Genomic DNA, 56,841 nt, shown 5'->3' with positions numbered 1-56,841 from the left:
AGGTTGATCCGCAGGGCACGCAGGATCTGCGGTTCGTCGTCCACGACCAGGATGCGCGTCATTCCTGCGGCCCCTCCGAGCTGGCGGGCGCGGCGGGCAGCCGCAGCACCATGGTGAGCCCACCGCCCGGGGTGGTCTCCGGGGTGATGCTGCCACCCATCGCCTCGGCCAGGCCCCGGGACAGGGCGAGACCGAGACCGACGCCGGTCTGGTTGTCCCGGTCGCCGAGGCGTTGGAACGGCAGGAAGACGTGCTCCCACTGGTCCTCCGGGATACCCGGACCGCGGTCGATCACCCGCAGCTCCACCTGACCGGCGTGCGCGCTGGCGGTGATCGTCGGCGGCTGGTCCGGCGGGCTGTAGCGCAACGCGTTGGCGACGATGTTGACCAGCACCCGTTCCAGCAGGCCCGGGTCGGCGGTGGCGGCCGGCAGGTCGGCCGGGATGTCGGTGCCGACAGTCGCGGCCGCCGGGCCAAGTTCGTCGAGCGCCAGGGGTACGGCGTCCTCCAGGCCGATCGCTGTCGCCGAGATGCCGAGGACGCCCGCCTGGAGTCGGCTCATGTCGAGCAGGTTGCCGACCAGCCGGGCGAGCCGGTCCAGTGACTCCTCGGCGGTCTCCAGCAGCTCCTCTCGGTCGGACTCGTCGAACTCGATGTCGTGGCTGCGCAGGCTGGTCACCGCCGCCTTCGCCGACGCCAGGGGCGTACGCAGGTCGTGGCTGACCGCCGCGAGCAGCGCGGTGCGCATCCGGTCCGCGGCGGCGAGGGGTCGGGCGGTGGCGGCCTCCTCGGCGAGCCGTTCCTGGCGTAGCGCGACGGCGGCCTGGGCGGCGAACGCCTCGACGATGCGCCGGTCGGCGGCCTCCAACCGCCGACCGCAGAGCACGACGGTGATCTGGTCATCGACCGGGACGGACGTCTCACCGCTCTCCGGGGTGCAGGGCGCGTTCTCGCCGACGCTGGCCGCCACGTTCCAGGCGTGCTCCTCGCGGGCCCGCTCCGGTCGGCCACCGGCCTCCTCGGCCAACTCCAGCACGCTCACGGCGCGCAATCCGAAGGTTTCCCGGAGCTGTTCGAGCAGTGCGGGCAGCGGCCGCTCGCCGCGCAGCACGCCGCCGGCGATGGCGGCGAGGGTCTGCGCGTCGGCGGCGGCCCGCGCGGCTTCCCGGGTACGCCGGGCGGCCACGTCGACGACCCAGCTGACCGCCAACGCCACACCCACGAAGACGGCCAGGGCGAGCAGGTTGTCCGCCTCGGCGATGGTCAACGTGCGGAACGGCGGGGTGAAGAACCAGTTGAGCAGCAGCGAGCCGCCGAGCGCGGCGACCAGGGCCGGCCACACCCCACCGACCAGGGCGACCCCGACGACCCCGGCGAGGAACAGCAGGATGTCGTTGGTCAGGGTCAGGTCGGGCAGTGTCTTCAGCAGCAGTGTGAGCAGCGGCATGCCCAGCACGGCCAGGGCGAAGCCGAGCAGCCGTCGACGTCGGGACAGCGCGGCCGGCACGGCAGCCGCCCGGCGGCCCTTGCCGGCCTGCTTGTGGGTGACCAGGTGCACGTCGATCGACCCGGAGAGCGCTGTGGTGGTCACCCCGACACCCCGGGCGAAGATCTGCGCGAGACGGCCCCGACGGCTGGCGCCGAGCACCAGTTGGGTGGCGTTCACCCCCTGGGCGAAGTCGAGAAGCGCGGCCGGCACGTCGGTGCCGAGCACCTGGTGGTACGTGCCGCCGAGGCTCTCCACCAGCACCCGCTGGCGGGCCAGTTGGGCCGGGTCGGCCCCGGCCAGGCCGTCACTGCGGGCCACGTGCACGGCGAGCAGGTCGGCGCCCTTGCTGCGCGCGGCGACCCGGGCAGCCCGGCGGATCAGCGTCTCGCCCTCCGGGCCGCCGGTCAACGCCACCACCACGCGTTCCCGGGCCTCCCAGGTGGCCGCGATGCCCTGCTGGCTGCGGTAGCGGTCGAGCTGTTCGTCGACCTTGTCGGCCAGCCAGAGCAACGCCAGCTCGCGCAGCGCGGTGAGGTTGCCGACCCGGAAGTAGTTGCCCAGAGCGGCGTCGATCTTGTCGGGGCGGTAGATGTTGCCGTGCGCCATCCGCCGACGCAGCGCCTCGGGGGTCATGTCGACAAGCTCGACCTGCTCGGCCGCGCGGACGATCTCGTCCGGCACGGTCTCCCGCTGGGTGGTGCCGGTGATCTGCGCGACGACGTCGTTGACCGACTCCAGGTGCTGCACGTTGACAGTGGACAGCACGTCGATCCCCGCGTCGAGCAGCTCCTGGACGTCCTGCCAGCGCTTGTCGTGCCGGGAACCGGGCACGTTGGTGTGCGCCAGCTCGTCCACCACAGCGATCTCCGGCCGGCGGGCCAGCACCGCGTCCAGGTCCATCTCGGTGAACTCGACGCCCCGGTACTCCATCGCCCGGCGCGGCACCTGCTCCAGGTCGCCGAGCATCGCGGCGGTGTGCTGGCGGCCGTGGGTCTCCACGAAACCGATCACCACGTCGGTGCCGCGCGCGGCTCGCCGCTGGGCCTCCTCCAACATGGCGTACGTCTTTCCGACGCCCGGGGCGGCTCCGAGGTAGATGCGCAGTTCTCCGCGTGGCACGGGGACCATCCTCCCTGGTCAGAGTGGCGGGCGGGGCGGTGCCGGTCGGCACGGCCCCGCCCGCGGTGTGCTCAGCGCGCGGCGAACTGCTTGTCGAGGGCCAGGTTGAGTTCCAGCACGTTGACGCTGGGCTCACCCATGAATCCGAGGGACCGCCCGTCGGTGTGCTCCCGCACCAGCTTGCGGACCGCCGCCGGGTCCGCGCCGCGCTCCCGCGCGACCCGGTTCACCTGCAACTCGGCGTACGCCGGGCTGATCTGCGGGTCGAGGCCGCTGGCGCTGGCGGTTACCGCGTCGGCGGGCACCGCCGGGTCGGCCGGCGCGTCGCCCCGGATCGGGGTGACCACCCCACCGGCGGCCACGTAGTCCTCGCCGGGCTTCGCCAGCTCCACGGTGACCCCCTGGTAGGAGCTGACGAACGGCGTCGCCGGGGCGGTCTGGTTGACGCTGACCACCCGGGTGACAGTGCCGGTGAGACCGTCGGCGCGGAAGACCGCGAGCACGGCACCCACCCCGTCGTCGGTGCAGAAGGGGCGTCGCCCGTCGACGCCGTTCAGTTCGCCGACGGCCTTGCTGCGCCCGCACACCTGGGTGAGCAGGCTCTCGCTGGACTCCTCCGGGTCGGTGGCGATGGTGTCGACGACGCTCTCCGGGCCCAGGTTGCTGGCCGAGGTGGAGGTCGGGTCGTAGCCGTCGCCGGCGGCGGAGGGGCGGGACTGGAAGTAGCGGGCGACGGGGTTGCCGTCCGCGTCGGTGAAGGACTGGCCGATCAGCGCGCTTCCGACGGTGGTGCCGCCCACGGTGATCAGCGAGCCGTCGGCCTTGTGGTTGAGGCCGGGCAGTTGGCCGAGCGCTACCAGGGCCAGTGGGTAGACCAGGCCGAGCAGCACCGTGAAGACGAGTACGGCGCGCAGAGCGGCGAGGTGTTGGGCGATCCAGGTGGGTAGGCGCATCACGAAATCCCCGGGATGAACTGGATGAGCAGGTCGATGAGCTTGATCCCGATGAACGGCACGATGATGCCGCCCAGGCCGTACACCAGCAGGTTGCGGCTGAGCAGCTTCGACGCGGCGGCCGGCCGGTACCGCACGCCACGCAGGGCGAGCGGGATCAGCGCGATGATCACCAGGGCGTTGAAGATGACGGCGGACAGGATCGCCGACTCCGGGCTGGCGAGGCGCATGATGTTCAGCGCGTCCAGGCTCGGGTAGAGGCCGGCGAACATGGCCGGGATGATCGCGAAGTACTTCGCGATGTCGTTGGAGATGCTGAACGTCGTCAGCGCACCCCTGGTGATCAGCAACTGCTTGCCGATCTCCACGATCTCGATCAGCTTGGTCGGGTCGGAGTCGAGGTCGACCATGTTGCCGGCCTCCTTCGCGGCCGACGTGCCGGTGTTCATGGCCACGCCGACGTCGGCCTGGGCGAGCGCCGGGGCGTCGTTGGTGCCGTCACCGGTCATCGCGACCAGCCGGCCGCCCTCCTGCTCCCGCTTGATCAGCGCGAGCTTGTCCTCCGGCGTCGCCTCGGCCAGGAAGTCGTCCACCCCGGCCTCGTCGGCGATGGCCTTCGCGGTACGCGGGTTGTCGCCGGTGATCATCACGGTGCGGATGCCCATCCGGCGCATCTCGTCGAACCGCTCGCGCATGCCGGACTTGACGACGTCCTTGAGGTGGATGACTCCCAGGGCGCGGGCGGGTTGACCGTCGACGTGCTCGGCGACCACCAGCGGAGTGCCGCCGGTGCCGCTGATCGCGTCCACGATCTCGCCGACCTGCTCGGTCGGGTGACCGCCGTTCTCGCGTACCCACTTCATCACCGCTGCGGCGGCGCCCTTGCGGACCCGGCGGGCCGTGCCCACCGCGCCGCCGTCCACGCTGCTGTCCGGGGTGAGGTCGACGCCGCTCATCCGGGTCTGCGCGGTGAACGGCACGAACGTGGCGTGCGGCATGACGCCCGGCTCACGCTCGCGCAACCCGAACTCGTTCTTCGCCAGGACGACCACCGAGCGTCCCTCCGGGGTCTCGTCGGCCAGGCTGGACAGCTGCGCGGCGTCGGCCACTGTCGCGGCGTCGACCCCCTCGACCGGTACGAACTCGGCGGCCTGCCGGTTGCCCAGGGTGATGGTGCCGGTCTTGTCCAGCAGCAGGGTGTTGACGTCGCCGGCCGCCTCGACGGCCCGGCCGCTCATCGCCAGGACGTTGCGCTGGACCAGGCGGTCCATGCCGGCGATGCCGATGGCCGACAGCAGCGCGCCGATGGTGGTGGGGATCAGGCAGACCAGCAGCGAGACCAGCACGACGCCGGTCACACCGGAACCGGTGATCGCCCCGCTGTCCGGCGCTGCCGCCTGGTACGCCTTGGAGAAGATCGCCAAAGGCTGGAGGGTCACCACGGCCAGCAGGAAGATGACGGTGAGCGCGGCGAGCAGGATGTTCAGCGCGATCTCGTTCGGGGTCTTCTGCCGGTTGGCGCCCTCGACCAGGGCGATCATCCGGTCGATGAAGCTCTCCCCCGGCTTCTGGGTGATCTTCACGATGATCTGGTCGGAGAGCACCTTGGTGCCGCCGGTCACCGCGCTGCGGTCGCCGCCGGACTCGCGGATGACCGGAGCCGACTCACCGGTGATGGCCGACTCGTCGACGCTGGCGATGCCCTCGACGATGTCCCCGTCGCCGGGGATGATGCCGCCCGCCTCGACGAGCACGATGTCGCCCTGCCTGAGTTCGGGCGCGGGCACCGCCTCGTCGCGGTAGGTGTTGGCGCGCGCGCCGGGCTTCCAGTCGATCAGCCGAGTGGCGATGGTGTCCTTCTTCGCCTGCCGCAGGGTCGCGGCCTGGGCCTTGCCCCGGCCCTCGGCGACCGCCTCGGCCACGTTGGCGAAGAGCACCGTCAACCAGAGCCAGATGGTGATCGCCCAGGCGAACACCGACGGGTCGACCACCGCCAGGACGGTGGTGAAGGCCGCGCCGACCTCCACGATCAGCATGACCGGGTTACGCCAGAGCGTGGTCGGGTTGAGCTTGCGTACCGCGTCCGGCAGGGACCGGATGAGCTGCTTCGGGTCGAGCAGGCCCCCGCCGATCCGGTTGCCCTGGGTGGCCGGTGTGCCGGGGAGTTGCTCTGTCGGGGCGGACGTGACGGACATGTCCTCGTTCCTCATGATGGTCAGAGCCCCTCTGCCAGCGGGCCGAGCGCGAGCGCGGGCAGGAAGGTCAGCGCGACGAGGACGACAGTGACGCCGACGACCATCCCGATGAACAGGGGTCGGTGGGTCGGCAGGGTGCCCTCGGACGCGGGGGTGGGTGCCTGGCGGGCCAGCGAGCCGGCCAACGCGAGCACGAAGATGAGCGGCAGGAAACGGCCCAGCAGCATGCACAACCCGAGCGCGGTGTTCCACCACGGCGTGTTGACGGTGATGCCGGCGAAGGCCGAGCCGTTGTTGTTGCTGGCCGAGGTGAACGCGTACAGCACCTCGGAGAGGCCGTGCGGGCCGACGTTGAGCGCTGTGGAGTTGTTGCCGGTGGCGAACGCGGCGGCCGTGCCGACCAGCACCAGGATCGGCGTGATGAGGAAGTACAGCGAGGCGAACTTGATCTCCCGCGAGCCGATCTTCTTGCCCAGGTACTCAGGGGTGCGGCCCACCATCAGGCCGGCCACGAAGACCGTGATCACCGCGAGGATGAGCAGGCCGTACAGACCGGAACCGGTGCCACCCGGCGCGACCTCACCGAGCATCATGTTGACCATCGTCATCATGCCGCCGAGCGAGGTGAACGAGTCGTGGAAGGAGTTCACCGCACCGGTCGAGGTGAGCGTGGTGGCGGCGGCGAAGGTGGCCGAGTTCGACACGTCGAACCGCACCTCCTTGCCCTCCATCGCCGCGCCGACCGCCTGCGGCACAGTGCCGTGACCGGTCAGCTCGAAGATGTTGGTGAGGGCGACGCTGGCGACCGCGAGGATGCCCATCACCGCGGCGATGGCGTACCCCTGGCGGTTCTGCCCGACCATCCGGCCGAACACCCGGGGAAGGCTGAACGGGATCAGCAGGATCAGGAAGATCTCCAGCCAGTTCGTCCAGGTGGTGGGGTTCTCGAACGGATGGGCGCTGTTGACGTTGTAGAAGCCGCCACCGTTGGTGCCCAGCTCCTTGATCACTTCCTGGCTGGCGACCGGACCACCGGTGATGGTCTGCGTGCCGCCGGTCAACGTGGTCACGTCGGTGCCACCGGAGAGGTTCTGCACCGCCCCGCCGATCATCAGCGCGATGGCGCCGAGCACCGCGATCGGCAGCAGGATCCGCAGCACGATCCGGGTCAGGTCGACCCAGAAGTTGCCGAGCTGCCCGGTGCGGCTGCGGGCGAAGCCGCGCACCAGCGCGACAGCCACCGCGATGCCGACCGCCGCCGACACGAAGTTCTGCACGGCCAGACCGGCCATCTGCACCAGGTGGCCCATCGTCGACTCACCCGAGTACCACTGCCAGTTGGTGTTGGTCACGAACGACACGGCCGTGTTCCACGCACCGTGCGGCACCACCGGGTCGAGGCCCAGGGACAGCCACAGGTGGTTCTGCACCCGCTGGAACAGGTACAGGAACAGGATCGAGATCGCTGAGAACGCCAGCACGCTGCGGGCGTACACACCCCAGGTCTGCTCGGCGGCCGGGTTGACCCCGACGAGTCGGTAGATGCCCCGCTCGACCCGCGACTGCTTGGTGCCGGAGACCGCCCGGAACATGTAGTCGCCGAACGGCTTGTAGACGGCGACGAGGGCCGCCACCAGCGCCAGCACGAAGATGACGCCCGCTGTTGTCATGGTCATCAGAAGCGCTCCGGGAACAGCAGGGCGAACACCAGGAACGCGCCCAGGACGATCGCGAGCACCAGACCGACGGCGTTGACCGCGTTCACAGCTTCTCCACCGCCCGGACCACCAGGGCGAGCACTGCGAACAGCGCCACCGTCAGGACCACGAACACCACGTCAGACACGCTGACTCCTCATAGCGGAAAGGTTCGTCGCGACCGCCTTCCGATCGCGCCGGGCAATCAAAGCCCCACCACCCGCCGGACGGCAGGGGTCATAACGCGACCATGACGGCGGCGAACCTTTTCTTGACGTGGTTTTCACATCCGCACCCCGAACAGGTGAAATGGGGCACAGAACCCGCGACGGCCCGCCTGGTCAGGACTGGTCGACCGCCCTTTGCTCTGCACCTGCGGAGGCGACGCTCACGGTCTGTAGCTGGTGCCTCCGCGGGTGCAGAGCAAAGGGCACGCGAGAGGCATGCGCGGCCCGGACGGGGCCGCGCATGGGGTGGCGGGAGCGGAGGTGCGAGGCCGGGTCAGACCGGGCGGCGGGCCACCAGCACGTCTCGCATGATCGACTGGTCCACCCGGTGCCGCAGCGCCCGGTAGGGCTCGTCGTCGACCACTGTCAGGCCCGCGTCGGCCAGCACCGCCGCAGCGTCGTCGCGGCTGGCGACATGGGTGTTCCAGGAGATACCTAGCGCACCGCCGGGGCGCAGCAACCGCGCCCAGACCGGCGCGGCGTCCGCGAGCAGCGCCAGCGGGTCGCGCGACAGACCCTGATCGGCGGTACGACTGCCGTGCTGTACGCCGTACGGCGCGTCGGCCACGACCAGGTCCACCGTCTCCGGGCGGAAGAACTCCGCCGACCGGGCGGTGTCGGCGTTCACCACGTCCAACAACTGCGTCTGGCCGGCCTTGTGCTCCTCGCGGGTCGGCGCCAACTCGATCCGCACCCGTCGGCCGACCACCTTGCGCTCCCGGCGCACCGGCCCCGACTCCAGCACCCGGTGCTTGAGCCGCTTCTGCTTCAGCCAGGTGGTGACGAACGCCCGGTACGCCTCGACGTCCTTCTGGTCGCGCTCGATCCCGGCGGCGTCGAAGCCGTACATCAGCGCCTGGTTGAGCGTGGTGCCCCGGCCGCAGAGCGGGTCGAGCACCCGGAACCGCCGGCTGGTCATCTCGGTGGCCCAGTCCGAGGCGAGCAGTGTGACGTTGAGCAGCAGCTTGGTGAACTGCTCGTTGGTCTTGCCCGGGTACTTCTGGATGGTGAGCAGGTCGTCGTCGTAGCGGTCCAGCCGGCTCCACTCGACCGGACGCAGCAACTCGCCGACGATCTCGAACAGCGCGTACCCGGCGGAGAGATTGCCCAGGACGGCCAGGTCACGCTCGGTCAGCCCGTCGCCGGTGAACGTCACGTAGGACGCCCCACCCACCACCTCGGTGTCCAGGTCGCCGATCCGACCGTCGAGCGCCGAGCCGCCGAAGATCTGCAGCTCGGCTCGGGTGAGGTCGACGGCGGAGCGGGCGTACACCCGGTTGGTGGCGGGCAGGATCAGCAGGCCGTAGCGCGTCATGGTCCGGCGAGTATTCCACAACGGGTGACGGTCGCCGGGAACCGGAGCGGCCGTCGGAGCGACTACCGGTACATGGGGTGTGAGCAGTGGCGGGAGGTCCTGTCCGCGCAGTTGGACGGGGAGGAGACCGCCGCCGAACGGGCGGCGGCGCAGGGGCACCTTGACGGGTGCGCCGATTGCCGGGCCTGGTTCACGGCGGCGGCTGCGGTGACGCGTCGGATTCGTACCCGTTTGGTCACCGACGTACCCGACCGGACCGCGGCGATCCTGGCCGCCACCGCGGCGGCCCCACCGCCCCGGCGGTCGTGGTGGCGGCGCCTGGGTGGGCGTGGCCCCCTGGTCGCCGGGCTACGTGCGGCGCTCGGCCTGCTCGGCGCGGTGCAGTTGGTGCTCGGCCTGGCCCAGGTGGGCCGGGGCGCGACCGCCGACCACCTGCACCCCACCGGCCAACACCTGTGGCACGAGTCGGCCGCCTGGAACGTGGCGGTCGGTGCCGGCTTCCTCTTCGTGGCGGTACGCCGCACCCCGCCGGCCGGGCTCCTGCCGATGCTCAGCGCGTTCGTCGGCACGCTGCTGCTGCTCTCGGTCAACGACCTGGCCACCGGCTCGGTGGGCGGGGAACGACTGGTCAGCCACGGCTTCCTGGTGGTCGGCTACCTGATCACCGTGCTGCTGTCCCGGCCCGGCCTGCGCCCCGGTGGGCCCGCGCCGCAGCGGCAGCCGACGCCGTCACGCTGGCGGTTCGGCACTGACGAGGTGGAGCGTCCGCTGCGGGTGGTCCGCCCCGAGTCGTATCCCGCCCAGGCCGCCGACCGTTTCGCCGCCCCGGCGGCGCGTGCAGGTCAGGCCACGCGTCGGGCCGGCGACCGCCGCGCCGCCTGAGCTTCGACGGTCCCGCCGCAGCCTCCACCCCGAAGACAACGTTCAGCCCGGGGGTGGCTGGGTGTTGGCCTGCCCCGCGTCCCGGACGAACACGTCCAGGCTGTTGTTGGTGTCGTCGAACACCAGGTTGGTGGCGTACGAGGTGAAGGGAACGAACCGGCCGCTGTAGTCGATCGACGGGTCGTTACTCCGGTCGTTGGCCTGCTCACCCGCGGCGGACACGCTCAACCGGGTCGTAGTGCCGGTGGGCCATTCGTGCCGAAAGACTTCCTCGCCAAAGTTGGTGTCCCCGGGCACCAGGTTGGACGAGGTCGAGACGAAGGCGACTCGGAGGCCGTCGCCACTGAGCGCAGGTTGGTTGCTGTGGCCGTCGGCCTGTGCGCCATCGGAGGCGACGCTCACCCGCCGGGTCACTCCGGTGAGCAGGTCCCGGACGAAGACATCCTCGTAGCCGTTGGTGTCGCCCGGCACCAGGTTGGACGACCAGGAACTGAAGGCGGCGAAGCGGCCGTCGGCGCTGATCGCCGGCCCACTGCTGTCGCCGTCGCCCTGGGCAGCGGCGGAGGACACACTGACCCGGATGGTGGTGGCGAGCAGCAGGTCCCGGACGAAGATGTCCGCGACACCGTTGGTGTCGCCCGGCACCAGGTTGGACGCCTCCGAGTAGAAGATCACGTAGCGGCCGGCACCGCTGATCATCGTCGAGGTGAACCCGCTCGGCCCGCTGCCCTGTGCGCCCGAGCTGGAGACGCTGACCCGGGTGGTCGTCCCGAGCAGCCGGTCGCGGACGAAGACATCCGGCACGCCGTTGGTGTCCCCGGGGACGAGATTTGTCGCGTACGAGGTGAAGCTGACGTAGCGCCCGTCGTAGCTGATGCTCGGCACGGTGCTCTCACTGTTTCCCTGCCCACCCGCGGCGGGAAGGCTGACCCGGCTGGTGGTCGACAGGAGGCGGTCCCGAACGAAGATGTCGAGGGCGCCGTTGGTGTCCCCCGGCACCAGGTTGGAGGCGGCGGAGATGAAGGCGACGTAGCGGCCGGTGCCGCTGGTCGCAGAGCCGAAGCTCACGTCATTGCCCTGGGTGCCGGTGTTGGAGAGGCTGACCAGAGCTGTGGTGCCCAGGAGTCGATCCCGGGCAAAGATGTCGAAGGTGCCGTTGGTGTCCCCCGGCACCAGGTTCGTGGAACCCGATTCGAACGAGACGAATCGACCGGTACGCGAGACGCTGCTGGCGGCACTGCGCGCGTTTCCCTGGACCTCGTCGCTGGACACACTGACCCGGGTGGTCGCGTGGTCGGGCTGTGGCATCGGGGCGGCCGATGCCGCCGGGGCCAGCGCTGCCGTCAGGGCCAGGACCGCCGCGACGGTCAACCCGATCGGTAAACTTCTCACTTCTTCACCAATCCCCTCGAACGTAACCAATTCGACATTGAGGATTGGCGATCAGATTGCCAGTTGTCAAAGCCCTGAACTGCGGAAACGCCCGTTTGACCGAATGGCGGCCAACACGAGTGCAGACGCGCGGGCGACCCCGGTCAGGACGGGTCGTCGGCGAGGACCTGCGGGACGACCTGTTCGACGATGGTCAGCAGGGTGGTGGTGAGCAGCAGGTGCACCTGGGCGCGGGTCAGCACGCCACGCTGGAGCCACTCCCGGGCGGTCGACGTGGCCAACCCGCAGTACGCCCTGACCATGCCGCGAAGTTCCTCGTGGTGCGCCGCCTCGCCGGCCAGCCCGACGGCGACGAGCATGCGGTCCGCGGCGACCTCCTCGGCCTCGGCCAGCACCCGCTCCACGTCGGCGTCCCCGCCCATCCCCCGCGCGGTGACCGCCGCCAACCAGGACGTGCTGTGCCGGGACACCACGTCGAGGAACCAGGTGACGCTCGCGTCGACCCGGGTCCGGAGGTCTCCCTTGGGCAGCCGCTCCACTGCCACCTCCGGAATGGTCACCATGAGCCGGACGACCTCCAGGTAGAGATCCTTCTTCGTACCGAAGTAGTGGTTGACCAGGCCCCGGGCGACACCGGCCTCGCGGGCGACGTCGGTGGTCGACACGTCCGCGTACGGCCGCTCGCCGAACAACCGGACCGCACAGGCCAGGATCTGGCCGCGTCGGGCGTCCGGCTCCAATCGGCGGCGACGGGGAGCCGTCTCGACACTCATCTGCCCGACCCTATCGGCAGCTCACCGCATCGCCCTCGGTGTCAGGGGCCACCGCACCTTGATCATGTGATGAGAAAGAGCTGTGGAAGCCGCTCCGGACCTACTTTTCATCACCTGATCACCGCGCGCCTCGGCGACGCCGAACCACGTGCCGTCCCAGGTGACGCAGATTGGACGCCTCCGAGTAGAGCGCCGCGTTGATCGCACCGACGGCGGCCCCGGGCGCCCGCTGCACCCGGTCGACGTCCTGGACCACCCGGCCGATCAACGTCAGCCGACAACGGAGATCGAACAACTCTCTCCGCGCACAGTGCAGCGCTGCCTCCAGACCCCCGACCCGCTCCCGCAACCACGCCAACTCCGTCGCCTGATCCATGAGCACCCCCTCTCCGACCACGCCCACGCTGCCCCCTAAACAGCGCAGCGAAACCCTCTGGCCACATTCAGCTACTTCTCCTTGACTGTCAACCCTTTCGGGGATCCCCAATCGGGGACCCCTGGTTGGGGATGGGCAAACGTGCCTAGGTTCAAGATGTGGCAGACAGCGGGCCGGGTGAGTTGATGGGGCCGTACGAGATCGGCCAGCGACTCAACGTCTCCCGGAGTCGGTTCCAGCAGATCGCCATGCGGCCGAGCTTCCCGAAGCCATACCAGGAACTACGCGGTATGAAGGTGTGGCTGCGCGCCGATGTCGAAGCGTGGATCGCCGAGCACCGCCCGCCGCGCCCGACCGACGGCGACGAGGCCGAGTAGCACCTGTCCGGCGTGATCCACACGAGATCGCCGACCTGGGCGTATCCGATCGCCTCAATACCACCACATCGCCAATCTGGAGTGGATCACGCTCCAGAGACGTCCCGCGAAGTTGCTGACGGAGCGCCGCGTCGCCCCGGTCGGCGACCGCCCCGGAGCGAGGTTGGCGAACAGCGTGACCCGGGCTCCGTCGAGCAGGGCCGGCGGCGTTGCTCTCATGGCACGAAGCTCGCCCGTCACGGCACAGTCGGGGCGACGATCCGCGTCGTGTGCGGGTTGGATCCGGCGGGCTACTTGATCGACTCGATGTCCTGCAAGGCGGGGTGTCCCGCTCGGGTGGACGGCCCGACTTCACGGAACATGAGTCAATCAAGGCGTCGCGGGCTTATTGACACGCCGCCAACAGGGCGCGAGGGTGGTGCTCATGCCGACGCCCCCACTCGACGGTCCACCCTCGCCCTGGCGGCAGCCGGAGCACGACGACCTCGCCGACCTGGCCCGCACCTTCTTCACCAAGGAGGTACTGCCACACGACGAGCGCCTGCAGACGCAGGGCCACCCGGACCGCGAGCACTACCGGCGCGCCGGTGAGCTGGGGTTGCTCGGCCTGTCCGTGCCGGAGGAGTACGGCGGCGGGGGCGGCGGTTTCACCCACGAGGCCGTGCTGCTGCACGAGCAGGCGTATACCGGGGAGAGCAGCCTCGGGCTGGCCGTACACAGTGGGATCGTCACCGGCTACCTGGCGGCGTACGGCAGCGAGGAGCAGAAGCGGCGCTGGCTGCCTGGCCTGTGCAGCGGTGAGTTGGTCGGCGCTATCGCGATGACCGAGCCGGACGGCGGCTCCGATCTTCAGGCGATGCGTACCCGGGCGGTCCGGGACGGTGACGACTACCTGGTCACCGGCGCGAAGACGTTCATCACCAACGGCGGCCTGGCCGATCTGATCATCGTGGCCGTGAAGACCGACCCCGAGCAGCGGGCGGCCGGTGTCTCGCTGCTCGTCTGCGAGGTGAGCGGCGACCCGGAGGGGTTCCGCCGGGGGCGACTGCTGTCCAAGATCGGGCTGCACGCGAACGACACCGCGGAGCTGTTCTTCGACGAGTTCCGGGTGCCGGCGGCCAACCTGCTCGGCAGCGTCGAGGGAATGGGCTTCATCCAGCTCATGCAGCAACTCCCGCAGGAGCGGCTGGTCATCGGTGTCGGCGCGGTCGCGGCGATGGAACGCGCGGTCGCGCTGACCGTCGCGTACGCCAAGGAGCGCACCGCCTTCGGCAAGCCGCTGATGGGCCACCAGAACACCCGGATGGTGCTCGCTGAGTGCGCCACCCGTACCCGGGTCAGCCGGGTCTTCCTGGACGACTGCATCGTCCGGCACAGCCGCGGCGACCTGGACGTGGCTACCGCCGCAATGGCGAAGTCGTGGCTCACCGACGGGCAGTGCGAGGTCATCGACAGGTGCCTGCAGATCTTCGGCGGCTACGGCTACACGACCGAATATCCGATCGCCCGGATGTACGCCGACGCCCGGGTGCAGAAGATCTACGGCGGCACCAACGAGATCATGAAGGAGCTGATCGCCCGTGTCCTCTGAGGCGTACGTCTATGACGCGGTCCGCACCCCGCGCGGACGCGGCCGGGACACCGGCGCGCTGCACGGGGTCAAGCCGATCTCGCTGGTGGTCGGCCTGATCGACGCGTTGCGCGAGCGCAACCCCGGCTTGGACGTGGGCCGGTTGGAGGATCTTCTCCTCGGCATCGTCACCCCGGTCGGCGAGCAGGGCGGCGACCTGGCGCGGGCCGCCGCGCTGCTGGCGGGTCTGCCCGACGAGGTGGGCGGGGTGCAGCTCAACCGGTTCTGCGCGTCCGGGTTGGAGGCGGTCAACTCCGCCGCCGCGCGGATCCGCTCGGGTTGGGAGCACCTGCTGCTGGCCGGCGGTGTGGAGTCGATGTCCCGGGTGCCGATGGGCTCCGACGGCGCGGCCTGGGCGACCGACCCGCAGACCGCGCTGGCCACGTCGTTCGTGCCGCAGGGCGTCAGCGCCGACCTGATCGCGACCCTTGAGGGTTTCACCCGCGACGACGTCGACGGCTATGCGGTGCGGTCGCAGGAACGGGCCGCCAAGGCGTGGGCCGGCGGGCACTTCGCGCGTTCGGTGGTGCCGGTCCGCGACGGCAACGGGTTGGACATCCTCAGCGTCGACGAGCACCCGCGCCCGGAGACGACCCGGGAGGCGCTGGCCCGGCTCACCCCGTCCTTCGCCACGATCGGCGAGGCAGCCGGCTTCGACGCCGTGGCGTTGCAGAAGTTCCACTGGTTGGAGGCGATCGAGCACGTCCACCACGCCGGCAACTCGTCCGGCATCGTGGACGGTGCGGCGCTGGTGCTGATCGGCTCCGAGCAGGTCGGCCGCGACCTCGGCCTCACCCCACGCGCCCGGATCGTCGGCGCGGCGGTCACCGGGGCGGACCCGACGCTGATGTTGACCGGTCCGATCCCGGCCACCCACAAGGCGCTCGCCGTCGCCGGGCTGACAGTCGACGACATCGACCTGTTCGAGATCAACGAGGCGTTCGCCGCGGTGGTGCTGAAGTACGTCCGTGACCTGGGGCTCGACCCGGACCGGGTGAACGTCAACGGCGGCGCGATCGCTCTCGGCCACCCGCTCGGCGCGACCGGAGCCATGCTGCTCGGCACCGCGTTGGACGAGTTGGAGCGTCGCGACCTGCGCCGCGCCGTGGTGACCCTCTGCATCGGCGGCGGCATGGGCGTCGCCACCGTTCTCGAGCGCTGCTGACCCGGAGGACGACAATGACCGACACCATCCGGTACGACCGCGGCGCCGACGGCATCGTCACGCTCACCCTGGACGACCCGACCCAGTCCGCGAACACCATGAACCGGGCGTACGCCGCGTCGATGAGCGCCGCCCTCGACCGGCTGGAGGCCGAGCCCGACCTTGTCGGGGTCATCGTGACCAGCGCGAAGTCGACGTTCTTCGCCGGCGGTGACCTGCCGGAGATGATCAAGGCCACCCGGGCTGACGCGCCAGCGCTGGCCGACCTGCTCGGCACCATCAAACGGGACCTACGCCGGTTGGAGACGCTGGGCCGACCGGTGGTCGCGGCGGTCAACGGCTCCGCGCTCGGTGGCGGTCTGGAGATCACGCTCGCCTGCCACCGCCGGATCGCGCTGGACGTGTCCGACAGTCGGCTCGGGTTGCCCGAGGTGACCCTGGGTCTGCTGCCCGGGGCCGGCGGGGTGACCCGGACGGTACGGATGCTCGGCCTGGCCGGTGCGCTGACCACTGTGCTGCTCACCGGCCGGAGGATGCGGCCGGCCGACGCCCTGGCCGCCGGGATCGTGGACGAGGTGGTCGCCACCGAGGCGGAGATGCTGGACTCCGCCCGTGCCTGGATCGCCGCCAACCCCCACCCGAAGCAGCCGTGGGACCGGCCGGACTACCGGATGCCCGGCGGCACCCCGGCCAGCCGCTCGCTGGCCGCCCAGTTGCCCGCCTTCCCGGCCACCCTGCGCAAACAGCTCAAGGGTGCCCGGCTGCCCGCACCGGAGGCGATCCTGGCCACCGCCGTGGAAGGCGCGCAGGTCGACGTGGACACCGCGCTCACCGTGGAGACCCGGCACCTGATCGGCCTGCTGACCGGGCAGGTCGCCAAGAACATGATCGGGGCGTTCTTCTTCGACCTGAAGGCCGTCAACGGCGGTGCCGCCCGACCGTCGGTGGACGTCGAGCCGGTGCGGCGGGTGGCGGTGCTCGGCGCGGGCATGATGGGCGCGGGCATCGCGTACTCCTGCGCCAGCGCCGGCATCGACGTGGTGGTCAGGGACGTCACGGCGGAGGCCGCCGGACGGGCCCGGGAGCACGCCGAACGGTTGCTGGCCCGTCGGGTACGCAAGGGTCGGGCCACGGAGGCGGAAGCCCGCGCGGTGCTGGACCGGATCACCACCACCGACCAGGTGGACGCCCTCGCCGGCTGCGACGCGGTCATCGAGGCGGTCTTCGAGGACCCGGCGCTGAAGAAGGCCGTCTTCGCCGAGGTGCTGCCGGTGCTGGCGCCCGGCGCACTGATCGCCTCCAACACGTCCACCCTGCCGATCACCGGGCTGGCCGAGGGGGTGGACCGGCCGGCCGACTTCATCGGCATGCACTTCTTCTCGCCGGTGGACCGGATGCCACTGCTGGAGATCGTGGTCGGTGAGCGCACCGGCGACAACGCGCTGGCCCGCGCGTTCGACCTGGGTCGGCGGATCGGAAAGACCCCGATCGTGGTCAACGACGGCCGGGGCTTCTTCACCAGCCGGGTGATCGGCCAGTTCATGGACGAGGCGATCGGCATGGTCGCCGAGGGCGTCCCCGCCGCGTCGGTGGAGCAGGCCGCGTTGCAGGCCGGCTACCCGACCGGGCCGCTCGCGCTGGCCGACGAGGTGAGCCTCACCCTGATCCAGCGGATCCGCCGTCAGTTCGAGGCCGCCAGCGGGGAGTTCCTGCCGCTGCCGGCGCACCGGCTCGTGGACGAGCTGGTCGACGCGTACGACCGACCGGGCCGTGCCGCCGGGCGCGGCTTCTACTCGTACGACGACGGCACCCGGGGCCGGTTGTGGCCCGGCCTCGCGGACCTGACCACCGACGCGGGAAGGGCGGTGCCGTTCACGGACCTTCAGGAGCGGATGCTGTTCGCCGAGGCACTCGACGCGCTGCGCTGCCTCGACGAGGGCGTACTGCGGACCGAGACCGACGCCAACATCGGCTCGATCTTCGGCATCGGCTTCCCCGCGTGGACGGGAGGGGTGATCCGCTACGTCCGGCAGTACGCGGGCGGCCCGGCCGGCTTCGCGGCCCGCGCCACCGAGTTGGCCGACCGCTACGGCGACCGGTTCACGCCGCCCGCCGACCTGGTCGACCGGCTCGCCGCCCGCCCCGCCGAACCGGCCGGCGTCGCGTGACGGCCCCCTGGCCCAGCCCTGGCGGAAATGCGGCGGCCGACGACCTGGGCACCGGAGGACGCGGCGGGCCGCTGGCCGGGGTACGCGTTGTCGAACTGGCCAGCCTCGCCCCGGCCCCGTTCGGCTGCATGGTGCTCGCCGACCTGGGCGCGGACGTGGTGCGGGTGGACCGGCCGGGCGCACCGGGAGCGGGCCGGCTGGCCGCGCCGACCGGCGGGCCGTTGCAGCGCGGCCGGCGGATCACCGCACTGGACCTGAAGACCCCCGACGGGGTGGCGGACCTGTTGCGTCTGGTCGACAGGGCCGACGTGCTGGTCGAGGCGTACCGGCCGGGGGTGGCCGAGCGGCTCGGCTTCGGCCCGCAGGTGTGCCGGACCCGCAACCCCCGACTGGTGTACGCGCGGATGACCGGCTGGGGTCAGGACGGCCCGCTGGCGGCCAGAGCCGGGCACGACATCGACTACATCGCTGTCGCCGGGGCGTTGGAGCCGCTGGGACGCGCGGGCGAGCGCCCGTACGCCCCGATGAACCTGCTCGGCGACTTCGGTGGGGGCGGCATGCTGCTCGCCGTCGGGGTGCTGGCGGCACTGCTGGAACGGGAACGCTCCGGCGTCGGCCAGGTGGTCGACGCCGCCATGGTGGACGGTTCGGCCCTGCTCACCTCGTTCCTGCACGGGCTGCTCGGCACCGGTCTGTGGGCAGCGCCGCGCGGGCACAACATGTTCGACGGCGGGGCGCCGTTCTACGACACGTACGCCACCTCGGACGGTGGATTCATGGCCGTCGGCGCGATGGAACCGGCCTTCTACGCCGTACTCCTGGCCGGCCTCGACCTGGCCGACGACCCGGACCTGCCCGCGCAGTACGACCCGAGCGGCTGGGACGAGCTGCGGCGACGGTTCACCGAGCGGTTCGCCGAGCGCACCCGGGACGAGTGGACCGCGGTCTTCGCCGACCTGGACGCCTGCGTCGCGCCGGTGCTCGCTCCCGGCGAGGCGCACCGGCACCCGCACAACGCCGCCCGGGACACGTTCGTGGAGGTGGGTGGGGAGATCCAACCCGCGCCGGCGCCGCGCTTCGACCGAACGCCGACGACGCGCCCCACCCCAGCCCCCGACCCGGAGCGCGACACCCAACAGGTAGCGGACATCCTCACCGGCTGGCCCGCGCGCCCACCCTCAAGTTGATCAAGAGGTTTGCGTCACGAATCCGGGGCGGGTTCAGGGGGTCGGTGCAAGCAGTAGCCGATCAAGGGCTTCTGCGGGAGTGTCCCATCCCAGGGTCTGGCGGGGGCGGCGGTTGAGTTGGATTGCGACGGTGTCGAGGTCGCTCTGGCTGATGGTGCGGAAATCGGTCTTGCCTTTGGGGAAGTATTGACGGAGCAGGCCGTTGGTGTTCTCGTTGCTGCCCCGTTGCCACGGGCTGTGCGGATCGCACAGGTAGACGGCGCAGCCGGTGGCCAGCGTGAAGGTGGTGTGCTCGGCCAGTTCGGCGCCCTGGTCCCAGGTCAGCGAGCGGGCCAGGTGTCGGGGCAGCTGGGCGAGCTGGGCGCGGACCACGGCCAGTACTTCAGGGCTGGTCCGGTCCACGGGCAGGGCACCGAGCAGCGCGTAACGGGTCGTGCGTTCGACCAGAGTGACGATCGCTGAGGTGCCGTTACGGCCGATCAGCAGGTCGCCCTCCCAATGGCCCGGCACCGCCCGGTCCTGCACCTCGGCAGGCCGGGCACTGATGTGAACGTCCTCGGTGACCCACGGCCGCCCCCGGATCGCCCGGCGGGCGGCCTGCGCCGCGCGCGACTGTGAACGACGTTGCTGCCGTCGGCTGCGCAACGCGTCATCGACCAGTTCCCGCAGGCTGCCCCGCGCCCGCAGGTAGATCGACTGATAGATCGTCTCGTGGGACACCCTCATCTCCGGCTGGTCCGGGAACTCACGCCGCAACCGCGCGACAATCTGCCGCGGCGACCAGCGCTCACCCAGCCATTGCACCACCGTCGAGCGCAACGGCCCAGGCTGACTCAACACCCGCGGCTTCGGCCGGCGCCGCCGCGCATCGGCCTTACGCTGCGCCCAGTCAGCCTGATACCCCCACCGATACAAGCCACCACGCACCGCACCGAGCGGGTTCTTCACCCCATGCCGCGACGAGTTCCCCCGCTGCACCTCCCGCCACACCGACGACAGTCCCACCCCGATCGCCGCTGCGATCTGCGTCAACGTCGACCCCTGACCCCACAGATGCTCGATCACCTGCCGATGACCCGCAGTCAACACATGCGCTCGCGCCACCCAAACTCCTTCGACCGGTCCGTACCGTGATCAACGATCACTTGCACGGACCGGTCGAACCCGCCGTCCTCTGGTGACGCAAACGTCTTGATCAACCGCGTTGGGCGGCGGACCGGCGTTCGCGTCCAGGTACGTGGCCAGCACCGAGTGACCGGCCGCCCCCGACCAGCGCGCCGATCCGCACCGCCGGCCTGGCGCGCCCGGGGCACCGGGGCACCGGGGCACCGGGGCACCGGGGCACCGGGGCACCGGGGCACCGGGGCACCGGGGCACCGGGGCACCGGGGCACCGGGGCACCGGGGCACCGGGGCACCGGGGCACCGGGGCACCGGGGCACCGGGGCACCGGGGCACCGGGGCACCGGGGCACCGGGGCACCGGGGCACCGGGGCACCGGGGCACCAGCCTGAGCGGGCCGGCATGCCGAGCAGCAGGTGTTGCGCCCAAGGTCAATACGAGATCGGCGAAGTGGGGCGATCATCTGTCCGGGATACCGCCACTTCGGGGACCTGATGTGGATCACGCCAGGCCGGGCCGGGCCAGGCCAGGCCGGGCCGGACAGATGCCCGTTTCGCGACTCCGGCACCCAGCGGGGCATGATCATTGAGCCTGGAGGGGCAGCGGAGGTCAGAGCCAGTGAAGGAGGTGCCCGTGCCGGACGCTGACGAACTCGTCGCCAACGCGCTCGCGGCGGTGCGCGGCACCGACGTACGGCAGGCCGAACGGCAGCTGGACCAGCTGATGGTCGGCACCGGCGCGGCGGACGGCGCCACGGCGGTGGACGCGGCGCTGGTGGGCCGCCTGGTCCGCGGTCTGAGCCGACTGTGGCCGCGCGGCTGGCAGCCGGCCGACGTGGACCGGATCGCCAACCGGCGGCTCGGCGGCCGGGCGGCACTGCTGGTCCGCGCGGCGATGGCCGCCCAACGGCGTACGCAGGCCGAACCGGTCCCCGCCTGGTGGGACGACCAGCTACGCGCGCTGACCGCCGACGTCAGCGACGACGACGTGCTGGCGTCCTGGACGATCGCGGAGGGCCTGGACCGGGCCGACGCGCTCCGCACCGCCGTGGACACTCTCGCGCTGGTGGAGAGCCTGCCGCCGATCGCGGTGCTGCGTCCACCGCCGGGCACCACCGGCGCGGTGACCGCCCGACCGGCGGGAGCGACCCGCAGCGGGTCACCGATGCTCGACCGGGTACGGGCGTTGCTGGCCAAGGCCGAGTCGACGACCTTCCCGGCCGAGGCGGAGGCGTTGACCGCCAAGGCGCAGGAGCTGATTGCCCGGCACAGCATCGACGAGGCGCTGCTGGCCGCCGGAGCGGAGCGCGGCGACCAGCCCGGTGGGGTACGCCTGAGCACCGACACCCCGTACGCGGGCGCGAAGGCGTTGCTGGTGCAGGAGGTGGCGGCGGCGAACCGGTGCGAGGCGGTCTGGTCGGACGATCTCGGCTTCACCACCGTGCTGGGGTGGCCGGCGGATCTGGTGGCGGTGGAACTGCTCTACACCTCGTTGCTGGTGCAGGCGACGGCCGCGATGCTGCGGGGGCGCGCCGAGCGGCGCTCGGGGTCGGGACGGCGGACGAAGGTGTGGGACGAGTCGTTCCTCAACGCGTTCGCGCTGCGGATCGGCGAGCGGCTACGTACGGCCACCGAGGCGGCGACCGACGCGGCGGACCGGGCGGCGGCCGAGACGGCCGGGGCGGAGCGGCTGTTGCCGGTGCTCGCCGCGCGCGGTGAGGCGGTCCGGGAGCGGCTGGACACGCTCTTCCCCGGCGTCACCCGGCATCGACTCAGCGTCCGGGACGCCGAGGGTTGGTCCTCCGGCACGTCGGCCGCCGACCGGGCGTCGTTGGACGTCGGCGGCGCTCGGAAGCCCCGGCAGGTGCCCGGCGGGCCCGACCGGCGCCCACCCGGGCGGCGCTGACCGCACCACCACCGCCGGCTCGACCGGCGTGAGAGCACCACTGGCGGCTCGACCCGCGTGGAAGCACCACCACCACCACCGCCGGCTCGACCGGCGTGGGAGCACCACCGGCAGGGATTTCTGCGATTTTCTTCGCTGAGCCGTAGGGAACGGGGCGACGACTCCGACCCTCCGGTGAGCCGTGCCCCGACCGGGGTGCGACCGAGGCCTGAGGAGAGCACCACTGTGAAGTACATGCTGCTGATCTGGAACCGGCCCGGCTTCACCGAGGAGCTGACCGAGCAGGACCGCACCGCCCTGTTCGGCGAGGTCGACGAGATCATGAAGGAGCTGACCGAGACCGGTGAGCTGGTCGGCGGTCAGGCGTTGGCCAATCCGTCGCAGACCCGGACGGTCCGGCTCGTCAACGGCGCCGCCGAGGTCGTCGACGGGCCGTTCATGGAGAGCAAGGAGCAGTTCGCGGGGTACCTGGCGGTCGACTGTGACAGCCCGGAACGGGCCGCCGAGATCGCCGCCCGCTGGCCGGACGTGCGGTTCGGCGGCGTGATGGAGGTCCGGCCGATCATGGACGATTCCGGAGCGGAGATGTGACCGACGACCGGACGGTCGAGGACCTGCTGCGCACGCTCGCGCCGCAGGTCCTCGGCCTGCTGGTGCGCCGGCACGGCCAGTTCGACAGGTGCGAGGACGCGGTCCAGGAGGCCCTGTTGGCCGCCGCGACGCAGTGGCCCGGGCAGGGCGTACCGGACAATCCCCGCGCCTGGCTGCTCACCGTCGCCACCCGCCGGCTCACCGACGACTGGCGCAGCGAGAGCGCCCGCCGGGACCGCGAGGTGACGGTGGCGTTGCGGGAGCCGGCGTACGCCGGTGTGTCGCCGCCGGCCGATGAGGAGCCGGCGGTGCCGGACGCGGACGACACGCTGACCCTGCTCTTCCTCTGCTGCCACCCGGCGCTGAACGGATCGGCGCAGGTGGCGCTGACGCTGCGCGCGGTCGGTGGTCTCAGCACCGCCCAGATCGCCCGGGCGCACCTGGTGCCGGAGGCGACGATGAGCCAGCGGATCCGCCGCGCCAAGCAGCGGATCGAGGCCGCCGGTGCCCGATTCGACCTGCCCGCGCCGGCTGAGCGGGAGGAGCGGCTGCGGACGGTGCTGCGGGTGCTCTACCTGATCTTCAACGAGGGGTACACCGCGTCCAGCGGACCTGATCTGCACCGGGCCGACCTGACCGCCGAGGCGATCCGGCTGGCCCGCATCCTGCACGGGCTGCTGCCCGACGACGGTGAGGTGGCCGGGTTGCTGGCACTCATGCTGCTCACCGACGCGCACCGGGCGGCCCGGGTCGGCGCGGACGGGGAGCTGGTGCCACTGGCCGAGCAGGACCGCACCCGGTGGGACGCCGCCGCCATCGCGGAGGGGATCGCCCTGATCACGGAGGCGTTGACGTGGTCGCCGCCGGGCCCGTACCAGCTCCAGGCGGCGATCGCCGCTGTGCACGGCGAGGCGTCGACGGCGGCGGAGACGGACTGGCGGCAGATCGTCGCGCTCTATCGGCTGCTGGCCCGGATCGCCCCGAACCCGATGGTCACCCTCAACCAGGCGGTGGCGGTGGCCATGGTGGACGGGCCGGAGGCCGGGCTCGGCCTGCTCACCGCGCTGGACGCCGACGAGCGCACCGCCGGGCACCACCGGCTCGCCGCCGTACGGGCGCACCTGCTGGAACTGGCCGGTGAGCCTGCGAAGGCGCGGGACGCGTATCTGGCGGCGGCACGCGGCACCACGAGCCTGCCCGAGCAGCGCTACCTGGAGTTGCGGGCGGCCCGCCTGACGGGACGACGCGCCCCCTAATTTTTCGGGGCGGCGCGGACGTGTGCGCGTTCGCCCTGCTTGCCGATCAGACTGAGGAACTCGACCGGCCCGGCGCTGGTGGCCCCGAACCAGTGCGGGGTGCGGGTGTCGAACTCGGCGGCTTCGCCTGCCTTGAGGATGAGGTTGTGCTCGCCGAGGACGAGTCGCAACGTGCCGTTGAGGACGAAGACCCAGTCGTAGCCCTCGTGGGTGCGCAGGTCGGGTACGCGGTCGTCGGACCCGGTCGGCAGGACGAACTTGTAGGCCTGGATCCCACCGGGCCGGCGGGTCAGGGGCAGGACTGTCGACCCGTCGCTGGTGGCGATGGGGCGCAGGTTGATCCGGGGGTCGCCGGTCGGCGGCGCGCCGACGAGTTCGTCGAGTGTCACGCCGTGGACGCGGGCGAGCGGGAGCAGTTGCTCGAGCGTCGGGCGTCGCAGGCCGGCTTCGAGCCGGGACAGCGTGCTGGCGGAGATGCCGGTCTCCGCTGCGAGCTCGTGGAGCGTGCTGTCGCGGCGGAGCCGGAGGTGCTTCAACCGGGGGCCGACAGCGTCGAGGGTGCTGTCGTGGTTCTCGGGCATGCCTCATTTTGCCATTCGGCAACATGCTTTGCGGATCGTTCCGGTGCCGGTCACAGTCGGTGGCGACACGCGGAGGAGCGACACATGACCGAGCGGCACGAATTCGACAAGGACTACTGGGACCGGCACTGGCATCAGGCGCACCACGAGCGTCCCGACGCCGTGACCGGCAACCTCGCGCACCCGTACCTGGCCGGGGAGACCGCCGGCCTGACGCCGGGCACGGCCCTGGACGCCGGGTGCGGCACCGGCGCGGAGGCGGTCTGGCTCGCCTCGCACGGCTGGCGGGTGACCGGTGTCGACCTCGCCTCCGCCGCTCTCGTCCGCGCCGCCGACCGTGCCGCGACCAGCGGGTTGTCCGACCGGGTGCGGTTCGTGGAGGCCGACCTGACGGTCTGGGAGCCGAGCGCCCGGTTCGATCTCGTCACCACCCACTACGCGCATCCCGCGATGCCGCAGCTGGCCTTCTACGACCGCATCGCCGCCTGGGTGGCACCGGGCGGCACCCTCCTCGTCGTCGGGCATCTGCACGCGTCGGGTGCCACCGGGCACGATCACCACCCGCCCGCCGAGGCATCGGTCACGCTCACCGACATCACCGCGCGCCTGGACGACACCGGGTGGGAGGTCACCACCGCGGCGGAGCACCACCGCACGGTGACCGGACCCGGCGGGCACGAGAACACGCTGCACGACGTCGTCGTACGCGCCACCCGGCGCAGCTGACCACACCGCCGGCCGCCGGGAATCCCCCGACGGCCGGTGGCAGGGCGCTCAGACCTCGGGCTCGACGGCCGGGCAACTGGCGTCCGGGGCCGGCACCACAAGGTCGATCAGGTAGTCGTCGACGATCTGCTCGACGCACGGGCTGGTGGTGTAGCTGCCATGCCCCCACCCCTGGTAGGTGAGCAGCACCCCGTGCCGGCCCAACTGCCGGGCCACGTTACGAGCCCAGCCGTACCCGCTCGCCGGGTCGTGCACCGTGGCGGCGATCAGCAGCGGCACGGCGGTGCGGACCCGCAACCGGTGCTGCGGGTTGGCGACCGGCGTCGGGGCGCCCAGACAGGTGACCAGGGCAAAGAGCGCGGGCGGGTAGCGCAGGTCGGGAGCGAGCTGCCCGCTGCGGCGCACATGTCCGGCGTACTCGCGGTAGTCGCGGACCGGCAGGCTCCAGTCCTGGCAGAAGACCGCGAAGGGGTACGGAGCCACGGCCTCGTCCGCCGTCGTGTTGACGCGCGCAGGGGCCGGGCCGTCCAGCCGGACGAACCACTCGGCGAGCCCGGGCCACCGCCACGTGTCGTAGAGCTGCTTGTGGGCGAGGCGACTCAGCTCGAACGGGGCGAGCGCCGCGCCGCCCCGGTCCGGGTCGGTCAGTGTGCCCCGCTCCGCCCGGGAGTGCAGCCCGGCCCAGAGCGTCCGCACGTCGTGACCGTGCAGCACGCAGTCGGCGGAGCGGGCACACCAGGCCAGGAACTCGTCGAACGCGTCCTCCGCGGTGGCGGCCTGGGTGTCCAGGAAGGCGCGGGTGTCGAGGCTGTGGTCCATGGCGGCCTCCAGCACCATGGCCCGGACCCGACCGGGGAACAGCTCGGCGTACCGCTGCCCGAGCAGGGTGCCGTACGAGCTGCCGTGGAAGGTGAGCTGGCGCTCGCCGAGCGCGGCACGCACCGCGTCCAGGTCACGGGCGGCACTTGTGGTGTCCACGTGGTCGTAGAGCGCCCCGGTACGGGTCCGACAGTCGGCGCGCAGCAGTGCGTTGTTGGCCAGTGTGGCGTCGAACTGGGTCTGGTCGGCGATCACCTGCGGTTGCCGGCCGAGCAGGTCACGGGAACAGACCACCGGATGGCTGCGTCCGGTGCCGCGCGGGTCGAAGCTGACGATGTCGAACCGGCGGCGCAGGTCGGCGCTGAACCGGGAGCTGCCGTCCACCACCCGGTCGACGCCGCTGTCGCCCGGCCCGCCGGGACCGAAGAACAGCACCCCTTCCCGGGCGGCCGGGTCGGCGACCCGACGGGCCAACTCCAGCTCGAAGCGCTCACCCCGTGGTCGGTTCCAGTCGACCGGCAGCGACACTGTGCCGCACTCGGCGGTGGCGTCCTTGGCGCAGGGCCGCCAGTCGATCGTCGGGGCGGGTTGTGGTCGGGCGGCGGCGGGGCTCGCCGGGGTCAGGCCGGTGGCGGTGAGGGCCACTGCGACCGCCCAGCCGACTGCGGATTTGCGTACGCGCAGCATGAGGTGCTGTCCTCTCCTCGAAGGAGCGTTGCCGGTGAAACCCGCCCACTGGGCGGGGTGACGCTCTTCCACCCGGGCCGTCGAGTAGCCGCTCGACGGCCCGGGGCCTGCAGCCGGGTCAGTCGACCTCGGTCAGGACTCGTTCGACGGTGGTCATCCGGGTCTCCATCCCGCCCAGCCGACCCTCCATCGCCGCGAGCAGTCGGGCGTTCTCCGCCTGGGCCCGAGCGGCCTGCTCGGCGAGTTGGCGGTAGTCGTCCGCGCGGGCCGCTTCGTACCGGGCCCGCCGGGTCTTCGAGAACTGCACGACGGTCACCGTGAACACGCTGATGATCAGGGCGAAGATGCCGATCGCGCCGACCACCTCGGTCCAGTCGTGGTCGCTCATCCCGCTCATCGCTGCGCTCCCGGCTGCTCGGCCGAGTCGGGCACGGTCAGCGTCTCGACCGCTGCCGCGACGACCCGGGGGGTGAGTGTGAGCACGAACGGCTCCACCTCGTAGTAGTTCATGGCCTTCCCGTCCTCCGACAACTCCAGGCGAGCGGTGACCAGCCCGGCCGCCGCCAGCTTTCGTAGGTGGACCTGCAACAACGCTCGGCTGATGCCCAGCTGCCGGGCCAGCCCGCTGACGTACGCGCGCTCGCGGGACAGCGCGGCGACGATCCGCAGCCGATGAGGGTTGGCCAGGGCGGCCAGCACCCGGACCAGGTCGTCGCCGGTCGGCGGTGGAGCGCTGCTCACAACAAGCCCTCGCACATGCAAAAAGAAGCTAGCAGGTCCGGGCGCGCGGCGGTGGGGAGCGACGGCGGAATCAGGGGGATCTCAGGGGCGGGCGGACAACACCCGGACACACAGCGACGCCGGGCCGGTGAGATCACCGGCCCGGCGTCGCGGGTACGTCGTACGTCAGCTCTTGAAGGCGTCCTTGATCTTCTCGCCGGCCTGCTTGAGCTTGGCCGTCGACTGGTCAGCGCGACCCTCGGCCTCGAGCTGCTCGTTGTCGGTGGCCCGACCGGCGCCTTCCTTCAGCTTGCCGGCCGCGTCCTCGGTGGCGTTGTTGATCTTGTCGTCGAAACCCATTGCCAACCTCCATCGCAAGCGTCGCTACGACATCTGCAGTACCCCCGTCGTCACCGGTCCAACCATTACCGCCGTCACAGTCCGCGATCGACGGTGGCCGACCGGAACCGACGCAGTCGCAGACTGTTGGCCACCACGAAGACCGAGGACAGCGCCATGGTCGCGCCGGCGATCATCGGGTTGAGCAGTCCGGCGGCGGCCAACGGCAGGGCCGCCACGTTGTAGCCGAAGGCCCAGAACAGGTTCCCGCGGATGATGCCGAGCGTGCGTCGCGACAACCGGATGGCGTCCACGGCGGCGTCCAGGTCACCCCGGACGAGAGTGAGGTCGGACGCCTCGATCGCCACGTCGGTGCCGGTGCCCATGGCCAACCCGAGATCGGCCTGGGCCAGCGCCGGGGCGTCGTTGACCCCGTCACCGACCATCGCCACCGACCGCCCCTCGGCCTGGAGCCGCTTCACCACGTCGACCTTGCCAGCCGGCAACACCTCGGCGATCACCTCGTCGATGCCCACCTCGGCCGCGACCGACCGGGCCACAGTGGTGTTGTCCCCGGTCAGCAGGACCGGTGTGAGCCCCAGCGCGCGCAGCCGGGCAACCGCCGCCCGACTGGTCGGCCGGACCGCGTCGGCGACCGAGAGCACACCCCGGGCCTGTCCGTCCCAGCCGGCCACGATCGCCGTACGACCCGCGGCCTCCGCCTCGCTGACGGCCCACTCGACCTCCGGCGGCACGTCGATCTGCCGCTCACGCAGCAGGCGGGCCCGGCCGACCAGCACGACCCGCCCGTCCACGGTGCCGGTCACGCCCAATCCTTCGAGGTTGCGGAAACCGGTCACCGGGGGCAGCGCGCCGGCCTCGGCGGCACCCGCCGCGACCGCCCGGGCGATCGGGTGCTCGGAGGCGGCCTCCACCGCGCCGGCGAGCCGGAGCAGCTCGGCCCGGTCCTCCCCGCTCGCGGGCACCACGTCCGTCACCGTCATCCGACCGGTCGTGACAGTGCCGGTCTTGTCCAGCACCACGGTGTCCACCCGGCGGGTCGACTCCAACACCTCCGGCCCCTTGATCAGGACGCCGAGTTGGGCGCCCCGACCGGTGCCGACCAGCAACGCCGTCGGGGTGGCCAGGCCGAGCGCACAGGGGCAGGCGATGATCAGCACGGCCACGGCCGCGGTGAACGCGGCGGTCGTCCCGGCTCCGGTGCCGAGCCACCAGCCGAGGGTGCCGACGGAGAGCGTGATGACGATCGGCACGAAGACACCGGAGATCCGGTCCGCCAACCGCTGCACGGCCGCCTTGCCGCTCTGCGCCTGCTCGACCAGGTCGGCCATCCGGGCGAGCTGGGTGTCCGCACCGACCCGGGTCGCGGTGACGACCAGCCGCCCGCCCGCGTTGATGGTGGCACCGACGACGCCGTCCCCGGGGCCGACCTCGACGGGCACCGACTCACCGGTGAGCATGCTGGCGTCTACGGCGGAGGTGCCCTCGTCGACCACCCCGTCGGTGGCGATCTTCTCCCCGGGGCGGACCACGAACCGGTCACCGACGGCGAGCCGGTCCACCGGGATCAGGGTCTCCACCCCGTCGCGCAGCACCGCCACCTCGCGGGCGCCGAGTTCGAGCAGGGCACGCAGGGCCGCGCCGGCGGTGCGCTTGGACCGGGCCTCGAAGTAGCGCCCGGCCAGGATGAACACCGTCACCCCGGCGGCCGCCTCCAGGTAGATGTTGCCGGCGCCGTCGGTGCGGGTGATGTCGAAACGGAACGGGTGCGTCATCCCGGGCACGCCGGCGTCACCGAGGAACAGCGCCCAGAGCGACCAGCCGAACGCAGCGAGGGTGCCGAGCGACACCAGGGTGTCCATCGTCGCCGCGCCGTGCCGCAGGTTGGTCCAGGCGGCCCGGTGGAACGGCAGGCCACCCCAGACCACCACCGGGGCGGCCAGGGTCAGCGACAGCCACTGCCAGTAGTCGAACTGCCAGGCCGGGACCATGGCCAGCAGCACCACCGGCACGCTCAGCGCCACCGAGACCCAGAGCCGGGTACGCGGACCCTTCAGCGGGTCCACCGCCTGCTCCTCGGTCGGCGGGCTGGGCAGCGCGGCCGTGTAACCGGTCTTCTGCACTGTCTCGATGAGGTCGTCCGGCGTGACGCCGTCGACGTACCGGACCGTCGCCTTCTCGGTGGCGTAGTTGACGGTGGCGCTCACACCGTCCATCCGGTTGAGCTTCTTCTCGATCCGGGCGGCGCAGGCGGCGCAGGTCATCCCGCCGATCGCCAACTCGATCCGGTTGGGTGCCTCGGGTAGCGGTCTGCTGCTGGTGGTGGTCATCGTCTGGTCCCGTCAGTTGTGCCCGTGCCCGGGGGTGCCGTGGTCGGCGCCCCCGGTCGGCGCGGGTCCGCTCGGGCTGGGAACGACCCCGGTCGAGGTGCCATCGGTGACGACCGTGAACTCGGCGGTGTGCACCGCCCCACCGTGCCGGAAGTCGAGGTAGAGCCGGTAGCTGCCGGCCGACGGCACCTCGGCGAGGAAGGTGACCGCCGGGCCGGGTCGGGTCCGCCCATCCCCCGGTGTCCCGTCCGGGTGCACGTGCAGGTACGCCAGATCACCTCGACGTAGCGCCACCAGGTGCCCGTACGCGCCCAGGTAGGGCTCCAGGTCGGTGACCGGCTGACCGTCCCGGCTCACGGTCAGGGTCAGTTCCGACGTGCTGCCGGGCTGCGGCGCGCCGGTCAGGGTCACCGTGTAGCCGTCGACGGTGGTGCTGGTCGCGGGTGCCGGCAGTGGTCGCTCGGTCAACTCGCCGGGGACTGTCACGTCCACACCGAGGGTCAGTGGCTCCGCCCCGGTCGGGGCGAAGTCGGCGAAGGCCCGCCACTGCCCGGCGCCGGCCAGCGGGGTGTCGACCCGCCAGGTGCCGTCCGGCGCCAGTTCGGGGTGCACGTGCCGGAAACCGGAGAGGTCCCGCCGGACGACGATCAGGTGCATCTGCTTGTCGTGCGCCACGTCGTAGCGGGTCACCGGGCGTCCGTCCGGCCCGACGATCCGGAAGGCGAACTCGTCGGCCGGCGCGTCGACAGTTTCGAGGGTGTAGCCATTGTCGGAGACGAGCAGACCGCCGGGGAGGCGATCGGAGGTCCCGCCCGCGCCGGTCGCGGGAGCAGCGCCGTCGTCGTGTCGACTCTCGGCCGCCGGGGCGCTGTCGACCACCCGACCGATCCCGTACGTCGTGCCGAAGACCGCCGCCATTCCGACGGCGAACCCGGCCAACTTCGTCACGGTGCGCATGGCTGCCCTCCGATCACGCGTCAACGAGGTTGTAGCCGGCCTCGTCGACGGCAGCCCGGACGACTTCGGTGTCCAACGGCTGGTCGCTGTCGACGGTGACCCGGCCGGTGGCGAGGTCGACCTGGACGTCGTGGACGCCCGCGATGCCGCCGACCTCGGCGGTGACCGCGCTGACGCAGTGCCCACAGGTCATGCCCTGCACCTGGTACGTCGTGTTGACCATCAGAACGTCTCCTTACCGGTACGGGGTGGGGGTATCCCCACAGGAAGCGACCGTACCATACCCCCCGGGGGTAGGCTATCCTTGCCGGCATGACCACACCCGCCCCGATCCGGGGGTACACCGCCAGCAAGGACCAACTGCTCGCGCGACTCCGCCGTGTCGAGGGGCAGGTCCGGGGCATCGAGAAGATGGTCGACGACGACCGTTACTGCATCGACGTGCTCACCCAGATATCCGCGATCCAGGCCGCCCTCGACAAGGTGGCGCTCGGACTGCTCGACGGGCACGCCCGGCACTGCATGCACGAAGGGGCGGCCGAGGGCCGGGCCGACGAGATGGCCACCGAGATGATGGCGGCGGTCGGCCGGCTGATGAAGCGCGGCTGACACCCTCAGTCACTGTCGAGACGAACCCGACGGAGCAACTGCGCGTTGAGCGCCACCACGATGGTGGACGCGGACATCAGCACCGCGGCCACCGCCGGGCTCAACGCCACACCCGCCCACGCCAGCACCCCCGCCGCGAGCGGCAGCGCCATCACGTTGTAGCCCGCCGCCCAGGCCAGGTTCTGACGCATGGTGCGGTACGACGCCCGGGACAGCCGGACCACGGCGCCCACCCCGCGCGGGTCCGACGACGCCAGCACCACCCCGGCGGACTCGATCGCCACGTCGGTGCCCGCGCCGATCGCGATGCCGACGTCCGCCCGGGCCAACGCCGGCGCGTCGTTGACCCCGTCGCCGACCATCGCCACCGTCAACCCCCGCCGTTGCAGGTCGGCCACCCGCTCGTCCTTCTCGGCCGGCAGCACCTCCGCGAAGACCTCGTCGACGCCGGGCCGGAAGCCGAGTTCGGCCGCGACCGCCTCCGCCACCGGGCGGGCGTCACCAGTGATCATGGCGATGGTCCGGACACCCTCGGCGCGCAGCTCGTCGACAGCCCGCCGGGCCTCCGGGCGCACCTCGTCGGTCAGCGCGAACGCGCCGAGCACGGCCTCCGGCAGCCGCACCAGGTGCAGCACCGCGGCGCCCCGCGCCGACCACCGGCCGGTCGCCGGCTCCAGCTCCGACGGGAGCGGGACACCCAGTTCCCGCAGCAGCGCCGCACCGCCCACCGCGTACTCCGTACCGTCGATTGTCGCCCGCACACCGCGGCCCGGCAGCGACCGGAACCCGGCGGCCGGGAGCGGGCCGGCGGACCCGGCCGCCGCCACGATCGCGCGGGCCAGCGGATGCTCGCTGTCCGACTCGACGCCCGCCGCGATCCGCAGCGCCTCGTCCCGTTCCGTGCCCGGCACCGTCGCCACGTCCGTCACCACGTGCTCGCCCCGGGTCAGCGTGCCGGTCTTGTCGAAGAGCACCGCGCCCACGGTCCGCATCCGCTCCAACGCCAACCGGTCCTTCACCAGGATCCCGGACCGCGCGGCCAACGCGGTGGAGAGCGCGACGACGAGCGGAATGGCGAGACCGAGCGCGTGCGGGCAGGCGATCACCAGGACGGTGACGGCGCGGACCACCGCCTCGTCGGGTCGACCGAGCGCGGCCCAGACCAGCACGGTCAGCACGGCCGTGCCGGTGGCGACGTAGAACAGCGCGGCGGCGAACCGGTCGGCCAGCAGTTGGGCCCGCCCGCCGGAACCCTGGGCCTGCGCGACCATCCGCTGGATGCCGGCGAGCGCGGTCTGCTCACCCACCGCCTCGACGCGTACCCGGATCGCCGAGTCGGTGGCCACCGTGCCGGCCACCACCCGGCCACCCGCGGACCGGGCGACCGGCCGTGACTCGCCGGTGATCATCGACTCGTCCAGTTCGGCGTCACCCTCGACGACGCGGCCGTCGGCCGGCACCCGACCGCCCGGACGGACCAGCACCACGTCACCGACCCGCAGGTCGGACACCGCCACCGCCTCGACCTGTCCGTCCGCCGCGACGCGCTCGGTCTCGTCCGGCAGCAGCGCGGCCAGCGCCGCGAGCGCTCCCCGGGCCTGCCCGATGGCCTTCATCTCCTGCCAGTGGCCGAGCAGCATGATGGTGACCAGCGCGGCCAACTCCCACCAGAAGTCCAGGTCGAAGGCGCCCACACTGGTCGCCAGGGACGCCGCGTACGCGACGGTGATCGCCATCGCGACCAGCAGCATCATTCCGGGCGCGCGGTCCCGCACCTCCCGCACCGCACCCACGAGGAACGGCCAGCCACCCCACCAGAACACCACCGAGCCGAGCACCGGGCCCACCCAGGATCGGCCGGGTACGTCCCCGCCCAGGCCCCACTGCTCCCACACCAGGTGGCTGGTCAGGACCACCGGGACGGTGAGAACCAGACAGACCCAGAAGCGCCGACGGAACATCTCGGGATCGTGCCCGGCGTGCTTGTCGTGCCCGGCGTGCTTGTCGTGTCCGGCGTGCTTGTCGTGCTGCGGTGGCGCGGCCGGAGGGTGCTGGCCGGGGTCGGGCGGTGACGGCACGGGCATGTCTCCACGATGCCGGTCCGGGAACCGCCACGCGGGCGGTTCCACCACCGACACTCCGTCACGACCTGCGTCCCCCGACCGGGCTGGTTAGCATTCCCCACGATGACCCCCGGTAGACCGAGGCACGAAAGGGCACCCGCGCCGACGCGCGGTGGTGTCGCGGCCGCCCGGTCGGGTCCGACCCTGACCGTCCGTGACCGAGCGGTCGTCAGCCGGCGAACCGCCGCGTTCCCCAACCACGTTTCCGCAGTGACGGTGAACCGACCGGCCCACTGACACGTACCCCGCACCGGATCGTTGGGAGTCTCACCTTGGGTTCCGACCACGCCCGTCCCGCTCCGTCCGCCCCACCCCGGGTGCGACGGATCCTCGTCATGACCGTGGTGCCCCTCTTCGTCGCCACCGTGATCGCGGCCGTACTCCTCTGGCCACGCGGCGGGTCACCGCAGTCCGACGGCGGCGCGGACGTGCCGCGCTACAGCGGCACTGTGACCCGGGTGGTGATGGAGCCGTGCCCGCCGTCGCCGTCGAGCCCCGAGGGCACACCGAGCGTCGGCGACGGGCGCTGTGGCACCGTCGACGTCCGCGTGGACGACGGGCCGTCGGCCGGCAAGCAGGTCGAGACGCCGGTGCCCGACGGGCCGGGCGCACCCCGGGTGGAGGTCGGCGACGAGGTCATCCTGGTCGAGCTGACCGACCCCACCGATCCCACCATCAGCAACTGGAACGTCGCCGAGCACCAGCGGGGCACCCCGATGCTGTGGTTGGCCGTCGTCTTCGCCGCCGCGATCGTCGCGTTCGGTCGGTGGCGGGGTCTCGCCGCGCTCGCCGGGCTGGCCGCCAGCTTCGCCATCCTGCTCACCTTCGTGCTGCCGGGCATCGGCGCGGGGAAGTCACCCCTGCTGGTGGCGGTGGTCGGTGCCGCCCTGATCATGTTCGTGGTGCTCTACCTGACACACGGGGTCACCGCACAGACGTCGGTGGCGGTGCTCGGCACCCTGGGGAGCCTGGTGTTGACCGGCGTGCTCGCCACCATCGCCACGGCCGCGACCCACCTCACCGGCTTCGGCAGCGAGGAAGCCACCACCCTGTCGATGTTCCAGGGCGACGTGGACCTGCACGGCCTGCTGCTCGCCGGAATCATCATCGGATCGCTCGGGGTGCTTGACGACGTGACAGTCACCCAGGCGGCCACCGTCACCGAGCTTGCGCACGCCAACCCCGGCCTGACCCGGCTCCAGCTGTACCGCGCGGCGACCCGGGTCGGTCGGGCGCACATCGCGTCCACTGTCAACACCATCGTGCTGGCGTACGCGGGCGCGTCGCTGCCGCTGTTGCTCCTGCTCACTGCCGACGCGCGGCCGATCGGGCAGATCCTCACCAGCGAGTTCCTCGCCCAGGAGATCGTCCGCAGCGCGGTAGCCACCCTCGGCCTGATCGCCGCCGTGCCGCTGACCACCGGACTGGCCGCGGTGGTCACCGCCGCCGGTCGCACGGACACCACGTCGCCCGCCGGGGCTTCCGCCCCGCGACCGCAGACGGACCGGGCGGAGGCACTGGCCGCACTGATCTCACCGCGAACGGGTCACCCCGAGGAGTCGGACCCGACGCGGACTCCACCCCCATCTACCGCCGCCGACCGGTGGCCGGAGCCGAACAGGAGCACGGATACGACATGGTGACACTCCTCAGCGTGACCAGATCGGGCCTCCACCCTGAGAACCGCGTCACTGGTCACTCAACGCTATGGCGAAATGACGCTTTTGGTCGGCATCCAGGCGTAGCTCACCCGGTCGACTCTCGGGTAACCTCGCTGCCGGTCACCGATGAAGGCGCGAAGCGGCGTCTGCGGTGCCACCGCCCAATCGCCAACCGGCGAGCCGGGGACCCAGGTACGTGGGGTGAATCCGCGTCAGCGGTAGGGGCCACTTCCGCCCCGAACCCGTCAGCTAACCCGGTCGGCGGTCGAGGGAAGGGAACATTGTGACGGCACCCCTACGCCGCTGGTTGACACCCGTGGTGGCCGTGATCGCCGCACTCACCGTGCTCGCCGGGCCCCTCCCGGCCCACGCCGCCCCGACGAACCCCACCCCGTCCGGGCACGAGGAGGACGGCGAGCCGAAGCTGCTCACCGACGTCATCGAGCAGGCCAACCGCGACTACTCCGCCGCGAAGTCCCAACTGGACAAATCCAAGAAGCGGCAGAACGAGTTGGCGCAGGAGGTCGATCGGGCCCGGGCCGACCTGGACGCGCTGGCCCCTCAGGTTGGGCAGATCGCCGCCCAGTCGTACCGGACCGGCCGCATCGGCGCGCTCGCGATGCTGTTGGAGAGCAAGGCCCCGGACGCGTTCGTCCAGCGCGCCTCGCTGCTCGACGAGATGAACATGGTCAACGAGAAGAAGCTCGCCGAGGTCAACACGGTGAAGGCCCGCGCCGAGCAGGCCAAGCTACTTCTCGACGCGGAGGTCCGCGAGCAGCAGAAGCAGACCGCCGTGATGGCGAAGCGGAAGAGCGAGGCCGACAAGGCGCTCTCCCTCGTCGGCGGGAAGGGCTTCACCGGCGGCCTGGTCGACGCCACCTCGAAGGTCGCCAAGATCGGCCCGGGTCGCACCGCCGACGGTGACTGGAAGCCGCAGTCGTGCAGCGAGAAGGACCCGACCACGTCGGGTTGCGTCACCCCCCGCACGCTGCACGCGTACAAGGAGGTCAAGGCGGCCGGCTTCAACCGGTTCGTCGGCTGCTACCGCTCCGGCGGGCCGTGGGAGCACCCCAAGGGCCGCGCCTGCGACTGGTCGCTGCAGAAGAGCGGCTTCGCCCCATGGCACAACGACGACACCCGGAAGTACGGCAACAACGTCGCCGCCTTCCTCATCCGCAACGCCGACCGACTGGGCATCTACTACGTCATCTGGAACCGGCAGATCTGGTTCCCGGCGACCGGCTGGAGTTCGTACAGCGGGCCGTCGAACCACACCGACCACGTCCACATGTCGCTGCTCTGACCCGCAGGACCTTTGTCGAGGGCCGTTCCGCGTCGCGCGGAACGGCCCTCGTCGTATCGGGCCGCAAAAGACGCGGCTCTCGTCGCGTCAGGCCGGGAGCGACGCGGCTCTCGTCGCGTCAGGCCGGGAGCGACGCGGCTCTCGTCGCGTCAGGCCGCGGCGGGCGCGGCCGGGTCGGCGTCGAGAGTCGTGAGGCCGGCCGGTACGGCGGCCACCGGGCGCACCTCTCCAGCGGCGAGCCGGTACGACACACCCACCACCGCGCACCGCCCCTGCGCCACCTCGCCGGCCAGCACGGGCGACTGCCCGAGCAACGTCTCGACGGTCTGTGCGATGTGGATGTCGACGATGCCGTTGATGTCCTGCACACCCTCGGCGTCGGCCCGGCGCAGGCTGGGCAGCACGGCGTCGACCACAGCGGGCAGGTGCCCCGGCGGTCGGGCGCCGGTCGCGGCGGCCTCCCGGGCCGCCTGCACCGCTCCGCACGAGTCGTGACCGAGCACGACCACGAGCGGGGTGCCGAGCACTGTCACCGCGTACTCCACGCTGCCGAGCACCTCCGGGCCGGCGGTGTGGCCGGCGGTCCGGACCACGAACAGGTCACCCAGCCCGCGGTCGAAGATGATCTCGGCGGCCAGGCGGGAGTCGGAGCAACCGACGATCACCGCGAAGGGGTGCTGCCCGTCGGCCACGGCGGCCCGACGGCCGGCGTCCTGGTTGGGGTGGCGAGGAGAGCCGTCGACGAAGCGCCTGTTGCCAGCGACCAACTCGGTGTAGGCCAGAGCCGGCGCGCTCGGCGCGGCTGCCCGGTCGGTGGTCCGCTGCGGCCCCGGCTGCCCACCGGTAGTTCCGGAATGACTCATCCCCGCACCTCGTCTCGATGCATCTGACCTGGTCAAACGGCTTCAGGTGGGCCGGCGGCGGGCGCCGGCTCGGGGTCAACGGTCACACGCACCGAAAAACGCGTCAAGGGATGCGTGATATAGATTTCATACGTTGACCCCGAATCGACCCGCGGGCGACGCACCGAGGGCGGGCATCCGGAGAGGCGGTCACACGATGACGAACACGTCGACCGGCAGCGGGCGGAACTGGACATTCCTCACCAACCACGGTCACGTGCTGCTGGCCATCGCCCGCGACCCCACCGCCCGGCTGCGGGACGTCGCCGCCGAGGTCGGGGTGACCGAACGCGCCGCGCAGGCGATCGTCGCCGACCTGGAGGCGGACGGATACCTGCACCGGACCCGCGTCGGCAGGCGCAACGAATACACCCTCAACCCGGCCGGCCGGTTCCGGCACCCCGCCGAGGCCGACCGTCAGGTCGGCGCGCTGCTCGCACTGTTCGCCGAGACGCCCACCGCGGACGTCGACCCCCCGGCCTGACCGTCGTCGCCGGGCCGTTGCCCGACCGGGCACAGCGGTAATCTCTGCGGGTGCGCGAATGCCCGCCGTCGAGCGCGACCCCCTCGTCCCGCCATGCCACCCGCGCTGTCCTCAGTGGAATGCTGGCGCTTCTGCTCGGCACCGGCCTGGTGGCACCCACCCCGGCCAGCGCCGCACCCCCCACCTGCGGTCCCGAGGGCGAGGAGGGCCTGGCACAGATGCCGTGGGCGTTACGCCGTCTGGAACCAGCATCGGCGTGGCCGCTGTCCCGCGGCGCCGGAGTGACGGTGGCGGTGATCGACTCCGGGGTTTCCGCGACCCACCCGCTGCTCAGCGGCCAGGTGCTCGACGGTCGTGACTTCAACGACCTGCCGGCCAACAAGGGCCAGTGCGACCTCGTCGGGCACGGCACGATGATCGCCGGCATCATCGCCGGCCGGGAAGGCACCGGTGTCCCGTTCAGCGGCATCGCACCGGCCGCCCGCATCCTCCCCATCCGGGTCCTGCCGGACCTCAAGGACACCGACGACCCGCAGCTTCCCGGGCAGATCGCCGCCGCGATCGACTGGGCTGTCGAACAGGGCGCCGACGTGATCAACCTGTCGCTGACGACCATTCCCGGCCCGGAACTCACCGCCGCCGTCGACCGGGCGCTGGCCAAGCGGGTGGTGCTCGTCGCCGCCGCCGGCAACCAGCAGGAGGGGCAGCAGAGCAGGCCTGGCTATCCGGCCGCGTACCCGGGGGTGCTGGCCGTCGGCGGTGTCAACGAGGAGGGCGGTCACGTCGGCACCTCGATCAGCGGTGACTACGTCGACATCGCCGCGCCGGGGCTCAACATCATCGGCCCGGCACCGCGGGGGGCCGGCTACCGCGCCGAGCCGAACGGCGGCACCAGCTACGCCGCCGCGTACGTCTCGGGTGCCGCCGCGCTGGTCCGGGCCGCCTACCCCGACCTCACCCCGGAACAGATCGCCGAACGACTGGAACGCACCGCCGACAACCCGCCGGAAGGTCACAACGCCGACATCGGTTACGGAATGGTCAATCCGTACCGGGCGGTGTCGAGCATCCTGGGCACCCGGACGAACCCGCCCGCCAGCGCGATCCCCGCGCCGATGGCACCGGACGACCCGTTCGGCTGGCAACGCACAGCCGCGACCTGGACGGCCCTGGTCGGCGGGCTGATCGCCGCGCTGCTGCTGATCGGGCGACCGATCGTCAGCCGGGGCCGCGAACGAGGTTGGCGCCCGGGCCGACGCACCGACGCGCCGACCGCCGGCTGACCCGCCGGGTCGGCAGCACCTCGCCGGGGCAGAAACAATGCGGCTCCGGCCCGGATCGACCGGACCGGAGCCGCACCAACGGGCTTCTCAGCCCCACACCTTCGAGTTGCTCATCTCGGTGGAGACGTAGTTCTCGCGGGCGATGCCGACAGCGCCGCCGATCTCGTTCAGGATCCGGTTGATGTCCCGGACCGCCGTGTCCCACTTGGCCTGGTGCTGCTCGTAGGCAACCCGGTCCTCGCCGTCCCAGTGCAGCTTGGACAGCATCGACCGCAGCGTGTCGAGCTTCTCGTCGATGGTCTTCGAGATGGCCTGCATCTGCTGGTTGCTGCTCTCGAGGACAGCGTAGTCAACTTTGATCGTCACGATTTCCTCCTCTGCTGCCTGCGGATCACGGGTTGAGAGCAGAGTGGAACTTGTCCAGCATCTGCTGCTGCTCTTCGTCGTTGACCTGGTGCGTCGTACCCGACTTGTCGAGCAGGTCGGCGATGTTGTCCATCGCCGTCAGCAGCTTGACGGTGTCCTCGTTCCATCGCGTCATCAGCGACTGGAAGCCCGTGGACGCCTGGCCCTTCCACGCCATCGCCAGGTCGTCGACCACGTTCCACAGCTTCTTCAGCTCGCCGTCAACCTCGCTGCGCGTGGACCGCACGTCACTCGCGGCGGTATGCAGAGTCGCTGCTTCGACCTCGAACGCCATGCTTCACACCCCTCCGTCATCTTGTGGTGGCGGCTTCGCCGCACCCCTCCCCCGCGGCAAGGCAGCAACACCCCACCGACGGACACTCCAGTGAAGACCGTAGCGGAACCCGACCAGCCCTCGCAGCCCTGACCACCGAAGCTCGATGGATGGTGGTGGATCGGACCAAGCCGGCTCGGCACATCCCACCGAACGACAGACGTCGGTCACGCCGGCTCGGCCCACGCGGTCTGGATCAGCTGCTGGCCGTCCCGCCGGCGGACCAGGGTGCCCCGACCCGGTGGCTGTGGACTCGGCCGCAGCGTCCCGAAGACCGCACCCTCCTCCCGGCTGCCGGACATCAGCAGGCCCGGGGAGTCCAACTCACGCAACCGTTGCAGCACCGGCTCGTAGAGCGCCCGGGACACCCCGCCGACCCGCCGCGTGATGATCAGGTGCAGGCCGATGTCACGTGCCTGGGGCAGCAACTCCTGTAGGGCGCTGAGCGGATTGCTGCCACCGGAGGCCACCAGGTCGTAGTCGTCGACCAGGATGTAGAGGTCCGGACCCTTCCACCAGCTGCGGTCACGCAGTTGGGCGGTGGTCACGTCCGGCCCGGGCAGCCGGTTGGACAACGCGCTGCGGATCGAGGCGAGCCCCTGCGCGAACGCCTGGTTGGACGGGGCGTAGTCCAGCAGGTGATCGCCCTCCACCGCACCGAGCAGACCACGACGGTAGTCGGCGATCACCAGGCGGGCCTGCGCGGGCGTGTACCGCTCGGTGATGCCCCGGGCGATCAGTCGCAGCAGGTTGGTCTTGCCGCACTCCGCGTCGCCGAAGACCGTCAGGTGCGGCTCGTTGACCAGATCCAGGTAGACCGGTGCCAGCGCCGACTCGTTGACACCGATCGGCAGACCGGGCGCCGACCGGTCGATGATCCGGGCCAACTCGCCCACCGGCAGCCGGCGGGGCAGCAGCCGCACCTTCGGCGCCGGGCGGCCCGGCCAGTTCGCCGCCACGTGCCCGGCCAGGGACACCGAGGCCTCACTGAGGTCGTCGATGTCCCGGCGACCGTCGATCCGCGAGATCGCCGTGAGGAAGTGCAGCTTGTCCCGGGTCAGGCCGCGACCGGGCGACTTCTCCGGCACGTTCGTCGCCGCCCGGCGGTCGATCTCCGACTCGGACGCGTCACCCAGCCGCAACTCCAACTTGGTGCCGAGCAGATCCCGCATGTTGATCCGGATCTCCGCCCACCGCACGGCCGTGAGCACCACGTGTACGCCGAAGCCGAGGCCGCGGTTGGCCAGCGTGGTGATGGTCTGCTCCAGCTCCTCGTACTCCTGGCGCAGCGTGTTCCAACCGTCGACCACCAGGAACACGTCGCCGAAGGGATCGTCGACGAACTCACCGGCGGCCCGGCGACGGCGGTAGCTGGCCACCGAGTCGATGCCGTGCTGGGCGAACCGCGTCTCCCGGTCGTCCAGGACGGCCACCACCTCGGCCACCGTCCGGCGTACCGCCTCGACGTCGCGTCGACCGGCCACCCCCGCCATGTGCGGGAGCCGCTCCAGACTGCGCAGCGCGCCTCCGCCGAAGTCCAGACAGAAGAACTGCACCTCACGCGGGGTGTGCGTGAGAGCCAGCGAGGCGAGCAGCGTCCGCAGCATGGTGCTCTTACCGCTCAATGAACGGCCGACGATGACCACGTTGCCGCCGGCACCGGCCAGCTCGACCATCATCGGGTCACGGCGCTGCTCGTACGGGCGGTCGACCACACCGACCGGCACTGTCAACCTGCCCCGGCCGGGCCAGGACGCAGTGCACAACCCGTAGGTCGGATCGACGGCCAGCGCGCCGAGCAGCTCGCCCAGACCCGGCGGATCGGCCAGCGGCGGCAGCCATACCTGATGGGCGGGGCGGCCCCGGCCCTTGAGCTGGTCGATCAGCACGTCGAGCATCGCCACTGCCTTGCCGTCGGCCGGTTGCTCCGGCTCGGGAGCGGCAGCCACCGGCATCTGCGGGAGCTGGGCCGGAACGAAGTCGAGGCCGTACGGCACGATCCGCCGCTGCACCAACGCCTGCGAGGCGCTCGCCTGCTGCCCCGGCGCCCGGTACGCCCCCGACACGTACGCGGCCCGGAACCGCAGCATCGTGCTGGTGTCGGTCTTCAGGTAGCCGTGGCCGGGCGCGTTCGGCAGCTCGTACGCGTCCGGCACGCCGAGCACGATCCGGCTCTCCACAGCGGAGAAGGTACGCAGACCGATCCGGTAGGACAGGTGCGTGTCCAGACCACGCAGCTTGCCCTCTTCGAGTCGCTGGCTGGCCAGCAGCAGGTGCACGCCGAGCGACCGGCCCAGCCGGCCGATCATCACGAACAGGTCGATGAAGTCGGGCTTGGCGGCGAGCAGCTCGCTGAACTCGTCGCAGATGATGAGCAGGCTGGGCATCGGGGCCAGCGGCTCACCGGCGGCGCGGGCCTTCTCGTACTCGAAGCGCGAGACGTAGTTGCCGGCTGCCCGCAGCAACTCCTGCCGGCGCACCATCTCGCCGGCGAGCGCGTCCCGCATCCGGTCGACCAGCGGCAGCTCGTCGGCCAGGTTGGTGATCACGGCGCTGGTGTGCGGCAGCGCCTCCAACGAGGCGAACGTCGCGCCGCCCTTGAAGTCCACCAGGACGAAGTTCAGCTCCTCCGACGAGTGGGTCACCGCCAACGCGGCCACCACCGTACGGAGCAACTCGCTCTTGCCGGACCCGGTGGCGCCGATCACCAGGCCGTGCGGGCCCATGCCCTCGTGCGCCGACTCCTTGAAGTCCAGTTCGACCACGTTGCCGTCCGGGCCGACACCGAGCGGGATGCGCAGGCGGTCCCGGTGCCCGCGCGGACGCCAGGTGTTCTGGACGTCCACCGTCGCGGCGTCACCCACACCGAGCAGGTCCGGTAGCTCCATGCTGCGGGCCAGCGGCTCCTCGTTGCTGGTCTGCTGCTGGGACAGGCGGTAGGGCGCGATCTGTCGGGCCAGCCCTTCGGCGGCCTCGGCGCTGAGCTGGTCGGGTCGACCCAACGGCGACGACGAACTGCCGCGCACCAGGTCGAGCGAGCTGCCGTCGGCCACGTCGAGGCAGAGCAGCCAGCGACCGGCGTCGCGCGGAACCGTGCCGGACAGGTCGATGACGGTCGTGCCGAGCAGCCCCGGCCCCACCAGCTGACAGGTCGGCGAGACCTCGCCACCGTCGATGACCACGACCAGGTGCGCGGCGGTGGTCAGCGGCTTCGCCTCGGGTGCGAAGCGGGGTCGTGCGGCCAGCTCACCGGCGAGCGCGGCCTCGGCCTCGGCCAGGCTGGCGAAGACCAGTCGGCGTGCGCCGGCCGCGTCTGTGCGGGCGCTGTGGTGGGCGTGTGGCAACCACTTCACCCAGCCCCAGGACGGCTGCCGGTCCGGCGCGGCGACCACGGCGATCACCAGGTCGTCCGGTGCGTGGAAGGTGGCCAGTTGACCGAGCGCGGCACGGGTCAGGTTGAGCACCGGCTCACGGTCGCCACGCAGCGCCACCCGGCTGAACGCGCGCACCGACAGGGCGGTCGGCAGCTCGGGCACTGTGGAGTGCGCACGGACGAACCGGCGGAGCGCGATGGCGCTCATCGGCTCCAGATCTTCGACAGGCTTGGTCTCCGGCGGGACGATCTCGACCGCCAGTCGCTGCGGGCCGAGGGCGATCCGGGTCTCGCCGAAGTCGTCCTCGGTGATCCGTCGCTCCCAGAGCCGACGGGACGCGGCGATCGACCAGAGCGCGTCGGGCTCCGGGTGCCGCCAGGCCATTGCGGCCCGCTGCTGCTCGGCCGCGCGCCGGGTGCGCTTACGCATCTGCGCCAGGTAGCGCATGTAGTCGCGGCGGTCCGCGTTCAACTCGGCCTTGTCCTTGCCGCCGCTGTTGGCCAGCGAACCGATGGCCATGCCGAGCATCGAGACACCGAAGAGCCCGCCGGCGACGTACGTCATCATGCCGCCGCCCTTGCCGGCGTAGAGGAAGGCCATCGCACCGACCCCGCAGAACATCGGCAGGATCATGAGCAGTTGCCCCATGCCGCGAGGCGTCGGCTCGGGCAGCTCGGGCGGCGACTCCAGCAGCACCTCCCCGCGAGGTAGGGCTGGTCCCGGCTGACGCGGGAGCCGGCGGAACACCACCGTGCTCACGGCTGTCTCCTCCCCAGAAGCGGCCCTGATGACGTGCCGTCGCGGACCGGAGCCCGCGGGTGGGCATCGTACGTGCCCGCCATCGTAGGTAATCTGCCGTGGGCGCGGTGGACCCGGACCGCAGCATCGCGGCCAGCCGATCGCAAACGCACACCTGGAGGCCACTGTGGCGACGAAGACGGCGACCGGTGGGCTGAGCCGGATCACCATCGTGGCTCCGCGTACCCGGATGGATCTGGCGCTGCCGTCGGACGTGCCGATCGCGGACCTGCTCCCCACCCTGCTGCGTTACGCCGGCGAGGACCTCGCCGACGAGGGCGCGCGGCACGGCGGCTGGGCTCTGTCCCGGTTGGGCGGTGCGCCGCTGGACGGCGGGCGCACGGCCACGCAGCTCAGCATCCGCGACGGCGAGGTGCTCTACTTCAACCCCCGGTCCGCCGCCGCGCCGGAGATCGTCTTCGACGATGTGGTGGATGCGGTGGCCACCGCCACCAACCAACGTCCCGGGGCCTGGCAGGCCGGTGCGACCCGGTCCTTCGCCGTGGTCTTCGCGGCGGCGGCGTTCGGCGCCGGCGCACTCGCCGCGCTGTTCGCCGGCCCACCACACCTGCCCGGCGCGTTGGCCGCCCTGTTGGTAGCGGTGGCGTTACTGGTCGGCGCGGCAGTGCTGTCCCGAGCCGCCGGAGACAGTCAGACCGGTGCGGTGCTGGCCATCGTCGGCCTGACGCACGCCGCCACCGGTGGTCTGCTGCTGCTCGCCGGTGACCGGCCGCTGACCGAGTTGGCCAGCCCGCACGTGCTGGTGGCGGCGACCGCCGCGGTGGTCGCCGGTGCTGTTGCCGTGTTGGCTGTCGGTGACCGGTACCCGCTCTTCTTCGCCGCGATCGGGGTGGCGGCCGCGACCGGCCTCGGCGCGCTGCTCTGCCTGGTCTTCGACCTCGACGCGTCGGCCTCCGCCGCGGTGGTGGCCGCTGTGGCGTTCGCCGTGGTGCCGGCGCTGCCGATGACCGCCTACCGGTTGGCGCGACTGCCGGTGCCGTCGATCCCGACCGGTCCGGAGGATTTGAAGACCGACACCGAGTCGGTGGACGGCCGGCAGGTGCTCCAGCGGAGTGAGCGGGCCGACCAGTTCCTGACCGGTCTGTTGTGGACGTTCGCGCTTCTGGTGCTGGGTGCGCAGGTAGTTTTGGCTCTCGACGGCCGGTTGTCGGCGGTCCTGCTGTGCCTGGTGCTGGCGCTGTTGTCGCTGCTGCGGGCCCGGCCGCTCCTGGGCCGCGCCCAGCGCACCCCGGTGCTGCTCGCCGGGACCGTGGGGCTGGGCCTGGCCGCCGCAGCCACCTTCACCGACGGGTCACTGCCGGTCAAGCTCGGTCTGGTCCTCGGCGGTCTGGTGATGGCCGCCGTGATCAGCCTGATCTACGGCCTCACCGTTGCCGGCAAACGCATCTCACCGGTCTGGGGCCGACTTCTCGACATCGCCGAGATCCTGCTGATCATCGCGCTGGTCCCGCTCGCCTTCTGGGTGTGCGGGCTCTACGGCTGGATCGTCAACCTCCGGCCCTGACCGCCCACCGCCACCCTGCCGTTCACTGCTGTCGCGAACGGGAGGATGCTCCCAACGCCGACGCGACCGGCGCGCTGGCGTAGATGCCCGGCCCGTGCTGACCGTCCACCGGTCGGGTGGACACGCCGGTCCGGTGCGCGACGTCACGGACCACCTTCAGCAGCGCCTCGACGTGACCGTCCATCGCGGCGATCCGGAGCAGCGGTGCTGCCACGCGGCCGTCCATCGACACCGTCGCGGCCACCGTGTGCGACGGCGCCGAGGTCGCCGTGATCGCGTCGACGAGCGGGCCGAGGGGCGCATCCGTTCGGCCTCGCAGCGCCATGCACCGGTGGGTCCATCCACCGCCGTGCAGCCCACGCCAGGTCTCCGTCGGCGCTTCCGGCCCCAGGTCCAGGCCGGCCGCCGAGACGATGGCGGCGCGCAGCTCCTCCCGGCCCAGCGGCCGGTGAGCCAGGCCCGCACCGGTCAGCGCCTTGCCGAGACGACCGATGCCGGCAGCCAGGGTCCGGTGCACGCCGGGCAGCCCGCCGCCCCGGCTCACCGCCTCGACCCGCGCGTCGCGGACGGTGAGGCGCAACGCCACCCAGACGGTCCGGTGCGCGGCCGGCGGCGCGCCGGGCGCCGGGTACCAGACCAGGGTGTGCGCGACGACCTGGGCCCGGGACACCGGGGCGCTGAAGTCGGCGAGTACGCGCAGAGCCCGGTCCATCGTGGACGCCTGCACCGATCCGACCGTCGCGCCGCTGACGGACTGCAGCGCGACCGCCGCGAACCACCCGTGGGCGTCCTGCCCGATGCCGAGCCGGGTGCCCCGATCGGTCAACTCGATGAAGCTCAGCTCGGGGGCGAGAGTGGCCAACCGTGGGTCCGTCGCCGTGCCACCGGCCACCGCGGCCGACGCGCGCTCAGCACGGCTCCGCAGCCGTCGACGCAGCAGCAGGTCCTCGAACCACCAGCGGCCTCCCCGTCGGGCGAAGGTGGCCAGGAGGACGAGCGCCCCCACGCCACCCGCGGCGGCGAGCAGCCAACCGGGCCCGGCCGACGCCGCCCAGACGCCCAGCACGCACAACTCCAGCACGACGAGCTGCCCGACCAGCACCGGGCCGATCCGCCCCCCACCGGGTCGGTCGCCCGGCGGCGTCGAGCGGGTCGTGGACGGGTCCGTGGCCGCTCGGGCGGGTCGTGCCTGAACCTGCGTCATCGCTGACTGTCCCTCCTGCACGTACGGCTCTGCGCCGGGTCGGTCCGACGTCGGCCACGAACGGTGGTCCCAAGGAACCCCGGTCGGCCCCTTATCGTAGGGAAGCCCGCGACGGCGCCCCGACCTGATCGTCGCGGATCCATCCTGCCGGAGGTAAGTCATGCGGACCCGCCGCGATCAGGTGCAGGCGTACCGCTTCGTCACCCGCCGGATCGTCTCCGCGTTGCTGTCGGGCGACCCGGAGACCACCAACCTGCCGATGCGAAGGCTCGGCATGGCTGTCTTCGGCAGTGTCATCACCGCTGCCGTCGTGCTCGGCGGGGTCGGCGCGTACGGTCAGCTCACCGGGAACACCGCGCCGTTGGAGGACCAGACCCTGGTCATCGAACGGGAGACCGGCGCGACGTACGTGTTCCTGGAGGGACAGCTCCACCCGACGCTCAACTACGCCTCGGCGCGTCTGATCCTCGACCAGCCGGACGCGACGGTGCGGACGATGTCCCAGGCCTCCCTGCGGGACCGGCCACGCGGGCTCACCCTCGGCATCGTCGGCGCACCGGACGCGCTGCCGGACCGCAAGTCGCTGACCGGTCTGCCCTGGTCGGTCTGCGACGTCCCCGATCCGGTCGACCCGCAGCGCTCCCGCACCCGGGTCGTGATCGACCGGGCGCTGCCCGGCGGCGTCCCGCTGGGCGACCGGGCGGCGCTCGTCGTCGTGGACGACCAGCGCTACCTGGTCACCAACAATGTCCGACTTCAGGTGCTCGGCGGGGACCAGACGATCACGGCGTTGAAGATGGCCGACGCCGCGCCGCTCCGGGTCGGGCAGCAACTGCTCAACGCCGTTCCGGCCGGGCCGCCGCTGCGCAAGCCGACACTGCCCGGCGAGGGCGAGTCCAGCACGCGGACGGTGGCCGACCGACCGGCCACCGTGGGCCAGGTGTTCAGCGCCGCCGGGCGGTTCTATGTGCTCACCCGGGAAGGGCTCGCCTCGATCAGTGAGATCACCGCCCTGTTGATGGTCGGCGGCGGCGGTCGGATCACTGACATCACGCCGAACCAGGCTGGCGAGTTGTTCGTCGAGCAGCGGGTCGAGGAGGAGGGGCTGCCGAAGACGATGCCCAGCTTCTACCCGACCAGCTCGGGTCAGACCGCGCTGTGCGCGACGTACCGGGCGAGCAGCACGGGCGGGCCGCCGACCACCACCCTGGAGGTCTTCGAACGGGCACCGGCCGAGCTGACCGAGGCCGATCCGGGCCCGGTGCCGGTGCCGCAAACCAGGCGGGACGCCGTACGGACCACCGAGGCGGTGCTGCTGCCCGGCGGCAAGGGCGTCATCGCGCAGGCCTCACCCGGTGCCGGGACCAGCGGTTCCGGCGCCGCCGGGTCGACGATCTACCTGATCAGCCCGCAGGGCATCCGGTACCCGCTCGGCTCGGCGGCGACGCTGGGGGTGCTCGGTTACGGCGGGGTCACCCCGCTGGCGGTGCCGGGCTCGCTGCTCTCGCTGATCCCGACCGGGCCCACCCTGAGCCGCGACGCCGCGATGTCGGTCTTCTCACCCGAGGGGCAGTGACCGGGACGGATGGCTGAGCAGCGATGACGGGTCGCCCCGCGTCGTAGGCGTGGACTAACCTGGATGTCGCTGTCGGTTGTCAACCAGAACGACGGGGATGTTGCCATGACCGGGCGTACGGAAGTCGACCTGTTGTCCCTTGAGGACTTCCACCAGAACCTGGCTTCGCGGCTGAGTCAGGTGGAGTCGGTGCTGCGCAAGCTCAACACCGAGATGCAGTGCCGGCCGCCGGCCCTCGGCACGTTCCTGGACGCCACCGACCAGGCGCGCCGCTACAGCGAGGTTCACCAGTCCTATGTCGACCAGGCCGAGCGGGTCCGGCAGGCGGTGCTGGCGGCACAGCAGGCGACGAGCACGATCCTGACCAACTACCGCACCGCCGAGGCGCGTAACGCGGCCAACGCCACCGATGTCACAGCGGCGCTGAACGGTGTCGATCGGGCGTTCGAGCCGAAGGAGGACGGGCGTGTCTGACTATACCCAGCGCTACCAGGGCAACACCCACCAGCAGCTCTATGACGGCGTCATGGCCGGTCAGCCCGAGCAGATCGAGGGTGTGGCCGCCCAGTGGGCCGAGCTCAAGGGCATCCTGGACGGTCTCGGCCGCGAGTTGAACGGCGACCTGGAGAAGCTGAGCAACACCTGGACGGGTTCGGCGGGTCGGGAGTTCAACCGGCGGCTCAGCCTGATCGTCGCCCACTCCGACGCCTTGGGCGACGGGATGGCCGGCATCAAGCAAGGGCTGACCATGATGGCCGACCATCTACGGACCGCCCGCAAGCAGGCCGAGAGCCCGGAGGAGACCGACGACAACGACAAGGCGATCTCCGGTGCGGTGAAGGGTGCCGCCACGTTCGGTCTGCCGGGCGCCCTGGTCATGGGCATCGCGGGCCACCAGCAGGACAAGGAAGAGCAGGAGAAGGCCCACCAGCGGATGGTGAACCTGGTGGCCGAGCTGGCCGGCAGTTACGAGATCTCCGCCTACGACCGGGTCGTCGAGGCCCGCCTGCCACATCCGGACACCCCGGACGCCGTCCGCAAGGATCCGACGTCCCCGTCGGCTGTTCCGACGGTCGCCAAGGCGAGTGCCGGGCCCGGCAGCACCGGTGTCAGCGCGCGCAGCGGCGACGCGACCATCGCGAGGCCGGACCGGGCCGCCGAGCCGCCGGGCGTCGGCGACGCCTCGGTCCCTGGTCAGCACGGCACGGGCACCGGTGGCGCGCCGGCCGTCGCCGGCGGTCCGATCGGCGCCGGCAGCGACTCCGGTTCGCGGAGCACCACGCTGGCCGGGGCCGACCCACTCGTCGGTGGGGCGCTGGTCGCCGGTGGCGCTGCCGGGCTGGTTGGGCTGTCCGGGCCGAGCACGGCGACCCTCGCCGCCGGTTCCGGGCCCGGCCTGCTCTTCGGCGGGCAGGGTGGCGCGCCGGCCGGCGGAGTCCTCCGCACCGCGACGCTCGCCGGTTCGGGCAGCACGCCGACCACGTCGGTTCGCCCGGCCGGTGGGGCCACCCCGGCTGAGAGCCGCGCCGCCAGCGGGATCGGGCGCAGCATGGACGGCCAGCGCGGCGGCCGGGCCACGGCCGGCGGCAGCAGCCGGCCGGGCGGAGGCAACTCCGGTGTGCTCGGCGGGCGGGGCCGACCCCAGGACGACGACTCCGACGAGCGGCTGACCTGGTTGACCGAGGATGAGATGGTGTGGCGCGACGGTGGCGAGGCCGCGCCGCCGGTGCTCGGCGGCGGCCACTGACCACGGCCCCGCCGCGGGGTGCCGTCGCCCCCGCAGTCAGGCGATGAACGACGGCTGTGCCCCCGAACGGACCTGATCCGGGCGGGGGCACCGCCGCCTCCGGGCGAGGTCGGCACTGTCCACTGTGCTCAGGGTGGTGGTGGTCACGGCAGATCAGGCCGTCGCCGTGCTGCGGTACACCGCGGTGGGGGATAGGTTGGTCGGGTGTCGTGCGCAGCCCCTGTCCGCCCAGCCCGGTGGGCTGTGCTGCGGTCGCTGCGCGACCTGACCCGACTGGCGGTCACCGCGCTGGTGCTGGCAGTCGGCCTCGGTGGCGCTCTCGCCGCGACGCCGCCGCCCACCCCGACGCAGCTAGGGCCGAGCGCCGTGAGCAGCCGGGTGGCAACGGTCCGCCCTGATGCGGGTCCGGCCACTGAGCGTGCCGGCCAGCCCGCCGCGCCGCCGACCGAGGCGGTCGACATCGTCACCGCACCCGTTGTGGTCGCGGAGGGCCCGCAGCACACGCCGGCCATCGATCCCGGCCGTGGCACTCCGGCGCGGCGCGGCCCGCCCGCCCGCTGATCCAGTTCCGGCGATTTCCGAGGCCCGGTCCCGGGTCGTCCGTCCGGCAACCGACTCTCCGCCGACGGGGCGACCCCATCACCTGGCTGACCGGCACCGTCGGGCTCCTCCTGCCACCCGTCGATACCCGCCTTCGACCGCGAGGTGCTGATCATGCAGACCATCCTCTCCGCCGCCCTGCCCGACCTGTCCCGCGCCGCCGTCATCTGGCTGAGCCTGCTCGGGGTGGTCGGCGTCATCGTCTTCGCGCTTCTGCTGCGGCCCGGCCGGCTCCGCATCGACCCGGGTGCCCGGATCCGCCGCGCGGCCATGCCGAGTCAGCTCGAACAGGCGCAGGAACAACGCGAGCAGAGCCGGTACGCGCAGGAGGTCGCGGTGGCCGCGGAGCGGGCGACCACCACCGCCCAGCGCCGTCGCGCGGAGTGGGTGACCGCGCAGGAGACCGTCGAGACAGCCTGGCAGGCGTACGAGGCAGCTGAGGCGGCAGTACGCCGGCTCGCCGCAGCGGCCGCGATGCCACTGCCGCACACCGCCCGGACGCCCGCCGAGTACGTGGACCGCGAACGCTACCTGCACCGTGCGGCGCTGAACGCGTACTGGCGGCGGGAGCTGTCGGTGGAGCAGCTCAGCGAGGTGTTCGCGCACCGCGACGGCTGGGACCCGCGGCTGCACCCGGTCGAGCAGGAGCTGGTGCTGCAACGGGCGATCCGCGACAACCTGGCGGCCCGGCATGCCGCTGCTCGCGAGCAGGAGCAGGTCGCCTGGCGGGCTGCGGAGTTGGCCGTGGCGGCGGCCCGCAGTCTGCGCGAGGAGGCGCACGCCGCCACCGGGCGACGGGTCGCGGATCCGTCGGTGTTGCCGCTCAGCGAGGTGGCCCGGTCGGCCGCCGAGCAGACCCGGGAGAACGTCGAGCAGACCCGGGAGAACAGGGTGACGGCGCGCGGTCGTGCGACGGTGCCCGCGTTCTGAGCCACCTGCCGTCCGGTGCGTTAGCGTGACGGCATGTCCCGACAGGCGTGGGTCCTCGTGGTGATCGCCGGCATCCTGGCGATCGCCACACTCGTCGGCGCCGTGGTGCTCGCGGTACGCGTGGTGCGTACGAGACGAATGTTGACCGGGCTCGGCGCGGGCGGAAAGGTCGCCTTCTACGGGGCGCTGATCTACACGATCTTCCCGGTCGACGTGCTTCCGGACCCGATCTACCTGGACGACATGGGTGTCCTGGCCGCTGCGCTGATCTACCTGACCCGGCTCGTGCACAAACGTCGGGCGGTCGGTCGGCGCCTGCCCGGTCAGCCGGACGCCCTGCCGGAGGGGGACCGCGCACGCCGCGTGCCATGATCGGGGCCGGTGCGGCGGACAGGGGGCGGGCATGGCGGGCGGTCATCGGCTGGACGTACACGATGAGCGGGTTGTCGCGTTCTGCGCGGAACGTCACCTTGCCACGCTGACCACCCTGCGGGCCGACGGCACCCCGCACGTCGTACCGGTCGGGGTGACCCTCGACCCGGCGGCCGGACTGGCCCGGGTCATCACCTCCGGCACGTCCAGCAAGGCCCGCCAGGTGGCCGCCGCGGGTCCGGCGGGAGCGGCGGTGGCGGTCTGCCACGTGGACGGCCGCCGTTGGCTGACCATCGAGGGCCGCGCGGTGCTGCGGTCGGACCGCGCCTCCGTGGTGGAGGCGGAACGCCGCTACGCCGAGCGGTATCGGACCCCCCGTCCGAATCCGGAGCGGGTGGTCATCGAGATCACCGTGACCGGGCTGCTGGGGAGCCTCTGAACGATCGGGGGCCGGTGGAATCCCGCCCGGCCTCCCGCCGTTACACCTGATCGCGACGGCCGCACCACGCCACCGGCGGAATGTCCGCCGGAGCACTGCCGTTACGTCCCCGGTGCGCCACGGCCGAACCCGCCGCTGGTCGCCCCCCGTGTTGAGCCGAGCGCCATTCCCGGTGCTGCGTCCTCCGCTGCGCGGAGACGTCAACCCCCGAACGGAGACTCGACCATGAATCCGATCGTCCAGAAGAGCGGTTTGTCCGTTGCCGGCCTGCTGGTCGCCGGTGGTTGCGCCCTCGGCCCGGCGGTAGCCGCCCAGGCCGCCCCGGCCGCTCCGGCTACCCCGACACAGACGTCGCAGAGTCAGACCCAGCGGTCCGCCGAGCGGATCCTCGGCGTCGACTACCAGGCCCAGCCCAACTTCTACTACTGCGGCCCGGCCGCGACCCGGATCGCGCTGTCCGCCCAGGGCAAGGCGCTCTCCCAGGACGAGGTGGCCAAGCTGCTCGGCACCACCGAGGCGGGCACTCCCTCGGCCCTGGACACCACCCGGGTGCTGAACGAGCTGACCGGTGGCAAGTACCGGACCACCGAGATCAGTGACTCCGTCGCCCGGCCCGACCAGGTCGAGCAGTTGCGTCGGGACGTCCTGGCGGCGGTGGACGCCGGCCGGCCGGTGGTCGCCAACATCAAGGGCACGACCGTCGACACCGACGGCAACCCGCACTCGTACGAGGGCGGCCACTACCTGACCCTCGTCGGCTACCGGGACGGTGGCGACACCATCCGGGTCGCCGACCCGGCCGACCCGGCGCTGGGCGAGTACTGGGTGAGCCTCCCGAAGGTCGCCAACTGGATCGCCGAGCGCGGCTACTCCTCCTGACCTTGGACGGGTTTCACCGGGCCGGTCTCTCCCTCGAGGGGAGGCCGGCCCGGCTCTCGTCGCGGGCACGGGAGGCGAGGTGTGCGCGGCGACGCGCTCGGATGGCCCGTGCCGGCCGCAGCCGGCGCAGTGTTCGCCGGGCCGGTGGGTGCAGCTCCGCCTCCCCGGCACCGGCGGCCCGCCGCACGATACGGTTGGCGTCGTCGGGTTCGTACCCGCAGGCCCGGAGCAGGTCGCTGGCCGCGGTACGCAGTCCGGTGACGAGTGACTCGCCGAACGACCCGACCCCGCTCACCGCCGCACGCCCCGCCAGTTCGGCGCACTCCTCGACCAGCCGGCGGGTGGCCTGCGGGTCCTCACCGACCTTGCACTCCGTACGCATCTCCACGACCGCCCGGCCGAGCCGACCGATCGCGTCCGGCAGCTCCGACGGGATCGGCTCGCCGTACTGCAGTGCTGTGGACGACCAGCGGGCCAGGGCTCGGCTGTCGAGCAGCAGACGCTCCAGGTGGTCGGCGCTACGGGCGTACCTGTGGAACTGCTGGCGGCGGTGCCAGCGGGCCGGAGCGATCGTCACCACCTCCTCCGCACCGCTCAGCGCGTCGTGCAGCCGACCCACATCGCTCTCGGTGTCCCGGAGCCGTCCCAGTACGCGAAGCGTCCCGTCGCCGTCACGTTCCCGCAGGGCCTGCGCCAGCTCGGCGAGTTGGTCGCAGAGCACTTCGAAGATCGGTGCCGCGGCTCGGTCCAGCACCCGCATCGGGTTGATCGGCAGCAGCAGCGCGACCACCACCAGTCCGACCGCTCCGCCGACGAGCGCGTCGAAGATCCGGGGCAACTCCAGACCACGGTCCATCGGGGCCAGCGTGGCGATCAGCACCGCGGTACCGCCGGCCTGACCGACCAGCGCGCCACCCTTGCCGGCCACCAGCAGCGCGGCGGCGATGGCCAACGCGACGACCACGCCGGTCTGCCACGGACCCGAGCCGAGCAGGTACCGCAGGGTGTCCCCGATGATGATGCCCAGCGACACGCCACCCAGCAGTTCGAAGGTGCGTCGGGCCCGCTGCCCGATGGCGGTGGCGATCGTTCCGACGGCGGCGGCCGGGGCGAAGACGTGCGACCCGGGGCCGAGCAGATTCTTGGCGAGCAGAGCGGCGATCGCCGCGGCCAGTCCGGCCTGCATGGAGATCACCAGGGTGATCTCCCACTGCCGGGCCCGGATCCGACCCGCCTCACCACCCCGGTGCCGCACCCGTTCGACTGCCTGGCCGCTCCGCTCGGCAGCCTCGTCGAGACGCGACCGATCCCGGTCGTCGGGTGGGCGGTCGTCGGCCATGGCGGCGGTTACCCCGGCCGGGCCAGGGCAATCGTGCCGGTCCGGCACCACCCGCCCTCGGGGCACCACCGGCCCCGTCCAACGCATCGTCGCCGGTGTGTTTGTGCAGCCCCGTGGGGGTACCAGGGCCTCACACCTCCCACCGATCCGCAACCGGTAAGGGGCCGTGAGATGACCAACCCACAGACCACCGACGACCGTGACGTCGTCGACATCCTGGTCGCCGACCACAGTGCCGTCGAGGCGCTCTTCGTCGAGCTGGAAACCCGGCAGGGCACCCCCGAACACCGCCGCCACCTCGTCGACGTGGTGATCGCCGAACTCGTCCGCCATTCGGTGGCGGAGGAGGCGTACGTGTATCCGATCGCGCGTAAGGCACTGCCCGACGGCAACGAGATCGCCGACCGCGAGATCGCGGAGCACGCCGAGGCCGAGCAGACCATGAAGGAGTTGGAGTCGACCGACCCGGCCGACAGCCGCTTCGACGAGTTGCTCGCCCACCTGACGAGCACGATCCGGGACCACGTGCGGGAGGAGGAGAACGAGCTCTTTCCCCGGCTCCGGGCGGCGACGGCGCGGGAGGAACTGGTCGACGTGGCCGCCAAGGTGGAGGCGGTCAAGGGGATCGGTCCGACCCGGCCGCACCCGGGCTCACCCGACCACCCGCCGGCGAACAAGCTGCTCGCTCCGGGCATCGGCCTGGTCGACCGGCTGCGCGACGCGTTGAGCGGGCGGCCCACCTCGGTGGACGAGCTGCGCGAGCGGCAGCAACGCTGAACGTCGTCGCTGTCCGACGAGAGCGCCCCGGGCCGCCGACGGTACGGCGACCCGGGGCTTCCGGTGGGTCAACGGGTCTGGTCGCCCTGGCCGGTACGCGCCTGCGCCTGGTCGACACCCTTGTCGATCTTGTCGGTGTACTTGCCGCCGGTGCGCTTGTCGGCCATGTCACCGGCCTTCTCCATGCCCTTGTCGACCTGCTCGTCGTGCTTGTTCGCGAAGTCCTTGGCCTTGTCCATGAAGTCACCCACGGCACTCCCCCTTCGGTCCGGTTCCCGAATTGCCTTCCCTCGCGCGGACAGCGCAAACGCCGGTCCGCGAACACGCCCCCGAGGGTTCCGATCCGGCGTACGATCCGCGCGGGCAGCGGCTGACGGGGAGTCGACGCTAAACGGGTGTCGGCGCACGCCCGGCTGGGTACCGACCTCGCCGACATCGAGGAGGACCGACATGGCGGCAGAGGAACCCGGAACCAGGCCCGGCGACCCCGGCCCACGGCAAAGTTGGGCGGCTCTGCCCTGGCTGGTCCGGACCGCGGTCCTGTGGAGCGCGTGCCTGGTGGTGATCGCCGCCGGGCTGTACCTGCTGGGCAAGATCGCCGTCCTGCTGGCACCGCTGGCCATCGCGCTGGCCGCCACCGTCTTCCTCACCGCGTTGCTCGACCCGGTACTGCTCCTGTTGCGTCGGCTGCGGGTGCCCGCGGCACTGGCCGCGCTGTGCACTGTGTTGTTGCTGCTCGGCATCCTCGTCGGTGTCGGTGCGTTGGTGTGGAACCTGACGGCGAGCCAGTTCGACCAGCTCAGCCAGGAGCTGACGCAGGGGGTCGAGCGCAGCCGAGACTTCGTGACGTCGACGCTGCCGGTCAGCGAAGCGCAGCTGGACCGACTGGTCGACCAGGCCCGGGAAGGGTTGAGTGGCAGCTCGCCGGATCCGGTGTCGGGCGCCCGGACGGCCACCGAGGTGTTCGGTTCCGCGCTGCTCGCCCTGGTGCTGCTCTTCTTCCTGCTCAAGGACGGCCGGTCGATGTGGCACTGGGTGCTGTCGCGGGTGTCCGGCGCGAACCAGAGTGTCGCGGCCGAGGCCGGCCGGGCCGGTTGGCAGACGTTGGGCGCGTACAGCCGGGGCACCATGCTGATCGCCGCGATCGACGCGATCGGCATCGGTCTGGCTCTGGTGGTG

The 56,841-nt window shown here is 71.8% G+C and carries 54 protein-coding genes and 1 riboswitch (2 of these 55 cut by a window edge); of the genes, 26 read left to right on the top strand and 28 right to left on the bottom strand.

The window, feature by feature from the left end:
- From O7631_RS07880 to O7631_RS07850, 7 genes are all read right to left on the bottom strand, one after another.
- Window positions 1-62: the 5' portion of a response regulator gene (locus O7631_RS07880; protein WP_145786085.1), read on the bottom strand. The gene continues 619 nt to the left of window position 1, outside the view; 62 of the gene's 681 nt are visible here — the first part of the coding sequence; its start codon is at window positions 60-62; its stop codon lies beyond the left edge, outside the window.
- Window positions 59-2,608 (bottom strand): DUF4118 domain-containing protein, encoded by a 2,550-nt coding sequence (locus O7631_RS07875; RefSeq protein WP_278143663.1) that lies wholly within the window; start codon window positions 2,606-2,608, stop codon window positions 59-61. The genes O7631_RS07880 and O7631_RS07875 overlap by 4 nt, the downstream gene beginning before the upstream one ends.
- A 71-nt stretch (window positions 2,609-2,679) precedes the next feature.
- Window positions 2,680-3,561 (bottom strand): potassium-transporting ATPase subunit C, encoded by an 882-nt coding sequence (locus O7631_RS07870; RefSeq protein WP_278143662.1) that lies wholly within the window; start codon window positions 3,559-3,561, stop codon window positions 2,680-2,682.
- The gene (kdpB, locus tag O7631_RS07865) at window positions 3,561-5,756 is read right to left on the bottom strand and encodes a potassium-transporting ATPase subunit KdpB (protein ID WP_278143661.1); all 2,196 of its coding nucleotides are present in this window, start codon (window positions 5,754-5,756) and stop codon (window positions 3,561-3,563) included. The genes O7631_RS07870 and kdpB overlap by 1 nt, the downstream gene beginning before the upstream one ends.
- Before the next feature lie 20 nt (window positions 5,757-5,776).
- Complete coding sequence (gene kdpA / locus O7631_RS07860; RefSeq protein ID WP_278143660.1) at window positions 5,777-7,432, bottom strand: potassium-transporting ATPase subunit KdpA; 1,656 nt, start codon at window positions 7,430-7,432, stop codon at window positions 5,777-5,779.
- Window positions 7,432-7,521: a K(+)-transporting ATPase subunit F gene (gene kdpF / locus O7631_RS07855; RefSeq protein WP_036390805.1), complete on the bottom strand. Its 90-nt coding sequence runs from the start codon at window positions 7,519-7,521 to the stop codon at window positions 7,432-7,434. Before kdpF ends, kdpA begins: the two co-directional genes overlap by 1 nt.
- A gap of 433 nt (window positions 7,522-7,954) precedes the next feature.
- The gene (locus O7631_RS07850; protein WP_278143659.1) at window positions 7,955-8,995 is read right to left on the bottom strand and encodes an SAM-dependent methyltransferase; all 1,041 of its coding nucleotides are present in this window, start codon (window positions 8,993-8,995) and stop codon (window positions 7,955-7,957) included.
- Between the two features lie 72 nt (window positions 8,996-9,067).
- On the opposite strand from O7631_RS07850, the gene O7631_RS07845 reads away from it, so the two are divergent.
- Window positions 9,068-9,877, top strand: a complete 810-nt coding sequence (locus O7631_RS07845) for a zf-HC2 domain-containing protein (protein WP_278147876.1) — start codon at window positions 9,068-9,070, stop codon at window positions 9,875-9,877.
- 42 nt (window positions 9,878-9,919) lie between these two features.
- On the opposite strand, the gene O7631_RS07840 is transcribed toward O7631_RS07845, so the two are convergent.
- The 3 genes from O7631_RS07840 to O7631_RS07830 form a co-directional block, all read right to left on the bottom strand.
- Window positions 9,920-11,269, bottom strand: a complete 1,350-nt coding sequence (locus O7631_RS07840) for a hypothetical protein (protein WP_278143658.1) — start codon at window positions 11,267-11,269, stop codon at window positions 9,920-9,922.
- A gap of 143 nt (window positions 11,270-11,412) precedes the next feature.
- Complete coding sequence (locus O7631_RS07835) at window positions 11,413-12,042, bottom strand: TetR/AcrR family transcriptional regulator (protein WP_278143657.1); 630 nt, start codon at window positions 12,040-12,042, stop codon at window positions 11,413-11,415.
- A gap of 118 nt (window positions 12,043-12,160) precedes the next feature.
- Window positions 12,161-12,418: a hypothetical protein gene (locus O7631_RS07830; RefSeq protein WP_278143655.1), complete on the bottom strand. Its 258-nt coding sequence runs from the start codon at window positions 12,416-12,418 to the stop codon at window positions 12,161-12,163.
- A 158-nt stretch (window positions 12,419-12,576) separates the two neighbouring features.
- Between O7631_RS07830 and O7631_RS07825 the strand changes: the two genes are divergently transcribed.
- Window positions 12,577-12,795: a hypothetical protein gene (locus O7631_RS07825; RefSeq protein ID WP_331716389.1), complete on the top strand. Its 219-nt coding sequence runs from the start codon at window positions 12,577-12,579 to the stop codon at window positions 12,793-12,795.
- Window positions 12,796-12,849: 54 nt separating this feature from the next.
- Here O7631_RS07825 and O7631_RS07820 read toward each other — a convergent pair whose 3' ends face one another.
- Window positions 12,850-13,014: a hypothetical protein gene (locus tag O7631_RS07820; RefSeq protein ID WP_278143654.1), complete on the bottom strand. Its 165-nt coding sequence runs from the start codon at window positions 13,012-13,014 to the stop codon at window positions 12,850-12,852.
- A gap of 205 nt (window positions 13,015-13,219) precedes the next feature.
- Between O7631_RS07820 and O7631_RS07815 the strand changes: the two genes are divergently transcribed.
- From O7631_RS07815 to O7631_RS07800, 4 genes are read left to right on the top strand one after another with little or no spacing between them, the layout of a single operon-like run.
- Window positions 13,220-14,386: an acyl-CoA dehydrogenase family protein gene (locus O7631_RS07815; protein ID WP_278143653.1), complete on the top strand. Its 1,167-nt coding sequence runs from the start codon at window positions 13,220-13,222 to the stop codon at window positions 14,384-14,386.
- A complete protein-coding gene (locus tag O7631_RS07810; protein ID WP_278143652.1) occupies window positions 14,376-15,590 on the top strand; it encodes an acetyl-CoA C-acetyltransferase in 1,215 nt (404 codons plus the stop codon). Before O7631_RS07815 ends, O7631_RS07810 begins: the two co-directional genes overlap by 11 nt.
- Window positions 15,591-15,604: 14 nt before the next feature.
- Window positions 15,605-17,758, top strand: a complete 2,154-nt coding sequence (locus tag O7631_RS07805) for a 3-hydroxyacyl-CoA dehydrogenase NAD-binding domain-containing protein (RefSeq protein WP_278143651.1) — start codon at window positions 15,605-15,607, stop codon at window positions 17,756-17,758.
- Between the two features lie 44 nt (window positions 17,759-17,802).
- On the top strand, window positions 17,803-18,945 hold the full coding sequence (locus O7631_RS07800; RefSeq protein WP_278147875.1) for a CaiB/BaiF CoA-transferase family protein: 1,143 nt from the start codon (window positions 17,803-17,805) through the stop codon (window positions 18,943-18,945).
- Between the two features lie 33 nt (window positions 18,946-18,978).
- Here the strand turns inward: O7631_RS07800 and O7631_RS07795 are convergent, their stop codons facing one another.
- Window positions 18,979-19,935, bottom strand: a complete 957-nt coding sequence (locus tag O7631_RS07795) for an IS30 family transposase (RefSeq protein ID WP_278147874.1) — start codon at window positions 19,933-19,935, stop codon at window positions 18,979-18,981.
- Window positions 19,936-20,699: 764 nt separating this feature from the next.
- Between O7631_RS07795 and O7631_RS07790 the strand changes: the two genes are divergently transcribed.
- From O7631_RS07790 to O7631_RS07780, 3 genes are all read left to right on the top strand, one after another.
- Entirely contained in the window at window positions 20,700-21,971 is a 1,272-nt protein-coding gene (locus tag O7631_RS07790) for a DUF2786 domain-containing protein (RefSeq protein WP_278143650.1), read from the top strand.
- Window positions 21,972-22,205: 234 nt separating this feature from the next.
- Window positions 22,206-22,562: a YciI family protein gene (locus O7631_RS07785; protein WP_269683694.1), complete on the top strand. Its 357-nt coding sequence runs from the start codon at window positions 22,206-22,208 to the stop codon at window positions 22,560-22,562.
- Window positions 22,559-23,818, top strand: coding sequence for a DUF6596 domain-containing protein (locus O7631_RS07780; RefSeq protein ID WP_278143649.1), 1,260 nt, complete (start codon window positions 22,559-22,561; stop codon window positions 23,816-23,818). Before O7631_RS07785 ends, O7631_RS07780 begins: the two co-directional genes overlap by 4 nt.
- Here O7631_RS07780 and O7631_RS07775 read toward each other — a convergent pair.
- Complete coding sequence (locus O7631_RS07775) at window positions 23,815-24,399, bottom strand: XRE family transcriptional regulator (protein ID WP_278143647.1); 585 nt, start codon at window positions 24,397-24,399, stop codon at window positions 23,815-23,817. The two genes, O7631_RS07780 and O7631_RS07775, sit on opposite strands and share 4 nt — an antisense overlap.
- Window positions 24,400-24,483: 84 nt before the next feature.
- Here O7631_RS07775 and O7631_RS07770 point away from each other — a divergent pair, with 84 nt between their 5' ends.
- On the top strand, window positions 24,484-25,125 hold the full coding sequence (locus O7631_RS07770) for a class I SAM-dependent methyltransferase (RefSeq protein WP_278143646.1): 642 nt from the start codon (window positions 24,484-24,486) through the stop codon (window positions 25,123-25,125).
- A 48-nt stretch (window positions 25,126-25,173) separates the two neighbouring features.
- Here O7631_RS07770 and O7631_RS07765 read toward each other — a convergent pair whose 3' ends face one another.
- The 7 genes from O7631_RS07765 to O7631_RS07735 all read right to left on the bottom strand — a co-directional run bounded on the left by O7631_RS07765 (window position 25,174) and on the right by O7631_RS07735 (window position 31,221).
- Complete coding sequence (locus O7631_RS07765) at window positions 25,174-26,631, bottom strand: alpha/beta hydrolase (RefSeq protein ID WP_278143645.1); 1,458 nt, start codon at window positions 26,629-26,631, stop codon at window positions 25,174-25,176.
- A 118-nt stretch (window positions 26,632-26,749) separates the two neighbouring features.
- Window positions 26,750-27,028, bottom strand: coding sequence for a hypothetical protein (locus O7631_RS07760; protein ID WP_278143644.1), 279 nt, complete (start codon window positions 27,026-27,028; stop codon window positions 26,750-26,752).
- Window positions 27,025-27,372: a metalloregulator ArsR/SmtB family transcription factor gene (locus O7631_RS07755; protein WP_278143643.1), complete on the bottom strand. Its 348-nt coding sequence runs from the start codon at window positions 27,370-27,372 to the stop codon at window positions 27,025-27,027. Before O7631_RS07755 ends, O7631_RS07760 begins: the two co-directional genes overlap by 4 nt.
- A gap of 165 nt (window positions 27,373-27,537) precedes the next feature.
- Window positions 27,538-27,711, bottom strand: a complete 174-nt coding sequence (locus O7631_RS07750) for a CsbD family protein (protein WP_088986618.1) — start codon at window positions 27,709-27,711, stop codon at window positions 27,538-27,540.
- A gap of 74 nt (window positions 27,712-27,785) precedes the next feature.
- Window positions 27,786-30,041, bottom strand: a complete 2,256-nt coding sequence (locus O7631_RS07745) for a heavy metal translocating P-type ATPase (RefSeq protein ID WP_278143642.1) — start codon at window positions 30,039-30,041, stop codon at window positions 27,786-27,788.
- 12 nt (window positions 30,042-30,053) lie between these two features.
- Entirely contained in the window at window positions 30,054-30,998 is a 945-nt protein-coding gene (locus O7631_RS07740; RefSeq protein WP_278143641.1) for a hypothetical protein, read from the bottom strand.
- Between the two features lie 13 nt (window positions 30,999-31,011).
- Window positions 31,012-31,221, bottom strand: coding sequence for a cation transporter (locus O7631_RS07735; protein ID WP_145786065.1), 210 nt, complete (start codon window positions 31,219-31,221; stop codon window positions 31,012-31,014).
- A gap of 89 nt (window positions 31,222-31,310) precedes the next feature.
- Here O7631_RS07735 and O7631_RS07730 point away from each other — a divergent pair, with 89 nt between their 5' ends.
- Complete coding sequence (locus O7631_RS07730) at window positions 31,311-31,607, top strand: metal-sensitive transcriptional regulator (protein ID WP_088986622.1); 297 nt, start codon at window positions 31,311-31,313, stop codon at window positions 31,605-31,607.
- Between the two features lie 5 nt (window positions 31,608-31,612).
- On the opposite strand, the gene O7631_RS07725 is transcribed toward O7631_RS07730, so the two are convergent.
- Window positions 31,613-33,568 carry a copper-translocating P-type ATPase gene (locus O7631_RS07725; protein ID WP_347403538.1) on the bottom strand — a complete coding sequence of 652 codons (1,956 nt, stop codon included), beginning with the start codon at window positions 33,566-33,568 and terminating at the stop codon, window positions 31,613-31,615.
- A 434-nt stretch (window positions 33,569-34,002) separates the two neighbouring features.
- Here O7631_RS07725 and O7631_RS07720 point away from each other — a divergent pair, with 434 nt between their 5' ends.
- A complete protein-coding gene (locus O7631_RS07720) occupies window positions 34,003-35,373 on the top strand; it encodes a YibE/F family protein (protein WP_278143639.1) in 1,371 nt (456 codons plus the stop codon).
- Window positions 35,374-35,539: 166 nt separating this feature from the next.
- A riboswitch (cyclic di-AMP (ydaO/yuaA leader) is annotated at window positions 35,540-35,670 on the top strand.
- Between the two features lie 4 nt (window positions 35,671-35,674).
- Complete coding sequence (locus tag O7631_RS07715; protein WP_278143638.1) at window positions 35,675-36,694, top strand: hypothetical protein; 1,020 nt, start codon at window positions 35,675-35,677, stop codon at window positions 36,692-36,694.
- A gap of 149 nt (window positions 36,695-36,843) precedes the next feature.
- Here the strand turns inward: O7631_RS07715 and O7631_RS07710 are convergent, their stop codons facing one another.
- Entirely contained in the window at window positions 36,844-37,557 is a 714-nt protein-coding gene (locus tag O7631_RS07710) for a carbonic anhydrase (protein WP_278143637.1), read from the bottom strand.
- A 196-nt stretch (window positions 37,558-37,753) separates the two neighbouring features.
- Between O7631_RS07710 and O7631_RS07705 the strand changes: the two genes are divergently transcribed.
- Entirely contained in the window at window positions 37,754-38,080 is a 327-nt protein-coding gene (locus O7631_RS07705) for a MarR family winged helix-turn-helix transcriptional regulator (RefSeq protein WP_278143636.1), read from the top strand.
- Between the two features lie 119 nt (window positions 38,081-38,199).
- Window positions 38,200-39,363 carry a type VII secretion-associated serine protease mycosin gene (gene mycP, locus O7631_RS07700; RefSeq protein WP_278143635.1) on the top strand — a complete coding sequence of 388 codons (1,164 nt, stop codon included), beginning with the start codon at window positions 38,200-38,202 and terminating at the stop codon, window positions 39,361-39,363.
- A gap of 87 nt (window positions 39,364-39,450) precedes the next feature.
- Here mycP and O7631_RS07695 read toward each other — a convergent pair whose 3' ends face one another.
- The 3 genes from O7631_RS07695 to eccCa all read right to left on the bottom strand — a co-directional run bounded on the left by O7631_RS07695 (window position 39,451) and on the right by eccCa (window position 44,235).
- Window positions 39,451-39,729: a WXG100 family type VII secretion target gene (locus O7631_RS07695; RefSeq protein WP_203174913.1), complete on the bottom strand. Its 279-nt coding sequence runs from the start codon at window positions 39,727-39,729 to the stop codon at window positions 39,451-39,453.
- A 25-nt stretch (window positions 39,730-39,754) separates the two neighbouring features.
- A complete protein-coding gene (locus O7631_RS07690) occupies window positions 39,755-40,063 on the bottom strand; it encodes a WXG100 family type VII secretion target (RefSeq protein WP_088986628.1) in 309 nt (102 codons plus the stop codon).
- Window positions 40,064-40,269: 206 nt separating this feature from the next.
- Window positions 40,270-44,235 carry a type VII secretion protein EccCa gene (gene eccCa, locus O7631_RS07685; protein ID WP_278143634.1) on the bottom strand — a complete coding sequence of 1,322 codons (3,966 nt, stop codon included), beginning with the start codon at window positions 44,233-44,235 and terminating at the stop codon, window positions 40,270-40,272.
- Between the two features lie 166 nt (window positions 44,236-44,401).
- Here eccCa and eccD point away from each other — a divergent pair, with 166 nt between their 5' ends.
- Complete coding sequence (gene eccD / locus O7631_RS07680) at window positions 44,402-45,799, top strand: type VII secretion integral membrane protein EccD (RefSeq protein WP_278143633.1); 1,398 nt, start codon at window positions 44,402-44,404, stop codon at window positions 45,797-45,799.
- Between the two features lie 22 nt (window positions 45,800-45,821).
- Here eccD and O7631_RS07675 read toward each other — a convergent pair whose 3' ends face one another.
- Window positions 45,822-47,003: a type VII secretion protein EccE gene (locus O7631_RS07675; RefSeq protein ID WP_278143632.1), complete on the bottom strand. Its 1,182-nt coding sequence runs from the start codon at window positions 47,001-47,003 to the stop codon at window positions 45,822-45,824.
- Between the two features lie 160 nt (window positions 47,004-47,163).
- Between O7631_RS07675 and eccB the strand changes: the two genes are divergently transcribed.
- From eccB to O7631_RS07635, 8 genes are all read left to right on the top strand, one after another.
- Window positions 47,164-48,579 (top strand): type VII secretion protein EccB, encoded by a 1,416-nt coding sequence (eccB, locus tag O7631_RS07670; RefSeq protein ID WP_278143631.1) that lies wholly within the window; start codon window positions 47,164-47,166, stop codon window positions 48,577-48,579.
- A gap of 105 nt (window positions 48,580-48,684) precedes the next feature.
- Window positions 48,685-49,053 carry a hypothetical protein gene (locus O7631_RS07665; protein WP_269681371.1) on the top strand — a complete coding sequence of 123 codons (369 nt, stop codon included), beginning with the start codon at window positions 48,685-48,687 and terminating at the stop codon, window positions 49,051-49,053.
- Complete coding sequence (locus O7631_RS07660) at window positions 49,046-50,326, top strand: WXG100 family type VII secretion target (protein WP_278143630.1); 1,281 nt, start codon at window positions 49,046-49,048, stop codon at window positions 50,324-50,326. The genes O7631_RS07665 and O7631_RS07660 overlap by 8 nt, the downstream gene beginning before the upstream one ends.
- A gap of 243 nt (window positions 50,327-50,569) precedes the next feature.
- On the top strand, window positions 50,570-50,887 hold the full coding sequence (locus tag O7631_RS07655) for a hypothetical protein (protein WP_278143629.1): 318 nt from the start codon (window positions 50,570-50,572) through the stop codon (window positions 50,885-50,887).
- Between the two features lie 153 nt (window positions 50,888-51,040).
- Complete coding sequence (locus O7631_RS07650) at window positions 51,041-51,856, top strand: hypothetical protein (RefSeq protein ID WP_278143628.1); 816 nt, start codon at window positions 51,041-51,043, stop codon at window positions 51,854-51,856.
- Between the two features lie 33 nt (window positions 51,857-51,889).
- Window positions 51,890-52,228, top strand: coding sequence for a YkvA family protein (locus O7631_RS07645; protein ID WP_278143627.1), 339 nt, complete (start codon window positions 51,890-51,892; stop codon window positions 52,226-52,228).
- Window positions 52,229-52,259: 31 nt separating this feature from the next.
- Entirely contained in the window at window positions 52,260-52,667 is a 408-nt protein-coding gene (locus O7631_RS07640; RefSeq protein WP_278143626.1) for a TIGR03618 family F420-dependent PPOX class oxidoreductase, read from the top strand.
- Window positions 52,668-52,892: 225 nt separating this feature from the next.
- Complete coding sequence (locus tag O7631_RS07635) at window positions 52,893-53,546, top strand: C39 family peptidase (RefSeq protein ID WP_278143625.1); 654 nt, start codon at window positions 52,893-52,895, stop codon at window positions 53,544-53,546.
- Window positions 53,547-53,559: 13 nt separating this feature from the next.
- On the opposite strand, the gene O7631_RS07630 is transcribed toward O7631_RS07635, so the two are convergent.
- Window positions 53,560-54,885 (bottom strand): FUSC family protein, encoded by a 1,326-nt coding sequence (locus O7631_RS07630; RefSeq protein ID WP_278143624.1) that lies wholly within the window; start codon window positions 54,883-54,885, stop codon window positions 53,560-53,562.
- Between the two features lie 171 nt (window positions 54,886-55,056).
- Here O7631_RS07630 and O7631_RS07625 point away from each other — a divergent pair, with 171 nt between their 5' ends.
- Window positions 55,057-55,662, top strand: a complete 606-nt coding sequence (locus O7631_RS07625) for a hemerythrin domain-containing protein (RefSeq protein WP_278143623.1) — start codon at window positions 55,057-55,059, stop codon at window positions 55,660-55,662.
- Between the two features lie 68 nt (window positions 55,663-55,730).
- On the opposite strand, the gene O7631_RS07620 is transcribed toward O7631_RS07625, so the two are convergent.
- Window positions 55,731-55,913, bottom strand: coding sequence for an antitoxin (locus O7631_RS07620; protein WP_145786047.1), 183 nt, complete (start codon window positions 55,911-55,913; stop codon window positions 55,731-55,733).
- Window positions 55,914-56,112: 199 nt separating this feature from the next.
- Here O7631_RS07620 and O7631_RS07615 point away from each other — a divergent pair, with 199 nt between their 5' ends.
- A protein-coding gene (locus O7631_RS07615; protein ID WP_278143622.1) for an AI-2E family transporter crosses the window boundary here: on the top strand, window positions 56,113-56,841 show its 5' portion. It continues 375 nt past the right edge of the window; only the first 729 of its 1,104 coding nucleotides appear in the window; the start codon lies at window positions 56,113-56,115; the stop codon falls past the right edge of the window.

Source organism: Micromonospora sp. WMMD967, from assembly GCF_029626165.1.
Lineage (GTDB): Bacteria > Actinomycetota > Actinomycetes > Mycobacteriales > Micromonosporaceae > Micromonospora > Micromonospora taraxaci.
The sequence above is the reverse complement of the archived record's forward strand: the minus strand, read 5'-3'. Positions and strand labels throughout refer to the sequence as shown.

Excerpts from the sequence above, each read along its gene's own strand:
- O7631_RS07870 (WP_278143662.1), bottom strand. The coding sequence starts at position 3,561 with ATGCGCCTACCCACCTGGATCGCCCAACACCTCGCCGCTCTGCGCGCC.
- O7631_RS07750 (WP_088986618.1), bottom strand. The coding sequence starts at position 27,711 with ATGGGTTTCGACGACAAGATCAACAACGCCACCGAGGACGCGGCCGGC.
- O7631_RS07705 (WP_278143636.1), top strand. The coding sequence starts at position 37,754 with ATGACGAACACGTCGACCGGCAGCGGGCGGAACTGGACATTCCTCACC.
- mycP (WP_278143635.1), top strand. The coding sequence starts at position 38,200 with ATGCTGGCGCTTCTGCTCGGCACCGGCCTGGTGGCACCCACCCCGGCC.
- O7631_RS07745 (WP_278143642.1), bottom strand. The coding sequence starts at position 30,041 with ATGACCACCACCAGCAGCAGACCGCTACCCGAGGCACCCAACCGGATC.
- O7631_RS07770 (WP_278143646.1), top strand. The coding sequence starts at position 24,484 with ATGACCGAGCGGCACGAATTCGACAAGGACTACTGGGACCGGCACTGG.
- O7631_RS07845 (WP_278147876.1), top strand. The coding sequence starts at position 9,068 with ATGGGGTGTGAGCAGTGGCGGGAGGTCCTGTCCGCGCAGTTGGACGGG.
- O7631_RS07665 (WP_269681371.1), top strand. The coding sequence starts at position 48,685 with ATGACCGGGCGTACGGAAGTCGACCTGTTGTCCCTTGAGGACTTCCAC.
- eccB (WP_278143631.1), top strand. The coding sequence starts at position 47,164 with ATGCGGACCCGCCGCGATCAGGTGCAGGCGTACCGCTTCGTCACCCGC.
- O7631_RS07760 (WP_278143644.1), bottom strand. The coding sequence starts at position 27,028 with ATGAGCGGGATGAGCGACCACGACTGGACCGAGGTGGTCGGCGCGATC.
- O7631_RS07725 (WP_347403538.1), bottom strand. The coding sequence starts at position 33,568 with ATGTTCCGTCGGCGCTTCTGGGTCTGTCTGGTTCTCACCGTCCCGGTG.
- O7631_RS07690 (WP_088986628.1), bottom strand. The coding sequence starts at position 40,063 with ATGGCGTTCGAGGTCGAAGCAGCGACTCTGCATACCGCCGCGAGTGAC.
- O7631_RS07835 (WP_278143657.1), bottom strand. The coding sequence starts at position 12,042 with ATGAGTGTCGAGACGGCTCCCCGTCGCCGCCGATTGGAGCCGGACGCC.
- O7631_RS07735 (WP_145786065.1), bottom strand. The coding sequence starts at position 31,221 with ATGGTCAACACGACGTACCAGGTGCAGGGCATGACCTGTGGGCACTGC.
- O7631_RS07675 (WP_278143632.1), bottom strand. The coding sequence starts at position 47,003 with ATGACGCAGGTTCAGGCACGACCCGCCCGAGCGGCCACGGACCCGTCC.
- O7631_RS07785 (WP_269683694.1), top strand. The coding sequence starts at position 22,206 with ATGCTGCTGATCTGGAACCGGCCCGGCTTCACCGAGGAGCTGACCGAG.
- O7631_RS07820 (WP_278143654.1), bottom strand. The coding sequence starts at position 13,014 with ATGAGAGCAACGCCGCCGGCCCTGCTCGACGGAGCCCGGGTCACGCTG.
- O7631_RS07650 (WP_278143628.1), top strand. The coding sequence starts at position 51,041 with ATGCAGACCATCCTCTCCGCCGCCCTGCCCGACCTGTCCCGCGCCGCC.
- O7631_RS07630 (WP_278143624.1), bottom strand. The coding sequence starts at position 54,885 with ATGGCCGACGACCGCCCACCCGACGACCGGGATCGGTCGCGTCTCGAC.
- O7631_RS07640 (WP_278143626.1), top strand. The coding sequence starts at position 52,260 with ATGGCGGGCGGTCATCGGCTGGACGTACACGATGAGCGGGTTGTCGCG.
- O7631_RS07830 (WP_278143655.1), bottom strand. The coding sequence starts at position 12,418 with ATGGATCAGGCGACGGAGTTGGCGTGGTTGCGGGAGCGGGTCGGGGGT.
- O7631_RS07850 (WP_278143659.1), bottom strand. The coding sequence starts at position 8,995 with ATGACGCGCTACGGCCTGCTGATCCTGCCCGCCACCAACCGGGTGTAC.
- O7631_RS07635 (WP_278143625.1), top strand. The coding sequence starts at position 52,893 with ATGAATCCGATCGTCCAGAAGAGCGGTTTGTCCGTTGCCGGCCTGCTG.
- O7631_RS07625 (WP_278143623.1), top strand. The coding sequence starts at position 55,057 with ATGACCAACCCACAGACCACCGACGACCGTGACGTCGTCGACATCCTG.
- O7631_RS07765 (WP_278143645.1), bottom strand. The coding sequence starts at position 26,631 with ATGCTGCGCGTACGCAAATCCGCAGTCGGCTGGGCGGTCGCAGTGGCC.
- O7631_RS07740 (WP_278143641.1), bottom strand. The coding sequence starts at position 30,998 with ATGCGCACCGTGACGAAGTTGGCCGGGTTCGCCGTCGGAATGGCGGCG.
- O7631_RS07645 (WP_278143627.1), top strand. The coding sequence starts at position 51,890 with ATGTCCCGACAGGCGTGGGTCCTCGTGGTGATCGCCGGCATCCTGGCG.
- O7631_RS07815 (WP_278143653.1), top strand. The coding sequence starts at position 13,220 with ATGCCGACGCCCCCACTCGACGGTCCACCCTCGCCCTGGCGGCAGCCG.
- kdpB (WP_278143661.1), bottom strand. The coding sequence starts at position 5,756 with ATGTCCGTCACGTCCGCCCCGACAGAGCAACTCCCCGGCACACCGGCC.
- kdpA (WP_278143660.1), bottom strand. The coding sequence starts at position 7,432 with ATGACCATGACAACAGCGGGCGTCATCTTCGTGCTGGCGCTGGTGGCG.
- O7631_RS07710 (WP_278143637.1), bottom strand. The coding sequence starts at position 37,557 with ATGAGTCATTCCGGAACTACCGGTGGGCAGCCGGGGCCGCAGCGGACC.
- O7631_RS07775 (WP_278143647.1), bottom strand. The coding sequence starts at position 24,399 with ATGCCCGAGAACCACGACAGCACCCTCGACGCTGTCGGCCCCCGGTTG.
- O7631_RS07730 (WP_088986622.1), top strand. The coding sequence starts at position 31,311 with ATGACCACACCCGCCCCGATCCGGGGGTACACCGCCAGCAAGGACCAA.
- O7631_RS07805 (WP_278143651.1), top strand. The coding sequence starts at position 15,605 with ATGACCGACACCATCCGGTACGACCGCGGCGCCGACGGCATCGTCACG.